The following is a 57671-nucleotide window of genomic DNA, read 5'->3' on the forward strand; positions in this document are numbered from 1 at the left end:
GTCGGCCAGGCAGCGCTCGGCATCCTCGAGGCGCTCACCGATAAAGTCATTGGCCCTGGCCAGCAACTCCGGGTCCTTAAACAGCGACGCATTGATTTCCTTGACCCGGTCGCGCAACACTTCAATGGCCTCCGACCAGCTGCGATCCTCATTGGCGTCGGCAAAGAGTGCGAAAATACCCGGGCGCCCGGACTTCTTGTGCTCCAGCAGCAAGTCGGTGATGCCCCCGTACGCAGACACCACGAAGATGCGCTGGTACACACCCTCCATCGCGGCCTTGCGGTTTTTGAGAACAATATTGTCGCGCACCGCGGCGTAGTCGCTCATGGACGTGCCGCCGATTTTTTCCACCGTGTGTTGTTTCATGATCTTCCTGTAGATGTTGTCTCTGTATTAGTAGGAGCCGGCGCCCGTGAAAGGCGCCGGTGCGAACCTCGCAACATCTTTACTTTCCGGTCACCTCTTCCGCGTCCAGCTCGTAGGCGCCCTCGGCGTTGTGGACTTCCTTGCCGTGTAGCGGCGGGTTGAAGACACAGGCCATCTTCATTTCTTTTTTGGCGCGCAGGACATGCTTGTCGTGCTTGTCGAGGATATAGATGGTGCCCGGGGAAATCGGGTATACCTTGCCGTCCTCGACGGTTTCCACCTCGCCCTCACCAGAGATGCAGTACACAGACTCCAGGTGGTTCTGGTAATGCAGGTTCAGGTTGGCGCCTTCGTAGATGGTGGTGATGTGGAAGGAAAAGCCCATGTTGTCGTTCTTCAACAACAGGCGGGTGCTCTCCCAACCCTCGGAAACAATACGGCGGTCGCTTTTTTCTGCTTCTTGCAGCTGTCTGACAATCATTACTGGTCTCTCATCAAAATATTAAGGGGCTATCAGGGATTCACTCGCAGGGGCGCCGATCAGGCGGCGCCAGCGAGGGATTCCTTGCTTTCCTTGGTGGTCACTTCCGCATCCTCGGCAAAGAAGTCGTGCTCTTCGGGCACGTCCTGGCCTTTCAGGACTTTCTGTACCGCCGCCTCGACGATATCCAGGCCGCGCTTCAGGTTCTCGTCGCTGATGGTCAGCGGGCACAGGGTCTTCACCACCTGGTCGTCGGCACCGCTGGTCTCGATCACCAGGCCGTGCTTGAAGGCCTCCTTGGTGATCTGGCCGGCCAGGTCGCCGCTGATACAGTTGAGGCCACGCATCATGCCGCGACCGCGGGTGGTCATGTTGCCGTCACCGTACTTCTCGACGATGGCAGTCATGCGCTGCTCGATGTACTCGCCCTTGCGCTGCACTTCCTTCGCGAATTTGTCGTCGCTCCAGAAGTGGTCGATGGCTGCCTTGGCAGTGACAAACGCGAGGTTGTTGCCACGGAAAGTGCCGTTGTGCTCACCGGGCTTCCACTGGTCCAGCTCGGGGCGCATCAACACTACCGCGAACGGCAGGCCGTAGCCGCTCAGGGACTTGGACAGGGTGACGATGTCCGGCTTGATACCAGACTCCTCGAAGCTGAAGAAGCTGCCGGTGCGGCCGCAGCCCGCCTGGATGTCGTCGACAATCAGCAGCATGTCGTGCTTCTTGCACACCGCCTCGAGGTTGCGCAGCCATTCCATGCTGCAGGCGTTGATGCCGCCCTCGCCCTGCACGGTCTCGACCATTACGGCGGCGGGGTGATCGACCCCGGAAGAAGAATCGGACAGCACCTTGTCCAGGTAGGCAGTGGTGTCGATATCGTCACCCAGGTAACCCTCGTAAGGCATGCGGGTGACGCCGCTCATGCTCACGCCGGCGGCGCCGCGGTGGTGGGAGTTACCGGTGGCGGCCAGGGCACCCAGGCTGCAACCGTGGAAACCGTTGGTAAAGGAGATGATGTTCTCGCGGCCCTTCAGCTTGCGCGCGATCTTCATGGCCGCTTCTACCGCATTGGTGCCGGTGGGACCGGTGAACTGCATGACATACTCCATGCCGCGCGGCTGGAGGATCTTCTCGGCAAAGCTCTCCATAAACTCGCGCTTGGCCTTGGTGTGCAGGTCCAGGCCATGGGTGATGCCGTCGGCCTGGATGTACTCCAGCAGGGCTTCCTTGAACACCGGGTTGTTGTGGCCGTAGTTCAGGGTGCCGGCACCGCCGAGGAAGTCCAGGTACTGGTTGCCTTCCTCGTCGTACAGGAACTCGCCCTGGGCCTTGTTGAATACCCGCGGGAAAGCGCGCGCGTAGCTCATTACTTCTGATTCGATTTCGTCAAAAACTTTCATGATGTCAACCTTTGGTTGGTTAATTGTGTGATCTCAGGATCTTGAAAACTCTGGTGTTACCCGGCACCCCTCGTTAAGCACCGCTGCCGGCCTGGGTAAAGGGTCCGATACGCAGCAACATCTCGCTGTCATGCTGACCTTTGAAGTGGCGCTCGCGGTCGAACATGATGGATTCATTGCACTCTGTGCCCAGCTTGCGGGCCAGCCCGCGGAACAGGGCCCAGGAGGCCTCGTTGTCAGGCGTGATGGTGGTCTCGAGATAGCGGACTTCTGCACAGGCCGGCCGCGCCAGGATCTCGCGGATCATGCGCCCGGCGAGTCCCTGCCCGCGGCCTTCCTCGGCCACGGCGACCTGCCAGATAAAGAGGGTGTCGGGGCGGGACGGGATCAGGTAACCGGAAACGAAGCCGGCGAGTTCACCATCGACTTCGGCAGCGACACTGGTGTCGGCAAAGTGGCTGGCCTGCAACAGGTTGCAGTAGACGGAGTTTTCATCGAGAGGGGGACAGCGTTTTATCAGTCGGTGCACATCGGCACCGTCCTCGCTGACCGGCCGGCGCAACAGGGCTTCCCTTTTGGCGGAACCCTGCCGCGCCTTGACCTTGTCTTCCGGGGACTCTCCGGTTTTACCTTCGGAACCCCCGCCCTGAGTTTTGGCTACGCTTTTGGCGCTCAAATCAATACCTTTAGTCATCAAATTGTCTTAATCGGCCCGAAATCCGCGGATAGGCGCGCACTTCCCGCCTTAATGGTCAAATTTGACCTTTTAAGTAATTAATTGTTTACTGCTCTAAACAATTTTTTGCATAGTACTCTAAACAAACACGCCACCGCAAGACCGGAACCATGGAGACTGAACAAAATTTACCCAGACAGCCGTCGCCGGAGAGCACAGAAAGCGACGCCGGGGCCACACCGGAGCACAAACGCGACGCCCGCGGGCGCGCGCCAGCCGGCCGGTCGCACGGAGTCATTGACAAAAAGCCGCCAGGGCATAAAGTCGGGCGCGAGCGGATGTCCCGCCGAGAACTGCAGAGCCTGCTTTTAATGGACAAGATAGAAGAAGTACTGATTACCCTGCGCCGGCTTATCCGTGCGACCGATCTGCATTCGAAACAACTGGTCAAAACCGCCGGCCTCACCGCGCCGCAGCTCCTGCTGTTGCAGGCCATCCGCGAGAAGGGCCAGGTGACCATCGGTGCCCTGGCCAAGGAAATCAGCCTCAGCCAGGCCACGGTAACCACCATTTTAGACCGCCTGGAGAAACGCGGGCTGGTTTACAGGGAGCGCTCGTCGGAAGACAAGCGCAAGGTGCACGCCTATCTCACCGACAAGGGCATGGATTTCATCCGGGACGCCCCCACTCCCCTACAGGAACACTTCGTGCGCCAGTTCCGCGACCTGCGCGACTGGGAGCAGTCCATGATCATCTCGTCGCTGCAGCGTGTCGCCCTGATGATGGATGCCGAGCATATCGACGCCTCCCCGGTTCTCGATATCGGCGACCTGGATCGCAAGGTGAGCCGCAACCACTCCTACGACAGATCGGAAGACGGGCCAGAAGACAAGTCGGACAAGGGCGAACCCTGATCTCCCGGGCGCACTGTACAGGTTGTCATCTGGCGCCAGAATCGTCGCTTTTTTAGGCGATCGCCGCACTCCCCGGACAATCACTGAACAGGCGCGGCCGCGGGGCTACGCAGTCATTGCATTTGGCCTTCATATCGGTATAAATGGGCGAATAACACTCTGGGGGGATTGGGCCTCCGGTTCAGCGTCTTTTCACGCAAGGCAAGGCCAAAGAAACCAGACAAACCGAGCGGTCGCGTAGCGCCGACGCGCGCAGCCTACGGTGAGACCTGCCCGCGCCCGGAGCCGGGCCCGCCGCCGGAGTAGAGTTGTGCCTGTCCTGATGTAGCGCCGCGACGCGAACGACCCAGAGCAGGGAAAGGGACAAGAAAAATGGCTTGTTTACAACACCCGGAAAGGGACCACCCCGTCTACCTGATGGCACACCACACCGTGGGTCGCCGCCAGGGGGCCGTGGATACCCGCATCCCCAGTGCCGAGATCTCCGGGATTCACGCCGCTATCCAGTGGACCGGCACCCACTGGAATATCCGCGACCTCAGCCGCAATGGAACCTGGCTCAACGGGCAGCAGCTGGTACCCGCCCGCAATTACGAATTGCAGCAGGGCGACAAGATCAGCTTCGGCCGCGCCAGCAACCCGGCGTGGAGCGTGATCAACCTCGACGAGCCCGAAAACCTGCTGATTGACCTGGCCACCGGCGATGCCGTGACGCTGGAGCAATATCACCTGCTGCCAGACGAGCGCGAGCCCCTCGCGAGCCTGCATTTCAATCCCGTAAACGGCCACTGGCTCTACGAGCTGACGGGAAATTCCAATGCCGGCGACGGCGCCGCAGTGGTCAGCCACGGCGAGCGCATCGACTGCGGGCTGCACAGCTGGCAGCTGTTCCTGCCCGATAACCAGGGGGCCACCAAAGAGCTGTCGCTGCAGCAGATGACCATCTGCGAATTCACCCTGCGCTTCTCGGTCAGCCATCACGAGGAACACGTGCAACTGCAACTGTGTCGCGCCGACCTGCAGGTGGCGCTGCCGGCGCGGATTCATCACTACCTGTTGCTGTACCTGGCCCGCGCACGCATGGTGGATATCGAGCGCGGTATCGACCCGGATGCCCAGGGGTGGGTTTCCATCCAGGTGGCCACCCGCGAGCTGGGCATTACCGTGAACCACCTGAACACGCAGATTTTCCGCGCCCGCAAGCAGATCGCCGAGTCGTTGCCGGACGCCATCGACACCTCCGGCCTGGTGGAACGGCGCTCCTGGGAGATCCGCCTTGGCTGCAGGAATTTCGAGATATTCAAGGGCTCCCGGCGCGAGTCCCGGACCGGCAACATCGCCGAAACCGTGTGAACCCGACGCCTCCCGGCGCCAATAGCCGGGACCGGTGAACAAGCAGAACAACAAGAGATTGGCAGGGAAGGCCGACAACAGCGGCGGGCCCGTCCCGTAATCACGATGCCAGAGCAACAACCACAACAGATCGGCCGTTACAGGGTCACCGGGCAGCTTGGCGCCGGGGGCATGGGCGTGGTGCATCTCGCCTTCGATGAGCACCTCCAGCGAAAGGTGGCAATCAAGCGGCTGATTCGCAACCCGTCCAGTTCCACCGCGCACCTGCGGATACGCCAGGAGGCCAAACTCCTCGCACAGCTCAACCACAGCAATATTGTGCAGATTTACGACGTGGTCGAGGACGCGGGCGAGATTGCCCTGGTGATGGAATATGTCGACGGCTGCACGCTCTCCCAGTGGCAGCGCGAGCGCGCGCCGTCGCTGGCACAGAGGCTCGCTATCCTGCGCCAGGTCTGCACCGGCCTGGCCCGCGCGCACAGCATCGGTATCATCCACCGCGACCTCAAGGCCGACAACATCCTGGTGGACCGGGACAACGTCGCGAAGATCACCGACTTTGGCATCGCCAAGAACTGGCGCGAAGAGAGCGACCTGACCCGCGAGCAACACGTGGCCGGCAGCTGGGGGGCCATGTCCCCCGAGCAGGCGCTGGGAAAGCCGTTGGACAACCGCTGTGACCTCTTTGCCCTGGGCGTACTGGCCTACCGCCTGCTCACCGGCCAGAGCCCGTTCGGCGACCACGACAGTGCCTTCGTGATCGTCGAGCGTATCGTCAAGAGCCAGCACCCGCCGGCAGACAAGCTGAACCCCGAGCTGCCCGCTGCGCTGTCGAAACTGCTGGACCGCCTGCTGGAAAAGGAACCTGACCGGCGCCCGCTGAGCGCCTCTGCGGTGGCCGACGAGCTGGACGCCATCCAGGCGACGCTGAACCCGGAACTCGCCGCAGGCACCCTCAGTGGCACCGCGACCGTCACCGCGGAGAGCTTCCACAGCCAGGTTCGCAGTCGCCAGCGCCAGCGCAAGTCACTGCTGGCCGCCAGTGCCCTCGCGGTGGCCGCCGCGGTTGCCTTCGCCTCGATGAGCGCGCTGTTGCCGGCGTCCGGGAAGAGCGCCGGCAAGTACATCGCCATCGTGGCCCCCAACGACAAGAATTTTGGCAACCGCGAGACCCGCCTGCTGGGCCAGAGCGTGCTGAGCACCCTGAAGCAGGACCTGACCAACCGCGATGGCCTGCTGCTCATCCCCTACCGGGAATCAACCATGCTGATGGGCCGCCCCCTGGACGACCAGGCCCGGGCCCTGAATGCAGACCTGCTGCTGCACCCGTCCCTGGATTGCACTTCCCGGCAATGCGAGCTGTCCCTCGACCTGATCGACACCGACACCATGACGGTGAAGGCCAGCCGCAGCACCCAGCTGGCCACGGGCGGTAGCACCGACAGCCGCGCCCGCACCCTGCAGCAGCTGGGCAAGCTGCTGGCCGCCTACCCTCGACGCGGCAGCGAGGCCTCCTTCGGGCTCAGTGATGCCGATTACCGGCGTTACCTGTGGCTGTTCGACCAGCGCGACGACGACGCCCACATCACCGAACACCTGGCAGAGCTGGAAGCACTGCAGCAGCGCAATCCGCTGTTTACCCCGCTGTACCGGCTCTACAGCGAACTGGTGATCGACCAGCGCTTTGTCAGCCGCAGCATGGAGGCGGTGGAGCGGCTGGAGCACTTCCTGGAGCACGCCCCCTCCAGTATCGCCGATCACCCCGACGTCTTGAGCGCCCGACTGAGCCTGGCCATACAGCGCCAGGACCGCAAGCGGGGCGAAGCCCTGCTTGATCAGCTGCGGCTGCGGCTCCCCGACAGTGCGAGCTACTACTGGCACCTGGCTGTCTTCCACCAGCACCTGGGAGATTACCGCGAGGCCCTGGCGGCGGCGGACCGGGCCCTGGAGCTGCGGCGCAGCTATAGCCACCTGGTGCAGAAGGCCATGGCCCTGACCGGGCTCGGAGAGATGGACGCTGCCCGGCCCCTGCTGCAGGAGGCCCTGACCCTGAGCGAGAGCAATATCAATGCCGTTTCGCTATTGGCCGGCAATGAGCTGGATGCCGGCCGCCCGGGGGAGACCGTGCGCCTGCTGACATCGGTAGGGCTCGACAACCTGGGGGGCATGGACATCTACAACCTCTGCCTCGCCCACTATATCGAGCGCCAGTTCGGTGAGGCCGACCACTGCCTCGCCCGCCTGGCGGAGGAGTCCCCGGGCGACGCCGAGGTGCTGCTGTACCGCGCCGAGATCGCCAACGCCCGGGAGCGGCCGGAGCAGGCCCGCGCCTTCGCCGAGCAGGCCCTGGCTGCCGTCGCCGACCGTGACGACTGGGAAGGGCTGCTGATGCAGGCCCGCGCCCACGCCGAGCTGGGCCATGCGGCACGCGCGGTGGAGAAGCTGATCCGCGTCGGCCGCAACGCGCCGGATGACATCTACGTGAACTTTGCCCGCGCCCAGGTGTACGTCACCACCGGCGACCTCTTCTCCGCCAAGGCGCACCTGCGCAAGACCCTGGACCTGGGGCTATCGCCCATCTGGTTCCAAACCGAGCCCTTCGCGCCGGTGTGCGAGGAAGAGCAGTTCGCCGACCTGCGCAGCGATTACCCGGCACTCTGCGCCAAGCGCCAGCAGAAGCCCTCTTCAGTCGCCAGCAAGGGTTCCACCAGCGCCTGAGCGCCATTCGCGGAAATGGTACTGCCAGCTGAGAAGGGGTAAACTGGCGACTGCTCTCTCAGGGAGGAGGAGCGCTCAACCTCAGGCTGGCAAGAAGAATAAACCGCCATGGAAATCGCCGAACCGGCACAAACCATTCTCGGTCGCTACCGCCTCGAGCGCGCCCTCGGCGCTGGCGGCATGGGCGTGGTCTACCTGGCGCGCGATAGCAAACTGCACCGCCAGGTTGCCATCAAGCAGCTGCGCGCCGACGCTACTTCAGATTCCGCCGCCGCCCGCATCCGCTCCGAGGCCCGCCTGCTGGCCCAGCTCAACCACCCCAATATCGTGCAACTCCACGATGTGATCGAGCGCGATGGCGATATCGCGCTAGTGATGGAATACGTGGAGGGCACCACCCTGAAGGAGTGGATGCGCGAGCGCACCCCCACCCTGCGCGAAAAGCTCGACCTGCTGATGCAGGTCTGCCGCGGCCTCACCGAGGCCCACCGCCTGGGCATAGTCCACCGGGACCTGAAGCCCGACAATATCCTGATTGCCACAGGCAGCAGCGGTATCACCGCCAAGATCACCGACTTCGGCATCGCCAAGTCGCTGCAGCAGGACAGCACCGAGATCACCCGCGCGGACCATGTGGCCGGCACCGTGGACGCCATGTCACCGGAGCAGCTGCAGGGCGAACCCCTGTGCCCGCGCAGCGACCTGTTCAGCCTGGGCACCATCGCCTACCAGCTGCTCTGCGGCGCCCGCCCGTTCGACAAAGGCGACGGCGGCAGCCTGGCGCTGGCCCACAAGGTGATCCACGATCCGCATATCCCGCCACAGCAGGCCTGCCCCGAGCTGCCCGGGCCGCTCGCCGCCCTGCTCGACCGCCTGCTGGCCAAGCAGCCACAGAAGCGCCCGGAATCGGCCCAGCAGGTGTACGAGGCGCTGGCCTTCCTCCACCAGCATCAGGCGGACGACGCCGACAGCGGCGAGCTCTCCGCCACCGTCACCCAGCTGCTGCGCAAGCCGCCCAGCCAGCGGCGCAAACTGTACAAAAGGCTCGGCTACGCCGCCGGGCTGGCACTTGCCAGCATTGGTGCCCTTTTCTTCCTGTACTTTCCGGCCACCACGGTTCGCACAGTTGCGGTACTTGATCCCGACTTTGAGGGAATCCCCGCCGATAGCAGGATACTTCTTGCTCACTCCATTGAAGAGGCTATGCGCGACAGTGTAATACACCTTGAAGAACTGCAACTTATCCCCAATCGGGAAATTGCCCCACTAAAAGGGCGAGGCTACAGAGAAATCGTGGCCGCCCTAAACCCTGACATTGTGCTGCTGCCGCAAGTCCGCTGCAGGTCCAGCGCCTGCGACGTCACGATAGAGCGCATTGACACCCCTGCATGGAACACTACTAACAAAGTAAACTTTCCAATTATCGCGCCGGAAATCTTTTCTTCCGCACAGGCAACGCATAGAGAGACGTCCAAACTATTCCCGGAATTCACTGGAGGGGATACCGCAGCGGATAGCATCTACTCAACCCAGGCAACCTACCTCAAATATATCCAGCTGCATCGCATAGTCACGCAAAAGCTCGGGCTCACACGTGACACACTGGGGAGAATCCGCTCACTGATCGAAGAATACCCAGAGTCGTTTTCTTCCTACCAACTGTTACTACGAGCCGCCGGTGAACTCCTCGCCAGAACCCAGGACCGGGAAATACTTATAGAAGTCAGGAACTTACTGACTGCATCCAGAATCACTTCCGAACTAAGAAAGGATCAGCTGTGGATGGACTACTACTTGCTAGCTGAAGATACCCGGATGGCTGACAAAAGACTGAAAATGCTGGAAAGTTCAGGCCTGAACAGCTATGACTGGCTAATGTACAAAAACAGATTGTCGTACATGCAGGGGGAATACCATAGCGCAGCCGAGTCCCTGGAAAGGGCTGTATTGCTTCGCCCGACTTACAAGACCTACTTCAACCTGGGTTTAGCGCAATACCGAATCAATGACTTTGAAAATTCCCTGAAGAGCTTTGAAAAGGCCCTGCAGTTGTATCCGGAATTTTCCAAGGCCCTGTCAATGGTAGCCGCCCTTCATTTCACCCTCGGTGATCTTGAAAAGGCCATAAGCGCCTACCGCGAGCTCATTTCCAAGGAACGGTCGCCATACCATTTAAACAATCTTGCCTTCGCCTATATGCTGACGGACAACAGCGCTAAAGCCGAGCCACTTTTCGCGGAAGCAAGAAAGCTCGCCCCGCAGGCAGGGCTGTATGCACTTAATCACGGAGAATCCCTGTTAGCCCAGGCAAGACAGGAAGAAGCGCAAGAAGCGTATAGCGCTGCAGCCGCCCTCACCAAAGGAACGTCAACCAAGAGCGCTATCCTGGTATTTGCACTGGCATCGGCGCACCTCGAGCGACGTGAAGATGCTATAAAAGCCCTGCATTCAGTGATAGACAGCAGCAGTAATGATATGTGGCTGAATTACGATATTGCCAGGACGTATCTGCAGTTGAAGGACTACAGCTCTGCAAAAATTTACCTGCAGAGGTCCATAAATAGCAAAATGAACAAGAGGCTACTATTGACCACAGAATTCGTCGAGGCTTGTGTTAACGAAAATTTTCGCAGCGAGTTTTCCTCGATTTGCCCAGCAAGCGACAATATGCAGCCCCCAAAGTAACTCCCGCAACTCTGTAAAACCCGGGCACAAAATATGCCCGGGGCGGAACTCGCGACAAAATCAGTTCGGTTCCGGAGGATCAATCACGATAGGCGGATCCATGGATTTATGCTCACTTCCATGGAGCTTTGCCACCCAACAAAAATCGTAGTAACGCTTATTACCCGCGTATTTTGGCCCCAAAATAACGGTCAGGATACTGGGATCCTTGGCATCAACATACGAAATAAATTCCGAAAGATACTTTTCCTCGACCGGCCGTCCCGGCTTTCCTGCCGAGCCAGAGCAAAACTCGATCCCGGGAATGCGGTTGACCCCTCTGGCAATGTCACTCCATTCCCAGCCCTCTTCAGCCAATTGAAATTGCAGTTTGAGCAGGCCGCCCCCATCCCTGACACGGCACTTCGAGCGAAAATCTGCATCAATGCCCTCTAAGGTGCCTTCGTCATCAAACATTTCCCATTTTCTTGCCTTCCCCTGTCGAGGAACGACCTTGATCGTCGGCAGTTCGCTGCCAGAAGGGTCAACAACTATTTTTTTCATTCTTGTCTCCATCGCTTCTTTTTCTAGACGGGTCCATTAGCTTAGCCGCAACCCCCACCGGAACTCCATCACATTTTAACTGTGACAGATAAAAAAACCGGCAGTCAGTGTCACTGACTGCCGGCCGTAAATGATGGTCCCAGCCATCGACGGTTACAACAACACTATCAAGAGCGAAACGGAGCCTCCTTGCCCCCACCAGGCCAGTTCCCGAGCCCCGGCACACATTGGCTCTGTGAAAGCCGCGGCCGGCCTGGCGATCCAGCTTGCGCTGAATGGGTTCCCGCACCGCGCCGGATCGGGATCCGGGCCGCGACACAGCGGATAAAGTGGCCAGGGACCGGGCTTCCTGCCCGTACACACCGCAATGGAGATGTGCCCCTGAACCCATGTGCCTACTGTACGACTCGGGAAATTACAGGTCGATCACAAGCCATTACACGAAATTACGGGAACGGGTTCGCAGTGGGCAGCCTTTCCCTATCACATCACGGCGCGCACTCTCGCCAACCCCCTCGACTCCTCCACCACTGTCATGGCGCTGGGCCGGCATCCGGTGCCCCAGCGTGGCCTGGTGCCACCACACTGGATCCCGGCCTTCGCCGGTGTGCCGGCCCAGCGGGATGACGGAGAGACGTACCTACAGCGACAAATTCCGCACTTCCGGCCCAGACGAAACTTTCCCAAAGGCGTCATGCCGGCGAAGGCCGGCATCCAGGGGCCACTGCGTTACCGCCACCCACCACCGCCCGGTCTACGCTTGTGGCTGGTATTGCGGGCAGGGCATACACACAGCGGGCGGCCAATGAACGACTCTATCGACCGGGCGCGGATCCTCTCACCGCGCCGCAACAGCTCACAGGCAGGCGATGTCCCGGCGCTGGCGCGGGAGCAGCTGGCGCATTTCCACATCGATCTCGCCAGTGAACATGGCCGGCTGCTACTGGAGGCGGCGGAGCAGCTGTACCGGGCCCAGGGCAGTATCGGCAATATGGTGGAGCAGAGCGCGCGCATCCTCGCCGGCCTGGACCGGCGGGACCGTATCGCCTATTTCAACGCCAAGCGCTTTATGAGTTTCCAGCTGGCCAAGCTGCTGCACGAATTGCAGGGGCCACTGCGCCAGAGCTTCGCCGGGCTGCAGGGCACGCGGGATTTCAACCAGGCCACCCGCGGCGGCTACCCGCTGTTCGACAATATCCCGGCGATCTTTTCCGCCACGCCGGTGATCGCCCGCACCGCCACCTATATCTATGCCTGTACCGAGTGGATTGACGATGCCTTCCGCGGGCGCGAGCCCAGCCATGATATCTACTCGCGCCTGCTGAACCCCACCGCCATTGCGCTGGCCAACGCCATGGTGGCGCTGGAGTGCGGGCCCTATGCCGGCGACTACCTGGCGTGGAATTTCAACTCGGGCATGGCGGCGGTGGATGCGCTGCTGGCCAACCAGCTGCGCCACGGCGATGTCCTTATAGCCTCGCGCCATGTCTACGGCGGCGTGCACCAGATACTGCACGACCACTACGCCCGCGCCGACAAGATGGCCATCAAACTCGTATGGTTCGACGGCATCACCGGTGAGGACTTCGAGCAATGCCTGGCGGCGACCCGGCGCGAGCACGGGCAGGCACTCACTTCCGGCGCAAAACTGAAAGTCTACCTGGAGTCCCCCTGCAACCCCCACGGCACCATGCTGGATGTGCCGGCCATCTGCTCTGTGGCGCACCGCGAGGGGCTGACGGTGATGCTGGACTCCACCCTGGCCACCCCCTTCCTCAACCGGCCGCTGTTGCGCAAGGACGCAGACGAACGCCCGGACTTCCTGCTGCACTCCTACACCAAGGATATCGGCGGCACCGGCGCCGCCACCGCCGGGGTGGTGATCGGTCCCGTGCCCCGCATGTTCATTCCCAAGGGCGATACGGTGGGCGGGCTCAACTGGAGCGACAGCCTGTTCTGGGACGTCTACTACATCAAGGGCGCCTTCCTGGATGCGGACAAGGCGTGGCAGGTGCACGAGGGGCTGCGCACCCTGGAGATGCGCATGCTGAAGAAGTGCATCAACACCCTGTGCCTGAGCCACTTCTTCGCCAGCCACGAAAAAATTCGCGTCAACAGCCACGCACTGGAGAGCGACGCCAACGCGCCCCTGCGGGAAAAGCTGCTGCGCTTTGGTTTGCCTGTGCCGCTGTTCACCATCGACATGGAGAATGCCGGCCTGCCCACCGACGCCTTCCAGCGTTTCTTCGACTCACTGGAGCCGGCGTTCGGCCAGATGGTAAGCCTGGGACAGACCAACACCATGGTGCTGTGCCCGGCGCTCACCTCGCACTCGGAGCTGTCCGAGGAGGCGCAGCGGGCGGCGGATATCTACCCCACCACCCTGCGCATCTCGGTGGGCGACGAGGATATGGCGCAACTGGTGGCGCAGGTAATCCTGTGCGCGCGCCTGCACCTGGACCCGGTGTGCCCCGGCTTCAGTGACGGTTTTATGGCGCCGGAAGAGACCGACACCATGTGCGCGCGTTTTTACACCCAGGTGCACGAGCGGGTGGCGCGGAATTTTCCCAAGGTGGCAGACTACCTGTGAGACAGGCTAGCGGCTAGCAGGGCTGGAATACACTGGTCCTGAAATGAACCTTGCGCGGTGTCAGGTGCCGGTGTTTCGCGGCAGGTGCAACGGGGCGCCGCTTGTTGCACTATCTTATATCCCGTAATATCCACGGCCCTCTGCCCAGAATTTAATCACACATAATGCCGACATCCTGCATGCGCCTCCTGATCCTGCTGTTGTGCTGTTTTTCCGGTTTCGCCGCGGCGCAAAGCTACGAGCAACTCTACAGCGATTACCGCGACACGCTGTACCAGATCCGCCTGATCGAGAAGTCGTCCAACTCCAAGGCCGCCATCGGCTCAGCCTTCCAGATTTCCGCCGACGGGCTGCTGGCCACCAATTACCACGTGGTGGCTGAGGCGGTCAGCGACCCGGGGAAATACATACTGGAATACGTCTCGGTGGACGGCGACAAGGGCACACTCACGCTGCTGGATATCGACGTTATCAACGACCTGGCACTGCTGCGACTGGACAAGCCGGGCAAGCACTTTCTGCAGCTGGCGGATAACACCCCCAGGCGGGGCGAGACCATCGTCTCCCTGGGCAACCCGCTGGACCTGGGCATGACCCTGATCCCCGGCACCTACAACGGTATTGCCAGCGGCAGCTTCTACGACCGTATCCACTTCGCCGGCTCCATCAACCCCGGCATGAGCGGCGGGCCGGCCATCAACCTCGGCGGCAAGGTGGTGGGCATCAACGTGGCCACCGCCGGCAACCAGGTGAGCTTCCTGGTGCCGGTGGGCAAGCTGGCCACCCTGGTGTCCCACTACCGCAAGGCGGGCAAGGAAGTGGACTTGCAGGCGGTGACCAACCAGCAACTGGTGGCCAACCAGAAACGCATTATCGATGCCATCCTCAATGCCGAGTGGAACACCCGCTCGCTGGGTGAGGCCATGGTGGTCGGCGAGATCCTCCCCGCCATCCAGTGCTGGGGCAACACCGAGGAGGACGAGGACAACCCGGTCAAGCGCATCGACAAGGGCTGCACCGGCCAGGATGTGGTCTTCCTCGCCGACGACTTCAACACCGGGCGGGTGGAGTACGAGTTTTTCTGGTTCCAGGCCGAGGACCTGTTGCCGGCGCGTTTCTACAGCGAGTACGAGCGCCAGATGAGCAGCTTCTTTCCCGGCAACGACGCCGGCGAGGAGGACGTCACCGACTTCCGCTGCAAGCAGGCTTTCACCCGGCAGCCACGCAAGGTGAGCCCCGGTGTCCCCAAGGCCGCGAACAACAAGCCGCCGGTCATCGCGCGCACCAGCTACTGTGTGCGCCGCTACAGGGATTTTCCCGACCTCTATGACGTCTTCTATATCAGCCTGAGCGTCGATCGCGAGAACCGCGCGCTGGTAAGCCACTTCACCCTGTCCGGGTTTACCGAGGAATCCGCCGAGGCGTTTACCGAGAAGTTCACGAGCGAGATCCAATGGCACTGATCATCGAAGAGCTGAATCGCGCCCGCCATGTGCAGGCGCGCTACCGTATGGATGGCGGGCGCCTGACCCTGGGGCGCGGCTATGGCAACGACGTAATCATCGAAGATGTGCACGCGGACCCCAGCCATGCGGAAATCGTCTGCGACGAAGACGGCAGTTATTACCTGCGCGACCTGGACAGCGAGAACGGCACCCAGCTGGTGCGCAACCTGTACGACAGCTCCATCAAGAGCGAGGAAGTGCAGCGGCGCGCGATCGAGTCCGGCGACGAGATCCAGGTGGGTCGCACGCACCTGCGCCTGTGCCACAGCGAGTCCGCGGTGCCGCCGGCGGTGCCCCTCCACTCGCTGGAGGGCATACTCGAGCGCCTGTCACACCCGTCCCGGGCCATCGGCCTGCTGGTGGCCGTGGCGGGACTTACCCTGTTCTTCACCTACCTCAATTACGCCGGCAAGCTGCAGTGGACCGAGGTGGTGAACCTGGCCATCGGCAGCCTGGTGGGCCTGCTGGTCTACGCCGCTGCCTGGGCGTTTATCGGCCGCGTGGTGCGCCACGACACGCGCTTCTTCGCCCACCTCTCCATCGCCGCCCTCGGTGCGCTGGCCTACACCAGCTGGGAGTGGCTACGGGGCCTGCTGGATTTCAACTTCGCCATCGGCGAGTCCATGCCGCTGATCAATTTCGCCGTACTGGCAGTAATACTGCCAGCCATGCTGTGGTGCGCCTGCTACCTGGCACTGAATATTTCCCGTGGCTGGCGCTGGGCCATCTCCCTGTTGCTGCCACTGGCCTTCCTCGGCCTGGGACTGGCAGAGGATATCGCCTCCATGGCGGAATTCAGCGACGTCCCGCAGATCTCCACCACCCTCAAGCACGAGGATTTCCTGCTGCGCCAGCCCATGCCCATGGAGGAGTTCCTGCGTGAATCCTCCAACCTGTACGATATCGAGATAAAGCAGGACGAGGCCGAAGGCGCCACCGAGACCGCGACACCGGCGGCAGCAGACGACGAGCCGCAGGGGCGGGTACAGCAACACGATGCGGGGGAGCAGGCATGAACAATCCTTTCTGGAGCCCGGCGCTGGCGGAACTGGAACCCTATGTTCCGGGCGAGCAGCCGCGCGGCAACCGGCTGATCAAGCTCAACACCAACGAGAACCCCTACCCGCCGTCCACGCGGGCCATGGAGGCACTGGCCGACCCGCAGCTGGCAGACGCCCTGCGCCGCTACCCGGATCCCGAGTCCACCGAACTCTGCGCCACCATCGCCGCGCAGGAGGGACTGGCACCGGAACAGGTATTCGTGGGCAATGGCTCGGACGAGGTGCTCGCCCACACCTTCTACAGTTTTTTCCGCCGGGGCGCGGACGAGCCGCTGCTGTACCCGGAAATCACCTACAGCTTCTATCCGGTCTACTGCCAGTTGTATGGCATTCCGCACCGCTCACCGGCACTGCGGGAGGATTTCAGCATTGCGGTGGAAGACTACGCCGGCCCGGCGGCGGGCGTGATCCTGCCCAACCCGAACGCGCCCACCGGCCGCTACCTGGCGCTGGAGCAGATCGAGCGGCTGCTCGAGCTGCAACCGGAGCGGGTGGTGGCAGTGGACGAGGCCTATATCGAGTTCGGCGGCGAGAGCGCCGCGGGGCTTATCGGCCGCTACCCCAACCTGCTGGTAATCCGCACCCTGTCCAAGTCCCACGCCCTGGCGGGACTGCGGCTGGGCTATGCGCTGGGGCAACCGCACCTGGTCGAGGGACTGCAGCGCACCAAGAACTCGTTCAACTCCTATCCCATCGACAGCATCGCCCAGCGCATGGCGGCGGCCGCCATCGCGGATACCGCGTGGCTGCGCGACACCCGCGAGCGGGTGATCGCCACCCGCGAACGGGTGGCCCGGGAACTCGAGGCGCTGGACTTCGAGGTGGTGCCGTCGATGGCCAATTTCCTGCTGGCGCGCCCGCGCGCGATCGGCGCCGAGTCCCTGTACCTGCAGCTGAGGGAGCGGCAGATCCTGGTGCGCTATTTCAACAAGCCGCGCCTCAGTGACTACCTGCGCATCTCCATCGGCACCGACAGCGAAATGGACGCCCTGCTCGCCGCCTGCCGGGAAATTCAGGGGACCGCGGACAATTCACAGACGCGCTAAGCGGAGTACCTATAATGTGCTCTGGAGTCAGCAGTAGGGCGCTTATGTTCTCGAAAAAACTCGCACACCTGTTGCTCGGCGGGATGCTCGCAGGCGCCGCCGGGCAGGTTCTCGGCGGCCCCGCCGGCGACAATCCCTGGGAGGCGGTGGCGCGCCCGTCTTCCCAGCCCCCCGCCAGTATCGGCACCTATACCAACGGCTGCCTCAGCGGCGCCGAACAGATGCCGTTGCGCGGCGAGGGCTTCCAGCTGGTGCGCACCGGCCGCGACCGCCACTACGGCCACCCGGAGACGGTGCGCTTCCTGAAGGATTTCTCTGCCCGGGTGGCCGCGCGCGACCTGGGGCGCCTGCAGATCGGCGACATGTCCATGGCACGTGGCGGCCCCTTCTCCTATGGCCACCGCAGCCACCAGGTGGGGCTGGATGTGGATATCTGGTATTCCCAGGACTGGCGCGCCGCCGAGCGCCCCCTGAGCGCCTGGGAGCGGGACAACATTTCCGCCATCCCCTTGGCAGATGCCGGACAGCATCGCCTGATCCGGGAAAACTGGGACCGGCGGATACCGTCTATCCTGCGGATAGCGGCGGAGGACGACCGGGTGGAACGCATCTTTGTCCACCCCACCATCAAGCGCAAAATGTGCAGCCTGGCCGGGTCCGACAACGAGTGGCTGCGCAAGGTGCGTCCCTGGTGGGGCCACAATTACCATTTCCACGTGCGGTTGGCGTGCCCCCCCGGGGAGACCAACTGCAAGCCGCAAAGGCCGCCCCGCGGTGATCCCTGCGGGCCCGACCTGGACTGGTGGTTCAGTGAGGAGGCCTACGCCATATTGCGGGCCCCGGAGGAGCCGGCACCGGCAGAGGAACCCCGGCCGCTGCCCGAACAGTGCGCCCGGGTGCTGGGCGCACCGTAAGCGACCCGAAACAGACGTAGCAGTACCAGAGGCGACAGCCAGATACAGGGAATAACACCATGATCAATACCCTGCTAATTTGCGGCGGCGGCGGCAGTGAACACGAGGTGTCACTGCGCACGGCGGATTTTATCGAGCGCCACCTGGAGCCCTGCGACGATATCGACCTGATGCGGGTGGAAATGGACGGCCGCGGCCGGCTGCGCGACAGCGAGGGCACCACCTGGCACCTGGGGCAGGACCGTCGCCTGCGCAGTGGCGACGACGAGCGGGAAATCCATTACGTGGTCCCGGCCATCCATGGCTACCCGGGCGAGACCGGCGACCTGCAGTCGCTGCTGGAACTCTACGGCATCCCCTACTTCGGCTGCGGACCGGAAGCCAGCAAAATCTGCTTCAACAAAATCAGCACAAAGCTGTGGCTCTCCGCGTTGGGCATCGACAACACGCCGTACCAGTTCCTGTGCAGCAACGAATCCGAGGAAACCTCCAAGGCTTCCATGGCACTGGAGGAGTGGGGCGAGATCTTCATCAAGGCGTCCAACCAAGGCTCTTCGGTGGGCTGCTACAAGGTCACCAGCGCAGAGGAGCTCCCCGCCGCCCTGGAGCAGGCATTCGAGCTGTCGCCCTATGTGCTGGCGGAGAAATCCCTGCGCGTGCGCGAACTGGAGGTGGCGGCCTACACCTACGACGGCATGCTGGTAATCACCCCGCCCGGCGAAGTGTGCGCGCCCTCGGATACTTTCTACAGCTACGAGGAGAAGTACAACGAGGGCAGCCGCGCCGTGACCCACGTGGAGGCAGAGGGACTGAGCGAGGCACAGCTGGGGTGGATCCACGAGGCGTCGCGCAAGGCCTTTATCGGCCTGCAACTGAAGGACCTGTCGCGCATCGATTTTTTCCTCACCGACGACGGCGAGATATACCTCAACGAGGTGAATACCTTCCCGGGGATGACGCCGATTTCCATGTTCCCGAAAATGATGGAAAACGCCGGACACGACTTCGGCGCCTATCTCAGCAACCGGATCCGGGCCGCGGTGAAAAGCTAAAGCCCTGCCATTGGGGCCGCACTGCCACCTGCGCACCCGGCATCAGATGCCGGCCCATCAGTATGATGACAGCGGGAATGAGTCGGCGCCGGATAAATAAGGCCTGCGGCCTGCCGGGATAGACTTATTTCGGCTGTCCCCACCGATGGAACCATCCTCTAACATTTGCCGTCATCCCGGCGCAGGCCGGGATCCAGTTCATGGGACCCGCCGCCGAAGCGGGCACCGGGGAAATGGGGCGCCGAGCGCGGCCGCTGGAGTTAAACCAGCCAGCCCTCCCTGCGGCCGCTGGAAAACTGCCCACGCAGGAATTCCATCTGGTCGCCGCGAATCCGCTCGCTGTTAATCAGCGCCAGGTACTCGGCGGCATTGGGACAGAACGGCAGCGCCAGCAGGTCCATGTCGAGGTCCTGCAGCAGGCGGTTGCCCTTGTGCTGGTTGCAGCGGCGACAGGCAGTGACCACGTTCTCCCACACGTCCCTTCCCCCGCGGGAGACCGGGTGCACGTGGTCGCGGGTGAGTTCCGAAGTGCGAAACCCGCTGCCACAGTAGAGGCAGGTATGGCGGTCGCGGAAAAACAGCGCGCGGTTGGTAAGCGGCGGACGCCGGCGCGGGCGCGCCATACGCTCCCCCCCACAGGCGATAATCGCCGCCAGGTCCAGGCTCGAGCGCTCGCCGTGGCAGTTGATGCCCCCGTGTACCCGCTGCACCACGCCGCCCAGCGACCAGGTGACCAGCTCGCGCACATACAGGCAGGCGGCCTCCTGCCAGTTCAGCCACTCCAGGGGCTGGCCCGCCAGGTTGAGACGCAGGATCCTCGCTTCCATCGTCGCTTCCATTGTCACTCCCCCTGTTTATATTCCGACAATAAACCGCTTGCAGCCAGCGCAGGGCAACACCTGTTGGCGGCGGAAACCTCAAGTTGCAGAGAACAAAAAGCCCCGCGGGAAAACCGGCGGGGCTTTGGCAGAAAATTGGCAGCGAGGGGGAGAGCGCCCGCCGCAAGCATGCAGGCAAAAGGGGTGGCGGACGTTTCTGGCGCTGAATTACTGAATGCTTCACCCTCCGCCGGCCGCATTAAAATATGGCCGGTTCGTTGAGATTAAAGCGGAATATTGTTTCAATTTCCAGACGGTGCATGCAGGAGGGGAAAAGCGCGACACAGCGCGGCTTTTACCTGAGACGACCTACCTGAGACGACCTGCGGCTTTGACGGTGTCATTGCTACGGGAAATTTCCGGCCGCGCATGTAAAAACACCGCCCAGGCTTCCGGCCCGGACGGTGCGTCTCACAGGATGGTGCCCGATTCCCTGGGCGAGCGGCTCACCTTTCCGTGTTCCCTTGCCGCTGTGGTCAGTCCCTTTCGCGTCCTTGCAATTACATTATGGACAGGGGGGGAATTTTTAACAGGGGAAATCGGCTGAAATTCTTGTGCGAGATATCTCACAAGAGTGAGAGATATCGCACCTGGAACAGGATAAGAGAGAGGCCGGGCGCCCGGGGACAGGCAGGGGTTCGAAGGAGCGACCCACTGCGTACTGGCTTGCACATTACTTTATTACAACAAATTACAATATCAAGAAAAGGAATAACCAACTTGTTGAAATACGCGCTAACTTTTCTCGCGGCTGTGGGCCTCGGGCTCGTTGCCCTGGTGATCCTCACCCCCGGCGTGGACATTCCGTGGAAACAACTGACCGGCGGCGCCGACACTGACCCGGAAACCGTCGACCGCCAGTTGCGCGCGGCGGAAGGCTACCGGGTGGAGCTCTTTGCCAGCGACCTGCCCAATGCGCGCTGGCTGGCGGTGACCCGCAGCGGCGACCTGGTAGTGTCGCAGCCGAAGAGTGGCCAGGTAACCCTGGTCAGGGCGGACCGGGACGGCGATGGCAGCAGTGACGACCGCCGCGTGCTGATCGATGGCCTGACCCGCCCCCATGGGCTGGTACTGCATGAAGACTGGCTGTATATCGCCGAGAGCGACGCCATCGGGCGGGTGGCCTTCGACCACTCCGACGGCCGCCTGGCGGGGAGCTACCAGCGCATCGTCACCGGCCTCGCCGACCGGGGCAACCACTGGACCAAGACCATCGGCATGGGACCCGACGGCTGGCTCTACCTGAGCAGCGGCTCCAGCTGCAACGTGTGCGAGGAGGAAAACCAGCGGCGCGCCACAATCATGCGGCTGCGGCCCGACGGCAGCGACCTGCAGGTTTTCGCCACCGGCCTGCGCAACAGCGTGGGTTTCGACTGGTCGCCAAAAGACGGCGGCCTCTACGCCACCGATAACGGTCGCGACTGGCTGGGCGACGACTTCCCTCCCGACGAACTCAATCTGGTGGAGCAAGGCGTCTTCTATGGCTGGCCCTATGCCAACGGCGACCGGGTACCAGACCCGGACCTGGGGGCTGATGCCGGTCCCGAGATCCAGGCCAGGATCGCCAGCTCCCGCCCGCCGGCGCACAAGTTCGCCGCCCACAATGCCCCGCTCGGCATCCGCTTCCTGCGCAGCCCCGGGCAATTGCCCGCGTACCGGGACGCGGCGCTGGTGGCCCTGCACGGTTCCTGGAACCGCTCGGTGAAGGACGGCTACAAGGTGGTGTCGCTGCACTGGGACGACAGCGGTGCGATCAGCCAGCGGGACTTCCTCTGGGGATTCCTGGGGCCGGAGCGTGAAGAGGTTTACGGCCGGCCTGTGGCCATCGCCGAGGATGCCGCTGGCAACATCTATGTCTCGGATGACTATGCCGGCGCAGTCTACCGGGTGAGCCGGGGTGAACAGGCGCAACCTGCGGCCGTCACCGGGCGCTCATCGCCGCTGAAAGCGCCGCACAAGCCGGTGGCGATCGACAGCGACGCTGCCCGGCGCGGCGAGGAAATCTACCAGCGCCACAATTGCGGGGAATGCCACGCCGAACAGGTGGTACTGGAAGGACTCTCCGAGAAATACACGCTGCGATCGCTGGCCGACTATTTCGACGCCCCCACACCACCCATGCCCGACTACGGCTTCAGTCGCCCGCAGAAGCGCGCCCTCGCCCACTACCTCCTGTCGCGCGAACAGGAGCTGGTATCGCCCCTTCCCGGCGATGCCCCGGAACCGGATGGCGACTGAGCGGCTGGCGGCGAGATTGACCATATGGGCGCCAGCGGCTAAGGTTGCCGCGGCGCAATATACCCCGGGCTGAGGCACAGGCTTATGGCAGAGAAAGAGAAACCGGCAACTTTTGAACAGGCACTGGAAGAGCTGGAACAGCTCGTTGAACGCCTCGAGGGTGGTGACCTGCCGCTGGAGGACGCTCTGGCTGACTTCGAGCGCGGGGTGAAGCTGACCCGCGAATGCCAGCAGAAACTCGCCAGCGCCGAGCAGAAGGTGAAAGTCCTGATGGAGGAAGGTGGCGAGGTGCGCGAACAGCCCTTCGATATCGACGATCCCGCCGGCCCCGCCGTGGGCGATCGCGGGGACGACGCCTGAGTGGCCACTACCGCTGGGTCCACCCCCAGTCTGCAGTCGTTCCTGCAACAGTGTGCCGCACGCGTCGAGGCGCGCCTGCAGGCAGCCCTCACCGGCGCGGCCCCGGGTGCGGAGCTCCTGCAGGAGGCCATGCGCTATGCCGCGCTCGGGCCGGGCAAGCGCCTGCGCCCAGCCCTCGTCTACGCCAGCGCTGCGGCAATCACCACTGGAGATACCCGCCCGGCACTATGCGATGACGCCGCGGCAGCGCTGGAATGCATCCACGCCTACTCCCTGGTGCACGACGACCTGCCCGCCATGGACGACGACGACCTGCGCCGCGGGCGCCCCACCTGCCATATCCAGTTTGACGAGGCCACCGCGATACTGGCCGGCGACGCCCTGCAGACGCGCGCGTTCGAGCTGCTGCTGCAGAGCGACGCGGAACCACGGCTGAAGCTGTCCCTGCTCACTGAACTGGCCCGGGCCTCCGGCGCCGAGGGAATGGTGGCCGGCCAGGCCATCGACCTGGCGGCGGTCAACCGCCAGCCCGACCTCTCCCGGCTGGAGACCATGCACCGCCTCAAGACCGGCGCCCTGATTCGCGCCAGCGCGCGTATGGGCGCCCTGGCAGCCGACGCGACTTCCCAGCAGCTGGATGCCGTCAGCGGCTATGCCGGCGCCATCGGCCTCGCCTTCCAGGTGCAGGACGACATACTCGACGTGACTGCCGACACCGCCACCCTGGGCAAGACCCAGGGAGCCGATGCGGCCCGCAACAAGCCCACCTATGTCTCGCTGCTGGGACTGGAAGGCGCACGGGACAAGCTGGCCGCCCTGCACCGGGAGGCACTCGAATACCTGGATCCGCTGCAGGGTGACTGTCGCCTGCTGCAACAGCTGGCCGACTATATTGTCGAGCGAGGTCACTGACCGGCCCGTCGACTCCGGGCGCGGGCGCCGCCCCGCCATTCGGGATGCAATCTGCCCCCCACAGGCATACAATCCCCTGTTCGAATCGGTTGCAATTGATACCATGGTTGAGTGCCCGCTTGCGGCGGGTTGCCCCCGGCGACAGCGCCCCATGGTCGAGTTACAGGACACTCGATGTTCGACGAAATCCCGCGTACCCGCCCCCATACCCCGCTGCTTGACGCCGTAGACGAGCCGGCGCAACTGCGCGCGCTGGACGAGCGCCAGCTGCCGGAGCTCGCCAGCCAGCTGCGCGAGTACCTGCTGTACTGTGTCGGCCAGACCGGCGGCCACTTCGGCGCCGGCCTGGGCGTGGTCGAACTGACCATTGCCCTGCACTACATCTACAACACGCCCGACGACCGGCTGGTGTGGGACGTGGGGCACCAGACCTATCCGCACAAGATCCTCACCGGTCGGCGCGAGCAGATGCTCACCATGCGCCAGGAGGGTGGCCTGTCGGGTTTCCCCAAGCGCAGCGAGAGCCCCTACGACACCTTCGGTGTCGGTCACTCCAGCACCTCCATCAGCGCCGCGCTGGGCATGGCGCTCGGCTCCCCGGACGAGCGCAAGGTGGTAGCGGTGATCGGCGACGGCGCCATGACCGCGGGCATGGCCTTCGAGGCCCTGAACCACGCCGCCCATACCGGCCGGGACATGCTGGTGGTACTGAACGACAACCGCATGTCCATCTCGAAGAATGTCGGCGGACTGGCAACCTACTTCGCGCGCATCCTGGCCAGCAAGACCTACCTGAGCATGCGCGAGGGCAGCCGCAAGATACTGTCGAAGATTCCCAAGGCCTGGCAGCTCGCCCGGCGCACCGAGGAGCACGTCAAGGGCATGATCACCCCCGGCACCCTGTTTGAGGAGCTGGGTTTCAATTACGTGGGCCCGGTCGACGGCCACAATATGCACGACCTGGTGCACACCCTGCGCAACCTGCGCGGCCAGCGCGGCCCGCAGCTGCTGCACGTGGTCACCACCAAGGGCAAGGGCTTCGGCCCGGCCGAGGAAGACCCCGTTGGCTACCACGCCCTCAACAAGCTGGAGCCCGAGCCCCGGGTGCAGGTTGCGGTCACCAATGGAGGGAAAGGCGAGGCCAAGCCGCCCAAGTACCAGGAGGTATTCGGCCAGTGGCTTTGCGATATGGCGGAGCATGACGAGAAACTGATCGGCATCACCCCGGCGATGTGCGAGGGCTCCGGTATGGTGGAATTCGCCGAGCGCTTCCCCGAGCGTTTCCACGACGTGGCCATCGCCGAGCAGCACGCGGTGACACTGGCCGCGGGCCTGGCCTGCGAGGGGCAGAAGCCGGTGGTTGCCATCTACTCTACCTTCCTGCAACGGGGCTACGACCAGCTGGTGCACGACGTGGCAATCCAGGACCTGGATGTCACCTTCGCCATCGACCGCGCCGGCCTGGTGGGCGAAGACGGCCCTACCCACGCCGGCAGCTTCGACCTCACATTCATGCGCTGCCTGCCCAACATGGTAATAGCCGCCCCCAGCGACGAGAACGAGTGCCGGCAGCTGCTGTACACCGCCTACCGGCACCAGGGGCCCGCCGCAGTGCGCTATCCGCGCGGCACCGGTCCGGGCACGGCGATCGAGGAAGAAATGCGCGCATTGCCGGTCGGCCGCGGTCGCCGCGTCCGCGCCGGCCGCCGCGTGGCCATCCTCAATTTTGGTACCCTGCTGACGCCGGCAATGGAAGCCGCGGCGCAGGTGGATGCCACCGTGGCCGACATGCGCTGGGTTAAGCCCCTGGACGAGTCGCTGATCGACGAGCTGGCAGCCGAGCACGACCTGCTGGTGACCATCGAGGAAAACACCGTGGCCGGCGGAGCCGGCAGCGCCGTGGCCGAATACCTGAACAACCGCGGCACCCTGGTGCCCCTGGTGCAGCTGGGCCTGCCAGACCGCACCATCGAGCACGGCAAGCACGGCGACCTGCTGGCCGCGGTAGGCCTGGATGCGGCCGGCATGGAAGCGGAGATTCGCCGCCGGCTGGAACAGCTCGACCAGAAGAACCCCAGGGGCCAGGCTGCCGCCTTCTGACTCCTGCCAGCACAAGAATAATCAGCACAGACCGCCAGTTCCGAACGAGGTACCCATGTCCCTTTTCCACAAATCCCTCCTCGCTGCCATCAGCTTCTGCGCCGCAACGGGCGCAGCGGCCATGGAGGAGCGCGCATTCAACGAAGCCTTCGCCGAACTGCCCTCGGAGGGCGCTGTCGCCCAGCTCAAGGGTCTGCAGGACCTGCGCTATCGCTGGCTTATGGAGAGTTACCCGTCCAGCGCCACCTACCGGGGTTACCCGGGCGTCGACGACCGGTGGACCGACCAATCACTCGAGGGCATCAAGCGCCGCCGCGAGCAGACCCGCCGCCTGCTGGCAGCCAGTCGTCAGCTGGACGAAACCGGGCTGCCGGAAGAGCTGCAACTGGACTACCAGCTGCTCTACCAGGACCTGCTCACAGAAGTGAAGGGTTTCCAGTTCCCCGACCACCTGATGCCCGTCACCCACATGAGCGGCCTGCCGGGCGAGGTGCCGAGCACCCTGAACGCCATGAGCAAGCGCACGGGAGCCGACTACGAGAATATCCTCGCCCGCCTGGAAAAATTGCCGCTGCTCGTGCAACAGACCCGCGAGCTGATGGCGCGCGGCCTGGAACAGGGCATTACCCCACCCCAGATCACCCTGCGCGACCTGCCGGCGCAGATTCGCGCGCTGGTTCCGGAAAACCCCGACGAGAGCCCGCTGCTCAAGGCGTTCACCGAGATGACGGGCAATATGTCCGCAAGCCAGCAGCAGCGCCTGAAGAAGCGCGCCCACGCCATCTACCGCAGCGAGCTGGTGCCAGCCTTGCGGGTGATGGCTGAGTTCGTCGAGCGCGAATATATACCCGGAGCAGTTACCGAGACCGCCTTCACCAGCCGGCCGGACGGCCTGCGCTGGTATGCGCACAAAGTGCGGGAGAACACCACCACCAGCCTGAGCCCGGAGGAAATCCACCGCATCGGCCTGCGCGAGGTGAAGCGCATCCGCGGGGAAATGGAGCAGATCATCGCCGAGACCGGGTTCGATGGCGACTTCGCGGAATTCACCGAATTCCTGCGCACCGACCCGCGCTTTTTCCACGACAGCCGCGATGCGCTGATGCGCGATTACCGCGATATCGCCAAGCGCATCGACGGCGAACTGCCGAAGCTGTTCGGCAAGTTGCCGCGGCTGCCCTACGGCGTTAAACGCATTCCCACATACCTGGAGAAGTCCGCCACCACAGCCTACTACATGCCCGGCTCCATCGAGGCGGGCCGCGCGGGTGTCTTCTTCGCCAACACCTACGCCCTGGACAGCCGCCCCAAATGGGAAATGGAAGCACTGACGGTGCACGAGGCCATGCCCGGCCATCACCTGCAGATCGCCCTGGCCCAGGAGCTTGAGGGTGTGCACCCGCTGCGCCGCGTCGGCGGCTATACCGCTTTCGTGGAGGGCTGGGGCCTCTACTCCGAGAGCCTGGGCCACGACCTGGGCATGTACCAGGATCCCTACAGCCGCTTCGGCGCCCTGACCTATGACATGTGGCGCGCCGTGCGCCTGGTGGTGGACACCGGCATGCACCAGCTGGGCTGGAGCCGTGAAGAGGCGATCGAGTACTTCATGGCCAACAGTGCCAAGCCCCGCCACGACGTCACCGTGGAGATTGACCGCTACCTGGTATGGCCGGGACAGGCCCTGGCCTACAAACTCGGGCAGCTGAAAATCATGGCACTGCGGGCCGCCGCCGAAGAGGAGCTGGGTGACGGCTTCGATATTCGCGCTTTCCACGACCAGCTGCTGGGCGCGGGTGCCGTGCCGCTGAACGTGCTGGAGAGCCGCATGAACGCCTGGCTGGAGACCCGGAGTACACAGGCCGCTGCATCCACTTCACCGGCCTGGGACAGCGGGGAAGCAACCCCAAACTGAGGGGCGTGCGACCGCATTAGTGATCAGGTTACACAAGAGGCGATCCACTGGATCGCCTCTTGTGCGTTAGAGATTTGCCGACTGCTTCAGTTCGAACAACTGGCGCCGGTAGCCTTTTTTTATCTGGCGATCCCGAACCAGCGCAAATGCTTCGCGCAAGTGTCGTGTGGACTCGCCGAAGTCCTGAAGCCTGTAACTCGTAATTCCCATCAAGAAATGCAAACGGTGATCGTCTGCCGCCTTGTTGACGACCCGCTTCAGCAACCTTTTCGCTTCAGCGTACTTGCCCTCCTCATATGCGTCACGCGCCTCAAAATACACCAGGCCGGGGTCGTCGTTGCGTAGCCGCTCGACAGACGTTACGAGGCCGCCGATCAATCCCCCATGGCCTGCGTCGTTTGCAACTCGCTCCAGGTTACGGGCAGCCACCAGGTTCAACCGGTTGAGCTGCAATGCCTGGATAAAGGCATCAGTGGCTAGGTCATACTCCCCGACCCTTTCGTAGAGAACGCCGAGGTTAACCCAAAAATCACTATTCCCCGGCGCAAGCTCCACCGCCTTACGCAAGCGCAGGAACGCCCGAGCCCATTCGCCACTGACAAGGTCGGCAACAGCATTGTTGTTATAGTATTGGGACAGCGCCACGCGGTCGGGAACCGTTGCGCTGGCAAAAGCGATATCAAAGTCAACCACGCCAAAGTCAATTACCTGGCGACCCTCCGGCAATTCCACAAGCAGGTTTATGTGGCGAAAATTCACCGCAACTTCCCGCTCCCGAATCTGTTTGGGGGGCACCTCGACCTGATTGAAGGATGCTTTTACGCCGATCTCACGGGCCATCGCCGCCAGCAGCATGGTTACGCTCAGGCAGTTGCCTTTCCGGCGCAAAAAAGTCTCCGCAACCGGCAGCGTCGCAAAAGTATCGAATTCGACCTCAAAGAGGCCATCGCGGAATTGCTGGACAAGCAGCGACCACTTTTCTTCCGGGGATGCTTGCCCAGGTAGCTGGTCGATATAGCGCCTGATTTCCGGACTGATCGCCATGGGATCTCGCTCAGCTGCAACGAGATCTTTCCCTGCATCCAAAGCAAATGCCGCCCCACTGAGCAGGCCACTCGTGTCAACCTGGTAAATGAAGGGGTCGAAAGCATTGTGAGCCGGCGGCCCTTTCTGGGAACTGCAGGACACACAGAAAAACAGAGCCACGAGACTCAACGGAAGACGCATATTATTTTCTCGGCAGGAGGGCTTAATTAATTGGCGCGCAATCCTACCAAAAGAGAGGCAGACCTCAACGGCGTGAAAAAGAAAATTTCTTCCGACCAGTTCGCAAAAAGCAGAATTCTGACTTTCTGAACTATTTATTTTCGATTAAAGGGAGTTACACGAACCGCAGCGAGCACTTACTTACAATAATGTCTGCTGTTCTGCAGAAAACCCCTAGCGCATGGTCACTGGTGACTGTCAGGTTTATGCCGCTGCTCAATCCCACGGATCGAAGTCCAGTGGTCGCTCACAAACTTGCCGAAGCCGGATCGGGCTAAAGGTGGGAATGGCAGGCATCCGAGCTTGGAGAGAAAACGCCGCCAACACTGGAATTCCACGTGAAGATCTATTGGGAGGGCGGGCGCCTAAAAGAAAAAAGCCGGCAAATGCCGGCTTTCCTTACCGATTGCTGCGGGTGCATCACCTTTCTCGACCCGCGACAACCAGATGCATTGAGTATAGACAATACTGCGCTTGCTGCCCGTCCTACTCGCGAACAAGAATCCCGCAGCGCCGTTTCCTTCCCGTGACGCTTTTATAAAGTTTTAGTGACAGCCGTATTCACGGGGTCCCGGGAGCGATCGCCGATATGGAGTTTGAAATCTATCGCTGGCACGGACAGGCACGCACGCCATCGGAGAAGACTGGCGTCCGGTATGCGGGCCGGGCCGAGTGCGCTCCTATGGCTGGTTGATACCTTCCGGTCAAATTATCCGGAAGCGGCGGGCGCGGCTCAGGGCTCCGCGCCTCCCTCCTCTTCGTCATTGAGCAGGTGACCCAGTTTGCCACGCTTGGTGGAGAGGTACTTGATATTGTGGGGATTGCGGCCGGTCTGGTGGGGCAGGCGCTCCACCACTTTCACGCCCAGGTCCTCCAGCGCCTTTACCTTGCGCGGGTTATTGGTCATCAGGCGGATGGAACCGATATGCAGGTGGTCGAGCATCGCTTTCAGGATTGAGTAGTCGCGCATGTCGGCGCCAAAGCCGAGCTGCTCGTTGGCCTCCACCGTGTCGGCGCCGCAGTCCTGCAGCTTGTAGGCGCGAATCTTGTTCAACAGGCCTATACCGCGGCCCTCCTGGCGCAGGTAAAACACCGCGCCGCGCCCCTCTACCGCAATCCGGTGCAGGGCATGCTGCAGCTGGGCACCGCAGTCACAGCGCAGCGAGAAGAGTGCGTCGCCGGTCAGGCATTCGGAATGAATGCGGGCCAGCACCGGCTCGTCGGTATCCAGGTCGCCCATCGTGAGCACCAGGTGTTCCTTGCCGGTGTCCGTCTCCTCGAACCCGTGCATCTCGAACATGCCCCAGGGCGTGGGTAGCTTGGAGGATTCCACAAAGCGAATGGTCAAGTTCTTACCTCGTCATCAGTTGCGCGCACGCAGGATCAGCATGCCGCGCTGCTGCTCCATGTCCACCCGGCTCAGGAAGCTGTTGCCCAGCAGGGTGATATGGGGAAATTCATTGGCGTGGACCGTCGCCTCGATATTGTGCAGCTTGATGCCACCCACGGTGACGCTGGCCAGTGTCACCCGGTAGGCGCGGGTGACGCCGTTGGCGGTGGCCACGCTGATTGGCTCGGCGCCGTCCAGGTCCAGCCCCAGCCCCTTTGCCGTGGGATAATTGAAGGCAATGCTGGTCGCCCCGGTATCTACCAGTACCGGCACCCGGCGGCCGTTGACCCAGGCGTCAGTACTAAAGTGGCCCCGGCTGTCCGCCACCAGGCGCACTTCCGTCTGTTCGGCCCGGGCATAACGCGCCGCCACCGGCGCATCGAGGGTGAGCTTCTGCACCCGCTCGCCCACCTTCACCCGTGCAAACTTGCTGTTTGCCTCCAGCAGGCGCACCCCCTCGGGTGACGTCTGCCCGCTTTTCAGCAGGCGCTGCCTGCCATCCACTTCCAGCATGGCGCTGCTGCCGAACAGGGCCTTCAGCTGCACCTGCTGGGCCCACAGCGGTGCCGGGACCAACACCAGGCAACAGAACAGCAGGCGGTGAATCATCATGGTGCACTCCCCTTCAGCAGCCCGGCGGCCTAGCCAATCCATGCGGCGGTCAGCTGCAGGATGAGCGCCGCGTATCCGGCTGCCAGTATATCGTCCAGCATAATTCCCACACCACCGTGGACACGCCGGTCAACCCAGCCGATCGGCTGCGGCTTGGCGATATCAAACAGCCTGAACAGCACCAGCCCGTAGAGGGCCCAGCCCCACCCGGCCGGCGCCATGAACATGGTCAGCCAGTAGCCCACCATCTCATCCCAGACAATGCCGCCATGGTCGTGCACTCCCAGGGCACGGGATGCCGCGCCACAGAGGTAACAGCCGACCAGCGCGGTGACCACCACCACCGCCAGGTACTGCGCCGGCGGCAGGAACTGCAGGAACCACCAGAAAGGCAGCGCCATCAGGGTACCGAAAGTACCCGGCGCCTTCGGGGCGAGACCCGAGCCAAAGCCGAAGGCCAGCAGCATGGTGGGGCTGCGCAACAACTGGCCCGCAGTGGGCTGGGGGATGGATGTGTCAGTCATAATTCAAAAATGCGTGTATCCGGGCCGCCTGGCCCGCCACTCTTCGCCCTCCAGATGGCAGCGTACCCGACCCCCAGCCGCGGGACCGGTTCCCCGTTCCACCAGGGTACCGATACGCACCGGTGTGAGGCCCCGCTGCCTGCAGTGATCGATTGCTTCCTCCACCTTGCCCTCCGGCACGGTGAAGCACAACTGGTAATCGTCACCGCCGGTGGCGGCCAGCTCCAGGGCTTCCGGGCCGGCCAGCTCCCGCGCCAGTGAGGCCACCGGTATCTTCGCCATATCCAGTTCCGCATCGACACCGCTCCTGGCGCAGATATGTCCCAGGTCCGCCAGCAGGCCATCGGAAATATCCAGCGCGGCGCTGGCGAGGCCGGCGATGGCTTCTGCCAGTGCCAGCTGTGGCTCGGGGTGATAGTAAGCATTCACCGCCTGTGCCTCCAGCGCCGGCGCCGCCGGGCGCTCGCCGAGAATTACCGGCAGCGCGGCAGCGGCCGCACCCAGCGGGCCGCTCACAAATACGGCATCACCGGGACCGGCGCCGTCGCGCCGCAGGGGCGTCGCAACGCTGCCCGTTACCTGGATGGTAATGGTCAACGGGCCTTTCGTCGTATCGCCGCCGACCAGGGATATGCCGTATTCCCGTGCAGTCTGCAGCAGCCCGTCAGCGAAGCCCTGCAGCCACTCCCGGTCGCTCTCGGGCAGCGTGAGCGCCAGGGTAAACCACAGCGGCCGCGCATTCATTGCCGCCAGGTCGCTCAGGTTGACCCGCAGCGCGCGCCCGGCCACCAGTGCCGGGTCCGCGTCCGCCGGGAAGTGGCGCCCCGCCACCAGGGTGTCTACGGTAGTGGCCAGCTGCCGCCCGACAGGCGGCTCGAGCAGCGCGCAGTCATCGCCGATACCGAGCACGACCCCCTCACCCCGCGGCGCGTCGGCGAAGTAGTCACGGATAATCTCGAATTCGCCCGGGGCAGCCTGCTTCACGTGCCAGCTCAGCCGCGCCTGTCCGCCTGGACTTCTGCCTTGCGCAGGTCCGCCGCAGTCTTGTCGAGGATACCGTTGATGTACTTGAAAGCATCGGTGGGGCCGAACTTCTTCGCCAGCGCCACCGCCTCGTTGATTACCACCTTGTAGGGTACGTCAATGCGATTCTGCAGCTCGTAAGTCGACATGCGCAGCAGCGCGCGGGACACCGGGTCCAGGTCGTCGATCTTGCGATCTAGGTGGGGCGCGAAGGCGGCCTCCACGTCATCAAGGTTCTTCGCCACGCCGTGGAACAGCTCGCGAAAGTAGTCCACGTCGGTCTTGCTCATGTCATTGTCGGCATGAAACTCGGCCTCGATGGCATTCAGGCTGGCACCGGCCATCTGCCACTGGTACAGCGCCTGCATGGCGTAATGGCGCGCCTTGCGGCGCGCGGAAGCGGTAACGGTCATTATCAATTCCGATTCAAATCCGTAGGAGCGGCCGCTGGCCGCGATAACATATTCATTCTGGGCGCACGAATCGCGGCCAACGGCCGCTCCTACAAGGTGCCCCAACGGACCCCGGGTTAAACCTTGCCCAACAGCGAGACCATCTCAAGCGCAGTCTCAGCCGCCTCGCAGCCCTTGTTGCCGGCCTTGGTACCGGAACGCTCGATGGCCTGTTCGATGGAATCCACGGTGAGCACGCCGAAGGTCACCGGCACGCCGCTGTCCAGGGATACCTGCGCCAGGCCCTTGGTGCACTCGCCGGCCACATACTCAAAGTGCGGGGTGCCACCGCGGATCACCGCCCCCAGGGCGATAATCGCATCGTAACGACCACTGGCCGCCAGTTTCTTCGCCGCCAGCGGGAACTCGAAGGCGCCCGGGGCGTAGTAGATGGTGATGTCCTCTTCCTTGATGCCCTTGCGGCGCAGGGTGTCGAGGGCACCCTCTTTGAGGCTCTCCACCACAAAGCTGTTCCAGCGGCTCACCAGCAGCGCGTACTTGCCGTGGCAGCCGATAAAATCCCCTTCGATAACCTTGATCTCGCTCATCCTAAATTGTCCCAATTCGTTGTTCTGTCTCGGTGTGCCGGCCAGTCAGTCCTCGTCGGCATTCAGGTACTCTTCCACTTCCAGGTCGAAACCGGAGATGGCGCTGAAGCGGAAAGGTGCGCTCATCAGCCGCATCTTGCGCACATTGAGTTCGCGCAGGATCTGCGAGCCGGTACCCACCTGCTTGTACACCAGGTCCTGGCTCGGGCGCTGCTGCTTGCCACTGATCAGCCAGTCGATGCTCTCCTCGATCTCATCGGTGGTCTCGTTGTGACAGATCAATACCACTACACCCTTGCCCTCTTTTTCCACCCGCTGCATGGCGCGGCGGAAAGTCCAGGGAGTGTACTTCTCGTCACCGCGGCGGATAGTGAGCACGTCCCGCAGGGTATTGCCCACGTGAACGCGCACCAGCGTCGGCTCCTCCGGTGTGGGCTCGCCCTTGATAAAGGCAAAGTGGCGTTCGCGACGCGCCTTGTCCAGGTAGGTGCGCAGCCTGAAGTTGCCGTACTCGGTCTGCACCTGGCGCTCATTGGTGCACTCGACGGTGGTCTCGTTCAGGGCCCGGTAGTTGATCAGGTCGGCGATGGTGCCGATCTTCAGGTTGTGGGTTTTGGCAAAGGTCTCCAGGTCGGGCCGGCGCGCCATGGTGCCGTCCTCGTTCATGATCTCCACGATCACCGCGGCGGACTCGAAGCCCGCCAGGCGCGCCAGGTCACAGCTGGCCTCGGTGTGGCCGGCGCGGCTCAGCACCCCGCCGGGCTGGGCCATAATCGGGAAGATATGCCCGGGCTGCACGATGTCGCGCGGCTTGGCGTTGCGCGCCACGGCGGCGCGGACGGTGCGCGCGCGGTCAGCGGCGGAGATGCCGGTGGTCACGCCCTCGGCCGCCTCGATGGAAACGGTGAAGTTGGTGCTGAACTGGGCGCCGTTGTCCTGGGACATCAGCGGCAGGTCCAGTTGCTCGCAGCGCTCGCGGGACATCGGCAGGCAGATCAGGCCGCGGGCGTGGGTGGCCATGAAGTTGATGTCCTCGGCGCGTACCTGCTCCGCCGCCATCACCAGGTCACCCTCGTTTTCCCGGTCCTCGTCATCCATCAGGATCACCATCTTGCCCTGGCGGATATCGTCGATCAGTTCTTCAACCGTATTGAGTTCCATAAATCTCTCTGAGTCGTGATTCGTGGTCTAAAGCCGGCGCGCCGGTATATTTCTAGGTCCTGTAAAAACCGTGCCGGGCCAGGAATTCGACGGTCAGGCCACCGTCGCCCGGCTTCGCCGCCTGGTCGCCCAGCAGCAGTCGCTCAAGGTAGCGCGCGATCAGGTCCACCTCCAGGTTGACCCGCGTGCCCGCCTGGTAGCCCCCCATGATCGTTTCCTGCAGCGTGTGCGGCACGATGGTCAGCTCGAATTCAGCGCCGTCCACAGCGTTGACGGTGAGGCTGGTGCCATCCACCGTAATCGAGCCCTTGTGGGCAATGTACTTTGCCAGCTGGTCCGGGGCCCGCAGGCGGAAGCGCTCGGCGCGCGCCTCACTCCGGCGCCAGACCACCTCGCCGATCCCATCCACGTGGCCGCTGACGATATGCCCGCCGAGGCGGGTCTGCGGTGTCAGGGCCTTCTCCAGGTTGACCCGGTCACCGGTTTTCCAGCCATTCACCGTCGTGACATCCAGGGTCTCGGCAGAGACATCCGCCCAGTAGCCGTCGCCCGGCAGGTCCACCACTGTCAGGCAGACGCCATTGGTGGCGATACTGTCGCCGAGCTGCACGTCGGACAGGTCGAGCTTGCCGCTCCTCACGCGCACACGCAGGTCGCCGCCCTGGGGTTTCAGCTCGGTGATCTCGCCCACCGCCTCGATGATTCCGGTAAACATCAGCGCTCTATATCTGTAGTTGCGGTAATGCGCCAGTCGTGGCCAACCGCACGCATGTCGGTAATGGTAATCGGCAGCACGGAGCCCATGCGCTCGATGGGCAGCTCGAACAGGGGCCGGGCGGTGCTGCCCAGCAGCTTCGGCGCCATGTAAACGATCAGTTCATCAACGTGGCCGCGGTACAGGAACTCCCCCGAGAGGGTGGCACCGCTTTCAACCAACACTTCGTTGCACTCGCGCCGCGCCAGCTCCTGCAGCAGTGCCAGCAGGTCCACGCGGCCGTCGCCGCCCGCCGGCAGCACCAGCACTTCGGCCCCGGCCTTCTCCAGTCGCTCCCGCCGGGCGGGGTCGGCCTGCGCGGTCGTGCACACCAGTGTGGGGGCGTCGCCCCGCAATATAAAGGCCCTGGCCGGGGTGCGCAGGCGGCTGTCGACGATCACGCGCAGGGGCTGCACTTCCGCCGCCTGCTCGGCGGCCAGCATTTCCAGCGCCATCTCATCGGCACGAACGTTCAGGTTGGGGTTGTCGAAGCGCACGGTGTCCACCCCGGTGACAATTGCGCAGCTGCGTGCCCGCAGGCGTTGCACGTCCGCCCGCGCCGCGGGTCCGGTGACCCACTTCGACTCCCCGCTGGCCATGCCGGTACGGCCGTCCAGGCTCATGGCCGACTTGCTCCGCACCAGCGGCAGCCCCAGTGTCATCCGCTTGATAAAGCCCGGATTGAGGGCGCGGCAGGCCTCCTCGAGCACCGGCCCCTCGACCTCGATACCGGCGTCGCGCAGTATCTGCAGGCCCTGTCCGCTGACGGCGGGATTCGGGTCTTCCATACCGTAGACCACGCGTGACACGCCCGCCGCCACCAGTGCCTCGGCGCAGGGGCCGGTCTTGCCGGTGTGGCTGCATGGCTCCAGGGTGACGTAGGCGGTGGCGCCGCGGGCGCGCTCGCCGGCATCGCGCAACGCTTCTATCTCGGCGTGGGGCAACCCCGCACGCCGGTGCCAGCCCTCCCCCACGATGGCACCAGAGTTATCGGCGATCACACAGCCGACACGCGGGTTGGGCATGGTGGTATAGAGGCCGCGACCGGCCAGCTGCACCGCCCGGTGCATCAGGGACTCGGTGTTGTGTGTCATTTGGGCTCCGCGGGTTTCGTCAGCCGCTCGATCTCCTGGCTGAAGTCACTGACGTCCTCGAAACGGCGGTAAACGGAGGCAAAGCGCACGTAGGCCACCTGGTCCAGCTCGCGCAGCTGTTCCATCACCAGCTCGCCTATGCGCATGGCCGGCAGCTCGCGCTCGCCAGTTGCCTGCAGGGCGTGCTTGATCTGCGCCACCGCGGACTCAACCCGCTCGGTGCTGACCGGGCGCTTTTCCACCGCCCGCTGGATGCCGGCACGCAGCTTGTCCTCGTTGAAGGGCTCGCGCTGGCCATTCTGCTTGATCACACGGGGCAGCAATAACTCTGCGGTCTCGAACGTGGTAAAGCGCTCGTGGCAGTCGAGGCACTCGCGGCGCCGGCGCACCTGGTCGCCCTCGGCCACCAGGCGGGAATCGACAACCTTGGTTTCTTCAGCGCTGCAGAAAGGACAGTGCATGGGGAAATAGGCCCTGTAGAAAAACGGGCCGCAGTTTAACACAGGCGGCGCCGGGGGGCGCCACCGGCGCATCCCGCCGGGTCGCGGGGCCAGGCTGCGAGCATAAAAAAGCGGCCCCTGCGGGCCGCTTTGGATGCAGTGCGAGAACCGGCTGCAGGTTACTTCCGGTACACCGGGAATTTGGCGCAGATATCCAGCACCTTCTGCTTCACCTCGGCAATGGTGCCCTCGGCGTCGCCCTTCTCCAGCGCATCCAGCACATCGCAGATCCAGTGGGTCAGCTGCCGGGTCTCCTCCACACCGAAACCGCGGGTGGTGATGGCCGGGGTGCCGACCCGCAGGCCAGAGGTGATGAACGGCGAGCGCGGGTCATTGGGCACCGCGTTCTTGTTCACGGTGATATTGGCACGGCCCAGCGCCTCGTCCGCATCCTTACCGGTGTACTCCTTGCCGATCAGGTCCACCAGCATCAGGTGGTCATCGGTACCGCCGGAGACGATGTTGATGCCCCGGTCGAGGAAGGTCTCGGCCATGGCGCGGGCATTCTCCACCACCTTCTTCTGGTACTGCTTGTATTCGGGGGTCATGGCCTCCTTGAAGGACACCGCCTTGGCCGCGATCACGTGCATCAGCGGGCCGCCCTGGCCACCGGGGAATACGGCAGAGTTGAGCTTCTTCTCGATCTCTTCGTTGGCCTTCGCCAGGATGATGCCGCCGCGCGGGCCGCGCAGTGTCTTGTGGGTGGTGGAGGTCACCACGTCGGCGTGGGGGATCGGCGACGGGTATTCACCGGTGGCCACCAGGCCGGCCACGTGGGCCATGTCCACCAGCAGGTAGGCGCCCACCTTGTCGGCGATCTCGCGGAAACGTGCCCAGTCCATGATGCGGCTGTAGGCAGAGAAACCGCCCACGATCATTTTCGGCTTGTGCTCCAGCGCCAGGCGTTCCACTTCCTCGTAGTCCACCTCGCCGGTGTCCGGGTTCAGCCCGTACTGCACCGCGTTGTAGATCTTGCCGGAGAAGTTGACCCGCGCACCATGGGTCAGGTGCCCACCGTGGGCCAGGCTCATGCCCAGCACAGTGTCGCCCGGGGCGCACAGTGCCTGGTAGACCGCGGCGTTGGCCTGGGAGCCGGAGTGCGGCTGCACATTGGCATAGTCGGCACCGAACAGCTTCTTGGCGCGCTCGATGGCCAGCACTTCCACCTTGTCCACGTACTCACAGCCGCCGTAATACCGCTTGCCGGGGTAACCCTCAGCGTACTTGTTGGTCATGCTGCTGCCCTGCGCCGCCATCACCAGCGGGCTGGTGTAGTTTTCGGAGGCGATCAGCTCGATATGCTCTTCCTGGCGGCGGTCCTCTTCCTGGATGGCTTCCCAGACTTCCGGGTCGTAAGAGGAGAGTGTGACTGATGGATCAAACATGGTTTTCCCTCAATGAATCGGGCTGTGGACGCTGCACCTGCAGGCACAGAGGCCATTGGCACAACTGTAGAAAGGCGCGCATTGTACACCAAGCAAAAGTGGTCTGCGCCCCAATTTGGGTGAGGTGCGGCGGGACAGGGAGTTCTATTGACCCAAGGGTCGGGAAGCTGGCGGGCAAAAAACCCGGGGGAGACGGCGCGGCCGTGTGGCCGCGCCGGGAAGGGGGATCAGAAGGTCAGGGTCATGGTGCCGGACCAGAAATTGACGTCCTCTTCAATCATGGTGTACTCGAACTCGACATTGGTGTTCGGGCTCAGGTTCAGGCCGATGCCGCCGCCGAGGGAGATGCCGGTATCGTCGCTGCTGTAACCACCGATGCTCACGTCCTCGTAAATCAGGCCCAGGCGGCCCTTGAAGTAGACATCGCCGAAGGAACGGTAGGTGCCGTAGCCGCCCAGGGTCTGGATGTCGACATCGACGTCGCGACCGTCAAAGACATCGGCTGCACCGCTGATCAGGGAATTAGTGTATTCACCCTCGAAGCCCCAGCCGGAAGCGAAGGTGTAGCCACCGCGCAGGCCGAAGTTGATCGGATCGTCGACAATGTCGGCGTCCACGGTCATCAGGCCAAGTGTGCCGCCCCAGTAACCGCCCTCGGCGTTCGCTGCGGAAGAACAAACCAGTGCCAAGGCCGCCAGGCCCGTCGCCAATTTACGCATAGGAAAATCCCCAGATTGTTGTGGTGATCAAATTTGCGCGGATTCTATCCGCCTTTTTCCAGTCCGACCAGTCACGGGTTCACAGTCGAAAGGCCAACCCGTCCCGGACGGCAATAGACCCGACTGTCGCCGGAATCGTTCCCTCACCCGGGAAAAATTACAATCGCCCGCTGCCTGGCGCCTGCGGCAGCATAACTATCCTGCATGCTGCTACATTTTCTGGGCTCTGCAAGTGCGCCCCGTCACATCACGGCATGCAGGGCGGCGAGTCGTTCGCACCAGGATATCCCGCAATAGCAGAAGAACCGATAAGTGCGCCTGTGCCAGCGCGAGGGCTTTAAGGGATATCACGACAGGACAACGCTAACCAATCAACCTCGATAACAAAGCCTCAACCATGAGGTTGCACGGTTAAGAAGGGTTACCCCAATTATCAAGAGACGGAGACAGCGATGGACAGCATCTATGTACAACTGTGCCGGGACCACAGCAATATCCGGCAGATGCTCGACGCGTTCGAACAGCTACTGGCAGAGATGGCCCGCGAGGAGCGCGATCCGTCAACCCTCGACCTGATCCTGGAGGCCCTGGATTACATCGCCATCTACCCCGAAAAGTGGCACCACCCGGTTGAGGAAATGGTTTTCGACCTGCTGCTTGCCAAGGGCAATCAGGGTATCGAGCCCGAACTGATTGCTCGCGCCCGGGCGGAGCACCGGCGGCTGGGCCAGGAAACCCGCAGGATGAAAGAACTCTTCTACGCCGTCGCCAACGACTGCGCCGTAGAGCGCGACTACCTGCGCGGCGCCGCAAAAGAGTATCTCGTAGCCCAGCGGGCCCACATCATGCTGGAAGAGCACTGCATCTTCCCGCTGATGGAGCGCTACCTGGGTGACGTCGACTGGGAACTGGTCCGGGACCGCCTGAGTGAGTGCGAGGACGCGGTGTTCGGCCCGGCCATGCGCGGCCAGTATGAGGCGGTGCGAAAATATGTGAGCAACCTGCCCGCTGCCGCACCGGCCTGAGCGCAGGCCGCTAACGGCTGGAGGAGACAGGTATTTAAACGCCGGTACCCGCTCAGACAGAGACGGAACGGCGGCCGATTTCGCTCTCATCGTAGCCGCAGTGGGTGCCGGCCAATTCGCTGAGCGCGATCAGGTCAAGCACTTCGACCTCGCGCCCGCTTACCCGGATCAGCCCGTCTTTCTGCAGCGCCTTGAACAGGCGGCTCACGGTTTCAGGCGTCAGCCCCAGGTAATTGGCGATATCCATGCGCGGCATTGAGAGTACGAACCGGCTGGCAGAATATCCGCGCCGGGCATAGCGGCTGGAAATATTCACCAGCAGTGCCGCCAGGCGCGCGTTGGCTGCGCGCTTGCCCAGCAGCAGCAGGATCTCGTTCTCCTGCCGCAACTCTTCCGAGAAGATACTGTAGATCTGCTGCTGCAGGGCGGGAACTTCCTGCGCCAGGCTTTCCAGCTGGCTGAAGGGCAGCACGCAGATACTGCTGTCCTCCAGGGCCTCGGCGTAACTGGGATGGGTACGGCTGCTATAGGCATCCAGCCCGAGCAGTTCCCCGGGCAGCGCGAAATGCGTCACCTGGGTATCCCCGTCGGACGCGATCACGGCGGTCTTGAAGCTGCCGGAGCGGATGGCATAGAGATTATGGAAGGAATCACCGCTGCGATAGAGCGTCTCCCCCGCCTTCACCAGCCGCTTGTTGCGCGTCACCCGCTCAAGCCGGTCGATATCTTCCACCGGCAGCCCGGCTGGCAGGCACAGGCGACGGACCGAGCATTCACTGCACCGTACTGCATGGCGACTGTCTTTCATGGGCTGCCCCCGGCTGGTCATAAAACCGGCATTGTACCGGTTCATGCACCTGCCGTCTCGGTCGATTTGCGCGCCTTCCGGCAACCGGTTGCACGACTCAGAGTACCCGGGAGTAACGCCGCTCGCCGGCAGGTTCGTGCAGGTAGGCGTCGAAGGCCGCCGCCACATTGCGTGTGAACCAGCGTCCGCGGTCGGTGATGACCAGGTCGCCGCCTTCTTCGCGCACCAGGCCGTCAGTCATCAGCGGCTGCAGGCGCTCCAGCTCGGCAGCGAACGCCTCTGCCAGCGGCGCGCCGGCACGCTCTGCCACGGCCTGGTGGTCCAGTCGCATGCGGCACATCAGCTCCATGATCAGGTACTGGCGCAGCCGGTCATCCTCCGACATGGCCCAGCCCCGGAAACCGGCGAAGCCCCGCTCACGGATGGCTTCCACATAGTCTTTCAGCCGGTGGTGGTTCTGCCAGTACCCGCCGGCACTGTAGCTGATCGCCGAGGCGCCCAGGCCAATCAACGCATCCGCAGGCATCAGGGTATAGCCCTGGAAATTGCGCCGCAGCTCGCCGGCGCGTGCTGCGCGGGCCAGTTCGTCGCCCGGCAGGGCAAAGTGGTCCATGCCCAGGAACTCGTAGCCCGCGTCCCCCAGCATTTCGACAGCTCCCACCTGCATGGCAATCTTGTCCGCCGGGGCCGGCATGGCGTCGGTATTGATCAGCCGCTGGGCCTTGAAGCGCTCCGGCAGGTGGGCGTAGTGGTAGAGCGCGATGCGGTCCGGCCCCATCGCCACCACCCGGTCAATGGTTTCCCGCAGGGTATCCACCGTCTGGTGCGGCAACCCGTGGATCAGGTCATAGGAAATAGAACGAAAGCCCCGCTCGCGGGCGGCGCAGGTAATCTGCTCCACCGCTTCCGGGGCGCAGATACGGTTGATCGCCCGCTGCACCTGAGGATTGAAGTCCTGGATGCCGAGGCTCAGGCGGTTAAAGCCCAGTTCCCGCAGGGTATCCAGGGTGTCCAGGCGGAAGGTGCGCGGATCGGCCTCGACACTGTACTCGATGGTGTCGTCGCGGCGCAGGTCGAAGATCTCGCCCAGCCCCTCCACCAGCCGGCGCAGGTCCGAGTCGGTGAGGAAGGTGGGCGTGCCGCCGCCAAGATGGAGCTGCACCACCGGGGCTGCGGCTACCCGGTCGCGGTACCAGCGCGCCTCTTCCAGCACCCGGTCCAGGTAGCTGGAGGCCAGCCCGTACTGGTTGGTGATGACCTTGTTGCACGCGCAGAAATAGCACAGGGAGTGACAGAAAGGAATGTGCACGTACAGCGACAGGCTGTCGATTTCCCGTAATGCATCCCAGGGCCGCATGCCCTCCTGCAGCGGCACGAAGCGGTCCGCGGTCGGGTAGGATGTGTAACGGGGACACGGGCCACTGTAGCGGGACAGCAGGTCAGTCGAGAGTGCAGTATCGGCGTGTTGGTGGAGAGCGGTCATCTTGGGTCATCCCGGAGCCGGGCCGTCGGGCGCCGGCTCCTCTATTGTCTGCAGTTCAGGGAAATTATCCGGATCCTGGTAATCAGAAGCGGTAGCCGAGCCCGGCCACAGTAACCAGCGGGTCCAGCTCCACGTCCGCGGCGATGGTGCCAACGCCCGGCACATGAACCTCGGCCTCGGTGTCGATATCCATCCACAGGACGCTCATGTTGAGCAGCCAGCGACGGTCCTGGCCGAAGCTGAAATCTACTCCCGCCTCTACCGCGAGCCCCACGGAGTTTTCGAGTGACAGGTCGGCTTCACCCGTGGCGCCGAGCGCGGCAAAGAGTTCGTTTGCAGCACCGTCCACCTGCTCGTCGAAGAACGCCGTGTAATTCACCCCCAGGCCGAGGTAGGGCTGCAGGGGGGATCCGCCCAGGCGCGGGTACCACTGCAGCAGCAGTGTCGGCGGCAGGTGACTGGTATCGCCCAGGGCCAGCGGCTGGCCCAGCCCCTGCACCTCGATGTCATGGCTGAAAGGCGAGGCGGCCACCAGCTCCACGCCCCACTGCCCGGTCAACATATAGGTGCCGGTGAGTCCCAGGGCGGTACCGTCTTCCACATCGACAGCCGTACCCGCGAGTTCCGAGCCATCCAGGAACAGTGCGCTGGAGCCGGTGTCCGGGCTGACCGTCGCCGCGCCACTGCGCAGGATCAGCTCGCCGGGCTGGTAGGCGGTTGCGGACATTGAAACGAGTAGGCCGGCCAGGGCGGCAATTGATTTCATAGGGTTCTCCATAACTGAATCGTGGTGCCCGCCCGCACGGGGAGACATGTTGGTATTTTTGAAAGTCTCCCCGGCGAACGGACAGGCGCAGATTAAGCGCGCCCCGGCGAGGTGCGATTGATGTAAATCAACTGGCCGGGAAACAGCCCTCTCACCGAAGCCGGTGCCCCCTGCGCCCGGTGCCCCCTGCGCCCGGTGCCCCCTGCGCCCGGTGACCTCTGTACCCGGGGACGTATTGCGCGCGCTGATGCCGGCGCCGAAGCGCGAGCCACTTGATGCAGGTCAAGGGCCCGGCCAACCCGGGCACCAATACTGGGTCCATCGACTCGACTCCGGGGATGGAGACCGCCATGCATGACCTCTACAGACAGCTCTGCCGCGACCACCGCAATATGCAGCAGCTCCTCGACGCCTTCGAGGCGTTGCTGGAAGATTTCGGCCGGCGCGAACGGGATCCGGCAACACTCGGGCTTATCCTCGATGCACTCGACTACATCAGCGTCTACCCGGACCGCTGGCACCACCCGCTGGAAGACCTGGCAATGGAGCGTTTGCGGACCAAGCCGGCCGCCAACCTGGTACCGGTAGACCGAACCATGGCGGAACACAAGGCACTGGTCTCCGCCACGCGCCGCATGAACACCCTCTTCTACGCCATTGCCAATGACGCGGCAGTAGAGCGCAGCCAGCTGTTCGGGCCCGTGCGCGAGTACCTGCAGTTGCAGCGCCAGCATATGGAGCGGGAGAACCGCGAGATCTTTCCCCAGCTGGAGCGCTTGTTGACGGCGGCGGACTGGGCGGATATCGAGCGGCAGCTGCAGGTCCAGCGCGATCCCCTGTTCAACCCGGACCTGAGGAGAATGTACGACTCACTGCACGACTATATCGCCAACTTCCAGCAGCCCGCGTGCGCCACTGCCTGACGGCACCGGGCATCGGGAGCGGTAATCGCAAGAACGACAAGGAGAGCAAGATGACCAAAGTGAAGCGCCATGGCCTGTCCATTGGAATCGAACGCGTCGGTTCTGAATTTTTCCTGTACCTGCAGGTGACGGGCAAGCTTACCCACGATGATTATGAAATCATCACGCCCCTGCTCGAGAGTGCCCTCGGTGCCGTCGCCCACCCCCGGGTCAAGGCACTGGTGGACATTACCGACCTCGAGGGATGGGAACTGCGGGCGGCCTGGGATGACCTCAAACTGGGGCTGCGCCACGGCAAGCAATTCTCCCGCGTGGCCGTGCTCGGGGATGAAAAGTGGCAGGCACTGGCGACGCGGGTGGGCAACTGGTTCACCGCGGCCGAACTACAGTACTTCGAGTCCCGCGGGGAGGCGCTGGAGTGGCTCGCAGAAAGCGAGGAGACTTCTGCGGTAGAGGACCGGGCCGGCGCCTGAGCCCGGCCCTGAAGGAGGTTAATCGCCGGCGGGGCGGCGGAACAGGTTCTGGATGCTGGAGAAATCCAGTACCCGGTGCTCCGGGTCCGCGCCATACAGCTGGTACAGGTTCCTGGCCAGGGCACCGAGTGGCGTGGACGAGGCGCTGCCCGCGGCGGTGTCCATCGCCAGCCCCAGGTCCTTCAGCATCAGCTGCACGGAAAACCCGCCCTCGTATTCGCGCGAGGCCGGCCCCCCCTCCATTACGCCCGGATAGGGATTGTACTTCTCCAGCGACCAGTTGCCGCCTGAACTGGCGCGCATGATCTCGGACAACACCTTCGGGTCCAGCCCGTTATCCACCCCCATCTGCAGGGCCTCGGCGGTGCCGATCATGTGGATCGCCAGCAGCATGTTGTTGCAGATTTTCGCCACCTGGCCGGAACCGGCCGGCCCGGCGTGGAAGACATTGGCGCCCATCGCCTCCAGTAGCGGTCGTGCCGCTTCCACCGCCGCCTTCTCGCCGCCACACATGAATGACAGCGTGCCCGCCCCGGCCGCGGCGGTGCCGCCGGAGACGGGCGCGTCGATGGCCTGAAGCCCGCGCTCATTGGCGGCAGCCACCAGCTGGCGCGCATCATTCGCTGCGATGGTGGAACAGTCCACCACCAGCGTGCCGTCGTCCACTGCCTGCAGCAGCCCGCGGGCGCCCAGGTACACGCCCTTGACCACGTCACCGGTGGTGAGCATGGAAACCACCGCATCGACTCCGGCAACAGCCTCCTGCGCACTGGCCGCACGCCGGCAGCCCTGCGCTTCCGCCTGCGCCAGGGCCTCTTCCGACAGATCGAACGCGGTCACAGTAAATCCCGCCCTGACCAGGTTCGCGGCCATGGGTCCGCCCATGTGGCCGAGACCGATAAACGCTACTTTCTGCATCTCCAGTTTCCCTTTTGTTATGTTTTTTTATTCTGTTTTTCTACACACTCTTTTTGTCCCTGCGACCGTCCGTGAGCGTCGCCGGCCTTCACAGGTCCCGCAGGGGGTGCTGTGGCCAGGGGTCGCGGAAGCAGCAAAACGCCTCGCCCACGGGCACCTCTTCCAGCTGTGGCGGCTGCCAGGCCGGGTTGCGATCCTTGTCCACCAGCAGCGCGCGCACGCCCTCCCGGAAGTGGCCGCTGTTGCAGAGATTGACCGCCAGCGCCAGTTCCATCCGGAACACGTCCGCCAGCGACAGGTGGCGGGCGCGGTGCAACTGCTCCCACACGATCCACGGCGTCATCGGCGAGCCGGCGGCCAGTGTCCTCGCCGCTTTCTGCAGCCAGGCATCATCCCCGTCATACCCGGTGATGGAGTGGTACACCTCCGGCAGGGAAGCGTAATCGGTCAGCTGCTGGATGATGTCATAGTGCTCGCGCAGGGAAGAGGAAGGCTGGTCCCCGGGGGGAAGCTGCAGCGCCTTGAGGCAGTCGCTCACCAGCTGGTGGGTGCTCTCGCCCGCACCGAAGAAATCCAGTCCGGCCACGGCCTCCAGCGCCCGCTGCCGGTCCCCGTCTGCGAGCATGCGGTCGGCCATGCCGGCAAAGAGCGCGTCGCTACCGCCGAACTGGGCCCCTGTGAGCCCCAGGAACAGTCCCAGGCGGCCGGGCATACGATTCAGGAACCAGCTGCTGCCCACATCCGGGAACAGGCCGATGGTCACTTCCGGCATGGCCATGCGGGTTGAGGGCGTCACCACACGGTGGCTGGCGCCAGCCATGATGCCGATTCCCCCACCCATGACATATCCCCCGCCCCAGACCACGATGGGCTTCTCATAGGTGTGTATGCGGTGATCCAGGCGGTATTCGCGCGCGAAGAAGTCGGTGGTGTAGGTGGTCCTGGCTTCGCCCGCCGCGGCCTCCGCATAGCTGGCGGACTCGCGGTAGAGGGCCACCACGTCGCCGCCGGCACAGAAGGCCTTGTCGCCGCTGCCGTCGATCCAGACACAGGCCACGCTGTCGTCCTGCGCCCACTGCTCCAGCTGCGCCGACAGCAGGTCGATCATCTCCAGGTTCAGGGCGTTGAGCGCCCGCGGCAGGTTGAGGGTCGCCTGTGCCAGGGCACCGTGGCGGCGAAAGGTGACCGGTGACTCGCTGTTGGCTTCTCGATCCATCTGTAAAGCTCTCGGCTGTTTCTCTGGTTGCTGACAGTTGTCTTTTTATAGTCGCCGCAGTTAAACACAGAATGGCCGGGGGGTCAGCCACAGCGCCTTCTGCCCGCCTCGTGTTGCGCGCGGTTGCACTTTTTACGCAACCTGCTAAGTTGCGCGCAATTTCTGACCGATCCTGCAACTCTTTACGGGAAGCCCTCAATCAATGGCTGAATACGTCTACACAATGAACCGGGTGGGCAAGGTAGTCCCGCCGAAACGCGAAATCCTCAAGGATATTTCCCTGTCCTTCTTCCCCGGCGCCAAGATCGGCGTGCTGGGCCTGAACGGCGCGGGTAAGTCCACCCTGCTGCGCATCATGGCCGGCGTGGACCAGGACTACAACGGCGAGGCCCGCGCGATGCCGGGCATCAAGGTGGGCTACCTGCCGCAGGAGCCGCAGCTGGATCCGGCCAAGACAGTGCGCGGCAACGTGGAGGACGGCGTGCGCGAGGCCATCGACGCCCTGGCCGGCCTGGAGCAGGTCTACGCCGACTACGCCGAGCCGGACGCCGACTTCGATGCGCTGGCCAAGAAGCAGCAGCAGTACGAGGATGTCATCCAGGCCTGGGACGCCCACAACCTGGAGCACCGCCTGGAAGTCGCCGCCGATGCCCTGCGCCTGCCGCCGTGGGACGCGGACGTGAACCTCCTGTCCGGTGGTGAGAAGCGCCGCGTGGCCCTGTGCCGCCTGCTGCTGTCGCGCCCGGACATGCTGCTGCTGGACGAACCCACCAACCACCTGGACGCCGAGAGTGTCTACTGGCTGGAGCGCTTCCTGCACGACTTCGATGGCACCGTGGTAGCCATCACCCACGACCGCTACTTCCTCGACAATGTCGCCGGCTGGATCCTGGAACTGGACCGCGGCCACGGCATCCCCTGGGAGGGCAACTACACCACCTGGCTGGAGCAGAAGGAAAAGCGCCTGGAGCAGGAACAGCGCGGCGAGCAGGCCCGCCAGAAGGCGATGCAGAAAGAACTGGAATGGGCGCGCCAGAACCCCAAGGGCCGCCAGTCCAAGAGCAAGGCCCGCCTGGCCCGCCTCGAGGAAATGCAGTCACAGGACTTCCAGGCCCGCAATGAAACCAACGAGATCTATATCCCGCCGGGTGAGCGCCTGGGCGACAACGTGATCGAGTTCGACGGAGTCAGCAAGGGCTTCGGCGACCGCCTGCTGATCGACGACCTCTCCTTCCGCGTGCCCAAGGGTGCCATCGTGGGCATCGTGGGCGGTAACGGCGCCGGTAAGTCCACCCTGTTCCGCATGATCACCGGCACCGAGAAGCCGGATTCCGGTGAGATCAAGATCGGCGAAACCGTGCAGGTGGCCTACGTCGAGCAGGGCCGGGAGAACCTGGACGACAACAAGACCGTGTGGGAAGCCATCTCCGACGGCCACGACATGCTGAAGATCGGCAACTACGAGGTGGGTTCGCGCAACTACGTGGGCCGCTTCAACTTCAAGGGCAGCGACCAGCAGAAACGGGTGGGCGAGCTGTCCGGTGGTGAACGCGGGCGACTGCACCTGGCCTACACCCTCAAGCAGGGCGCCAACGTGCTGCTGCTGGACGAACCGTCCAACGACCTGGACATCGAGACCCTGCGCGCACTGGAAGAAGCACTGCTGAACTTCCCCGGCTGCGCCCTGGTGATCTCGCACGACCGCTGGTTCCTGGACCGGGTGGCCACCCATATCCTGGCCTACGAGGGCGAGAGCGATGTGGTGTTCTTCGAGGGCAACTACACCGAGTACCACGAGGACTTCGTGGCGCGTAAGGGTGAAGACGCCACCCCGCACCGGATGCAGTACAAGAAACTCAAGACCTGATCCGCAGGTCCTGTAACGAAAAAGGCGGCCCGGGTGGCCGCCTTTTTTGTGCGGTCCCGGCGCGCCCCTGCTTCAGCGGGTCGCCCGGATCAGGATATTGCGCGGTGTGATTTCACGCGTGCAGAATTCCCCTATCTCCACCCGCGCGCCCTGCTCTTCCAGGTAGAGCGCGCGATCCAGCACCAGCCACAGTTCCAGCGGCCGCCGGAAAACGTGGGCGACCAGCTCCATGCGCCGGACGCGGTGCCGCCGCTGCGCGCCCCGCTCGAGCCACGCTGCCTCATCGATTTTCCCCGGCAGCGCCAGCTGCTTCCGCTCCGCCGCCCAGCGGGCGAAGGTCTCGAAGCCTGCATTCAGCAGGCTCTTGCGTATATTGGGTACCGGCAGGTACTCGTCCACCCCGCGCACTTCCCGCTGCAGCTCGTCGAATGCCATCCGCCAGTGCAGCTCGCAATGGCGCAGCCGGCGAACGCCGGCGCCGGCGGTGACCGTTTCCTGTAACGGCAGGTGCAGGTCGTCGCGGGAGAGCTTTACCTGCCCGTTACGGGCAGTTTCCGAGAGCGGCGCGAACTCGTCGCCGCGCAGCAGGTGGTAACAGCAGGGGGACAGGCTCAGGGAGTGCCCGCCATCGGTACTCCAGTGACGCATCAGCGTCGTGTGCAGGTCGCCGCAGGCGTGCAGCGCCACCGCGTCGTGGCCGCTCACCCGGGCTGCCGCTTCCGGCGCAAAGGCATCGCAGTGCACGAACTCCATCGGCATTCCGCTGCGCCGGGCCAACCGGGCCCCTTCGGCGCAAAGCCGCTCCTGCCATTCCAGGCTGGTGACGTTGCGACCGTCACAGGCGGCCAGTACCCGCCCCAGGTGGCCCTTGCCGGCGCACCACTCCAGTAGCGGGGCATCGCTGGTGGGAACGCGCGCGGCAAACGCCAGGATCTGCTGCCACTTGCGCCCCGGCACACCGTGGTCCAGGCGCGGCGGCGAGTGCAGCTCACGGGACTCGAGCAGGGGCAGGCGGGTAAGCTCAGACAGTTGGCGGGCGGGCAGCCAGGGGGACAGCCACTCACCCGCAGCCTCCATATCCGTCTCCAGTGACGCCAGCTCTTCATCGGTCAGCGCATCCAGGGCCCGGCAGAGTTCCGGCTGGCTGTCACGCCAATACCACTGGCGGTGGTGAAAGGGCCTGAACTGCCACCACCGGGCACTTTCAGCCAGCAACCGGTCCAGCCCCGCAAACCACTGCCGCAGGCTGCCGGGCTTAGCGCCAGGGATTTCGCGTCCGATATCAGCGGCCATTGGCAGCCCCGCCCCGATTCCTGCTCAAAGTGAGCCGGCATTTTACCGGGACTACTGGAGGTACCAAAGCCCCCTGGGGGATCAGGAGAGCCCGAGGGCCTCTGCGCCAGCAAGACTCATTTGCACCCGGTCGCGCCCCTGTTGCTTGGCCCGATAGAGGGCGCGGTCCGCGGCGTCAAACAACTGCATGGCCGAATCGAAGTTGTGGCCATCGTAAGTCGCCACCCCGATGCTGATGGTCATAGGGAGGTCAAACAGGCCCAGCTCCTTCACTTTTTGCAGCAGCCGTCCTGCCAGTACCTCCGCCTGCGCGGCGTTCGTCTGCGGCAGCAGGACCGCGAATTCCTCACCGCCATAACGGCAGGCGACCACCGGCCGGCGGGTCTGCTGCAGGATCAGTTGGCCGACCGCACGGATTGCCTCATCCCCCCGGGCGTGGCCATAACGGTCGTTGATTGCCTTGAAGTGGTCCAGGTCCATGAACAGCAGCGACAGCGGGGAACCGGAGCGATTCACCTGGCTGAACTCGCGCGGCAGGCGCTGCTCGAAGAAGCGCCGGTTACACAGTCCCGACAGTTCGTCGGTAAAGCCCCGCCGGCGTATTTCCCGCACCCTTGCTCCCAGCGCCAGTGACAGCAACACCATCTCGATCAGGGCGGCCACCTGGAAAGCGTTGTGGGTATAGGGATTGTGTGGCAGCCAGCCAAATGTTTTCAGCACATACACGATGATGCTGGCGAGGAAAGTGGCCCAGCCGACCATGAAGTAGCGCGCCGGGATTGATCCGCGCCAGAGGCTGACAGCCCCCAGGATCAGCATCAGCACACTGGCCAGCAGCGCCTGGACGGTGAGTGTGGTGACCATCAGGCGGTAGCCGACGAAAGGTGCAATCACTGTCAGGGCGATGGTCAGGTACAGCAGCAGGCCTGCCACCCGGTCCACCCGCGGTGCCAGCTGGCGGCCAGAGCAGATAGTCCGGGCAAACTGGATGCCGAAGATAATGCTCAGGCCCAGCAGCACAAGCAGGCTTTCATTGGCGAGCCAGGGGTTATCCGGCCATACGAACTGGAAAGAGACCCCGTTGAGGGCGCCAAAGTAAAGGCTGTAACTTAGGGCGTAGCCCATGTAGAAACCGTAAGCCCGGTCCCGGACCGCCAGGAACAGCAAGAGGTTGTAAATCACCAGCACCAGGAAGCCACCGTAATAGACTCCCAGCAGGAACTGCTCCAGCGTCAGGTGCGAAATCAGCGAAACCTCGCTGCTGACGGAAAGGCCGATGTTCATGGCCCCCTGGGTGGCAAAACGCATGTAGTAGGTGCGCTCGCTGGCCGGGGGGAGGGTCACAGGGAACACGAATTCGCGCAGGGCCAGCGGGCGGGAGGAAAACGGCCGGCGATCCCCCGTCGCGACATGCCGCCAGCCGCCACCTTCCCGGGGCTCCCAGAACTCCAGGAAATCGATCAGCGGGTAGTCCTGTCGGATAAGGAGCGGCAGCGCCTGGCCGGAGGGATTGCGCAGGGTGAAGGCGACCCAGTAGGTCGAGGACGTGTAGCCAAAGTTGGCGGATTTTTCGTTCCAGGGCCGGAGTCCCTCGGCGGCATGGCGCAGCTCATCGAAGGTGAGCGAGCCATCGCGGTCTTCCAGCAGGCGCAGGTGTGGTGCCAGGGACACGGACTGCTGGCCCGGAGCCACTGTCAGCGGCTCTGCCTGCCCATCCAGTGCCAGGCAGAACAGAAATATTCCCCACAATATCCCGGCGACTCGCATCGCACTTTCCCGTTATTATTTTCTTCAGCCAGCGCCGGTAGCCCGGCATGAGCACGAGGCGCCCGTGTCGCAGGCCGCATGTCACGTCAAGACTGTGATCATATTCGAATTTCCGGCCCAGACAAATTACATCTGCCTACAGCCGAATGACATTGGCACCAATGCACGGAATGACAGGCAGCCTTACCGGCTCGCAGCAGGTGGCCAGCTTTCAGGCTATCTGGCGCTACCGGGCAGACTACCGCAGGACTCCCCTTATGCAGGTTTCCGATCTCTTCCAGTTCCCGGTGAAGTCACTCCAGGGTTATCGCACCCGGACCCTGCCCCTCGACCGGTTCGGCGCCGTCGATGACCGGCGGTGGATGCTGGTGGATACCGATAACCAGTTCCTCACCCAACGCCGGCTCCGGCGCATGGCACAGCTCACCACTTCCATCACCGCCAGGGGAATTCGCATCGCGAACCGTAACGGCGATGCGATAGAGGTTGCCCGGCCATCGGATGGAGCGTCAATGCTAAGGGTAAGGGTCTGGGACGATGAGGTGGTCGCGCGCGATTCGGGCGAGCAGGCCGCCCGGTGGCTCAGCGAACAGCTGCATACGCAGGTGAGGCTGGTGGCAATTGGTGCCGAGTTCCGGCGCCCGCTGGCCGCGCCGCGCGCAGACCGGCAGGTGGGATTCGCCGATGCGGCACCACTGCTGGTCATTGGCCAGGCCTCGCTCGACGACCTGAACCGGCGGCTGGCAGAACCGGTCTCCATGTTCAATTTCCGCCCCAACCTGGTGGTGAGCGGCTGCCCGGCCTTCGCCGAGGACAACTGGCAGCGGATGATCGTCCATACCCGCGACGGGCCGGTGGAATTCGAATGCACCCACCCCTGTGCCCGCTGCGCCATCCCGGGCCTGGATCCACACTCCGGGGAGATCCGGAAAGAGCCCCTGCGCACCCTGGCCCGGTTCCGCCGCGGGACGGATGGACAAATCTATTTTGGCATGAACCTGGCGCCCCGTTTTGGCAACCCCGCGGGCCACACCATAAACTTGGGCGACAGGGTGGAAGTATTCTAAAAACTGCTGCCGGGGAGCGGGAGGGAACGGATGGCGATTACACGCTACTGTGCGGAACTGCTGGAGGCGGCCAGCCGCTACCATGCCCATTATGGCGACCGCCTCGCCAACCACCTGCCCATGGTGCTGATCGCGCTGGATGGCCTCGGCGCCACTCGCGAGCAACTCCGGCACGCCTTCGAGCGCTCGGTACCGCACCTGGATTTGCGCCCGGGTAGTCCGGTGGAGCCAGTGGAAGACGTCTCCACCTGCCGGCGGCGCGAGGAGCGCTTCCCCAGCGCGCTGCAGTACTACGAACAACAGCTGAAACAGCACGGCATGACCGACTGCCTGCGCCGCGAGCTGCCGCCCCTGCTCCCGGCCATCGCCACCGCCGCCTTCCACGGACTGATTCGGGTAGCCTACGGTATCGATGCCCGGCACCTGGAGGAAGTCGCGATGGGACTCGCCTACTGGAACCTGGAATATTACACCCTGGACGCCAGTAATGAGTTCACCGACCTTGCGGCAGCCGAGGTAATCGAGGACGTGAGCCGCCGCTTCCCGCAGGTCGAGGTGGCACCGGGAAATATCAGCGACCATATGCACGCAGTCACCGGACATGATGGCTGGAAGGAAACACCCATACAGCCCCGCCAGCTGGGACTGGAAGATATCGCCCGCGTGGCGCTTACCGCGTACCGGGGCACCGGTGACTTTACGCTGCTGCACGGTGTTACCGGCTGCCATGCCCTGCGACTGATCCTGCCTTACTGCCCCGACCGGGAAGAAGCCATGCGCTATTTCTGGCAGGGACTGGTGATTGCCTACCTGAGTACAGGCCCGAAACCGATTGTCGAAGACAAACTGCACGAAGCGGGAACGCTAGACCATATGCGGAGCTGGCGCGAGCTACGCTCGCTTGCATGTAAAAGCGACGACGATCACGTGATCAAGCTGTGTTATTCCTGCGATCAGGAATACCAGTACTATGATGCAGAGGCCTACAGGGAAACGGCTTGCTCGCTGTTCAGCCAGGTAGCACCTGCACACGGGCAATAACCAGGCCGGCCGGGCGTCCAACCTACATGCGAAAGAGACCACCTGTTGGCGGCACTCAGTCAGCGTTCTTCATTTGAAACTGGCCAGCGCCCAGGGATTTTGCTCCGGATTTCCCGACAGAAACTTCCTTTGGCCGGCTTTTAACCCTTGATACACTCGTGCTTAATCGACGAAGAGCAACGAGCCCGGAGTTTCCCATGGCCCTTACGCCATCAACTATGGTTCCCCTCGGCAGTGTCATGCCTGCATTCAGCCTGCCGGATGCCAACGGGGAAGTGGTATCAAGTGACAAATATACCGGCAAGCCACTGCTGGTGATGTTTATCTGCAACCACTGCCCGTATGTGAAGCATATCGCCGCGGCCCTGTCCGAATTCGCGGAAGAATATATTCCGGCGGGGCTGGGCATTGTTGCCATTAACAGCAACGACTTCCGCACCTACCCCGAAGACAGCCCGGCAAGGATGCGCGAGGAAATCGCCGCCCGCGGCTATCGTTTTCCCTACCTGGTCGATGAGCAACAGGAAGTGGCAAAAGCCTTCGATGCGGCCTGCACTCCGGATTTCTTCCTGTTCGACCACGAGGGCAAGCTGGCCTACCGGGGCCAGTTCGATGGTAGTCGCCCGGGAAATAATGAGCCGGTGGATGGCAGCGACCTGCGCGCGGCCGCGGATGCGGTGCTGCGGGGGGAGCAGCCCGGCGAAGACCAGGCGCCCTCGGTGGGCTGTAATATCAAGTGGAAATGAGATGTTGGCCGGGGCAGCCCGTCAATCTCGCAGGGCCGGGTAAACCGGTCCCGGCGATGGGTGCCCCGACGAAAAGTAAGTGCTCACTGCTTGCGCAGGAACTCCAGCATCCAGCGGGCCACGGTGCTTTCGTGAATATCGTTCTGCAGTGATGCCTGGCCCTTTTCCACCACTTCCCCGCCAAATACCTCCTTTCTCAGCTCCATCAGGCTATTGGAGTAAGGCTTGGTGAACTCCGGGTGTGCCTGGAAGGTGAGCATATGCTCATCGACCTGCACCATCGCCATGGGGCAAAAATCGCTCGAAGCCAGTACCTTCGCACCGGGCGGCAACTCCTCCACCTGGTCCTGGTGGCTGACCAGCAGGCGGAATGTCTCGAGGGGCTCCGACATCCAGCTGGGCGTCTCCTGCAACTCGTAGCTGTGCACGCCAACGCCCCAACCCTTGTCTGATTTGCGGGTGCGGCCGCCCAGCGCCTGCGCGATCAGCTGGTGGCCGAAGCAGATGCCAATGGTGGGCTTCTCACGCTCGTGGAGCAGGCGCACGAACTCCATCAGCGGCGTGATCCACGGCTTGTCCTCGTAGACCCCTGTCTTGCTGCCGGTGATGAGATAGGCATCCACCTCATCGATATCGTCGGGAAAATGACCGTGCTGCACTTCGTAGGTCACGAACTCAAGCGATGGATCCTGGTCCCGAAGCAACTTGGCGAACATCTCCGGGTATTCACCAAATTCCCCCACCAGCTCCTTGCGTACATCGTCTGTCTTGAGGACTCCTATCTTCATTATCTCACCGCTGGGTTGACTACTGAGACGGCGGATTATGGCATATACGGGCGCGGCTGGCGGCCCCCATTTTGGCGGCCCAGGCTACCTGGCCGGGAGCCACTGTTACTACGTCTAAACTGTCGGTAAGGAACAGGGATTTTCAGGGAATGATCGCCCGATGAAAGCTGCCGTCACCCCCATCATCGCCCTCACCACCTTTCTCTTGGCCGCCGGCGCCCTGGCAGAGAACCGCCAGGGCGATGTCATTGTCCGCGTGGGTCTGGGCGCCACCGTACCGGATGACAAGTCCAGCGAGGTACAACTGAATGGCACCCCCCTACCCGGCAGCCGGGTACTGGTGGACGACGGCTACGCCGCCACATTCACCGGCAGCTGGATCTTCGCGGATCACTGGGGAGTGGGGCTGCTGCTGGCCACACCCTTCGAACATGACCTGGATGTACGTGGGCTTCCCGACGCCGAAGGCGCTTCTATTGGCCAGGTACGCCTGGGCGACATCCAGCACGTGCCCCCCACACTGACCGTGCAATGGTTCCCTGTGTGTGTCGAGTCCTGGGTCCAGCCATACATCGGCTTTGGGGTTAATTACACCACCTTCATGGATGAAAGCATTGCCGGCCCCGCGAACCTCTACTTTGTCGATGTTCTCGGCGCCACACGCGGCGCGAGCCTGGAACTGGATGATTCCTGGGGGCTGGCCGGCGAGGTCGGGGTGGACATGCATTTCGGTCCCCGCAGTCGCTGGCTGTTCAATGCCGCAGTCTGGTACCTCGATATCGACAGCGATGTGGATATCCGCTTCCGCTCCGATACGGGTGTTAACCGGGTCACCACCGATCTGGAAATCGACCCTTTCGTTTACAGCGTTGGTATCGGTTATCGTTTTTGATTTTCCGGCAATCGACGCCTGCTCTTAACCTGCCGCTTCACACTGCAGCCACACTCCCAATGCCTGCCCTTGCAGGCGCGGACGTTTCTGTATAAGGTAAAATCTTGCTATAAGCCGGGCTTTTCTTCAGAAAACCCCGGCGTTACATAGAGACCTTTCAGGGGCAGGCAAGCCTGCCAGTTTCAGGCCGGTTCGGACTCATAATAAATCCTTCCGCCATCTGCGGCCTGCCCCAATTCGCTGTTGCTAAAGAATCGCTGTTGCCAAAAACAAGAACAGACAACTCTTTCAGCGCTTTTCACCTGCCCACGCAGGGCTTACCCGCGCCCCTTACCACCGGGACTGCAATAATCTCGCAGCCTGTAATCACGTGTAATAGGCCCGAAGCAAGCGCAAGGGATTAACAGAAAGAGCTGTGCAAAATAATTTATCGCACGACAAGGAGAGTATTATGCATCGCCAGCAGCACACCCTCGCCGCGGCCATTCGCCGCCACGTCACCCTGGCCAGCCTCGCTCCGGCGCTAATGGCCGCATCATTTTCCGGATCTACGGTCGCAGAACAGCAATCGGTTCTGGAAGAGGTCACCGTTACTGCCCAGAAACGCGAGCAGTCGATGCAGGATGTATCGGTCGCGGTCAGCGCCTTCTCCGGCGACGCCATCGAGAAGATGGGATTCGAGGAGGGTCTCGATATTACGCAGCAGGTGCCCAACATGAATTTCTTCGCCATTTTCGGCGAAGCCTCCAGTCCCTCTGTGAGCCTGCGCGGCATCAGCCTGGTTAATTTCTCCGATTCCTGGGAATCGCCGGTATCCATCTATGTGGATGACGTCTACCGCGGCAACCCGGCCGGCTCCGCTATCCAGCTGTTCGACCTGGAGCGTGTGGAGGTACTGCGCGGGCCCCAGGGCACCCTGTACGGGCGCAACACCACCGGCGGCTTGGTGCACTATGTTTCCCGCAAGCCCACCGATGAATTTACCGCGAGCGCAAGCGCGAGCCTGGGCAGCTACTCTGAGCAGATTTTCGAGGGTGCCACCGGCGGCGCCCTGGCCGATGGGATTCGCGGGCGTTTCGCCTTCAAGAGCACCACCAATGACGGCTGGCAGACCAATACGGTTACCGGTGACAAGCTCAACAACACCGACAGTTTCGGCTACCGCGGCCAGCTGGACTTCGACATAGGGGAAAGCGGCGGTCTGTTACTGAACATCCATGGCAGTGAGGCGGACCAGAACTCGGTCGGCTTCGCCCATATGGGTTACCTGGAAGCACCCGTCGCCGGTGCGGCGAAATGCTCGATATCCCGAATCCAGGATGGTCTCTGTACCAGCGATACCTTCAAGATGACGGGCGCCGAGGCGGTGAGCGGAAAATTCAATCCAGAGCACGTTGCCAGCGGTGCGGCCAACGGGCTGATCACCCGGATCGATACTTATGGCACCTCCGCCACACTGGACTGGG

51 protein-coding genes (2 of these 51 running past the window's edge) are annotated in these 57671 nt (G+C 63.2%); 24 read left to right on the top strand and 27 right to left on the bottom strand.

The annotated features are described in order from the left end of the window. The 4 genes from BLT26_RS06065 to ectA all read right to left on the bottom strand — a co-directional run. Positions 1–366, bottom strand: the 5' end (the start) of a protein-coding gene (locus BLT26_RS06065; RefSeq protein ID WP_091510205.1) for an aspartate kinase. 1083 nt of this gene lie to the left of the window's left edge; only the first 366 of its 1449 coding nucleotides appear in the window; its start codon is at positions 364–366; the stop codon falls past the left edge of the window. A gap of 79 nt (positions 367–445) precedes the next feature. Further along, positions 446–847 (bottom strand): ectoine synthase, encoded by a 402-nt coding sequence (locus tag BLT26_RS06070; protein WP_091510208.1) that lies wholly within the window; start codon positions 845–847, stop codon positions 446–448. A 59-nt stretch (positions 848–906) separates the two neighbouring features. Further along, the gene (gene ectB / locus BLT26_RS06075; protein WP_091510211.1) at positions 907–2247 is read right to left on the bottom strand and encodes a diaminobutyrate--2-oxoglutarate transaminase; all 1341 of its coding nucleotides are present in this window, start codon (positions 2245–2247) and stop codon (positions 907–909) included. Positions 2248–2320: 73 nt separating this feature from the next. Next, positions 2321–2923 (bottom strand): diaminobutyrate acetyltransferase, encoded by a 603-nt coding sequence (ectA, locus tag BLT26_RS06080; protein ID WP_245720608.1) that lies wholly within the window; start codon positions 2921–2923, stop codon positions 2321–2323. A 371-nt stretch (positions 2924–3294) separates the two neighbouring features. Between ectA and BLT26_RS06085 the strand changes: the two genes are divergently transcribed. The 4 genes from BLT26_RS06085 to BLT26_RS06100 all read left to right on the top strand — a co-directional run bounded on the left by BLT26_RS06085 (position 3295) and on the right by BLT26_RS06100 (position 10593). Then, a complete protein-coding gene (locus BLT26_RS06085; protein ID WP_091511069.1) occupies positions 3295–3837 on the top strand; it encodes a MarR family winged helix-turn-helix transcriptional regulator in 543 nt (180 codons plus the stop codon). 372 nt (positions 3838–4209) lie between these two features. Beyond that, positions 4210–5190 (top strand): FHA domain-containing protein, encoded by a 981-nt coding sequence (locus tag BLT26_RS06090; RefSeq protein ID WP_245720609.1) that lies wholly within the window; start codon positions 4210–4212, stop codon positions 5188–5190. Positions 5191–5295: 105 nt separating this feature from the next. Then, positions 5296–7908 (top strand): protein kinase domain-containing protein, encoded by a 2613-nt coding sequence (locus BLT26_RS06095; protein WP_091510222.1) that lies wholly within the window; start codon positions 5296–5298, stop codon positions 7906–7908. 108 nt (positions 7909–8016) lie between these two features. Beyond that, positions 8017–10593 (top strand): serine/threonine-protein kinase, encoded by a 2577-nt coding sequence (locus BLT26_RS06100; RefSeq protein WP_091510225.1) that lies wholly within the window; start codon positions 8017–8019, stop codon positions 10591–10593. A gap of 60 nt (positions 10594–10653) precedes the next feature. On the opposite strand, the gene BLT26_RS06105 is transcribed toward BLT26_RS06100, so the two are convergent. Then, on the bottom strand, positions 10654–11136 hold the full coding sequence (locus tag BLT26_RS06105) for a hypothetical protein (RefSeq protein WP_091510228.1): 483 nt from the start codon (positions 11134–11136) through the stop codon (positions 10654–10656). 391 nt (positions 11137–11527) lie between these two features. Here BLT26_RS06105 and BLT26_RS06110 point away from each other — a divergent pair, with 391 nt between their 5' ends. The 6 genes from BLT26_RS06110 (at position 11528) to BLT26_RS06135 (ending at position 19304) form a co-directional block, all read left to right on the top strand. Continuing rightward, entirely contained in the window at positions 11528–13726 is a 2199-nt protein-coding gene (locus BLT26_RS06110; RefSeq protein WP_245720610.1) for a trans-sulfuration enzyme family protein, read from the top strand. Between the two features lie 179 nt (positions 13727–13905). Next, a complete protein-coding gene (locus tag BLT26_RS06115; RefSeq protein ID WP_245720611.1) occupies positions 13906–15189 on the top strand; it encodes a S1C family serine protease in 1284 nt (427 codons plus the stop codon). Continuing rightward, on the top strand, positions 15180–16247 hold the full coding sequence (locus BLT26_RS06120; RefSeq protein WP_091510252.1) for an FHA domain-containing protein: 1068 nt from the start codon (positions 15180–15182) through the stop codon (positions 16245–16247). The genes BLT26_RS06115 and BLT26_RS06120 overlap by 10 nt, the downstream gene beginning before the upstream one ends. Then, on the top strand, positions 16244–17338 hold the full coding sequence (gene hisC / locus BLT26_RS06125) for a histidinol-phosphate transaminase (RefSeq protein ID WP_091510255.1): 1095 nt from the start codon (positions 16244–16246) through the stop codon (positions 17336–17338). Before BLT26_RS06120 ends, hisC begins: the two co-directional genes overlap by 4 nt. 44 nt (positions 17339–17382) lie before the next feature. Continuing rightward, on the top strand, positions 17383–18252 hold the full coding sequence (mepA, locus tag BLT26_RS06130) for a penicillin-insensitive murein endopeptidase (protein ID WP_091510256.1): 870 nt from the start codon (positions 17383–17385) through the stop codon (positions 18250–18252). Between the two features lie 59 nt (positions 18253–18311). Continuing rightward, on the top strand, positions 18312–19304 hold the full coding sequence (locus tag BLT26_RS06135) for a D-alanine--D-alanine ligase (RefSeq protein ID WP_091510258.1): 993 nt from the start codon (positions 18312–18314) through the stop codon (positions 19302–19304). Positions 19305–19564: 260 nt separating this feature from the next. Here BLT26_RS06135 and BLT26_RS06140 read toward each other — a convergent pair whose 3' ends face one another. Continuing rightward, a complete protein-coding gene (locus tag BLT26_RS06140) occupies positions 19565–20131 on the bottom strand; it encodes an HNH endonuclease (RefSeq protein WP_091510260.1) in 567 nt (188 codons plus the stop codon). Between the two features lie 771 nt (positions 20132–20902). On the opposite strand from BLT26_RS06140, the gene BLT26_RS06145 reads away from it, so the two are divergent. The 5 genes from BLT26_RS06145 to BLT26_RS06165 all read left to right on the top strand — a co-directional run bounded on the left by BLT26_RS06145 (position 20903) and on the right by BLT26_RS06165 (position 27704). Next, complete coding sequence (locus BLT26_RS06145; RefSeq protein WP_245720612.1) at positions 20903–22420, top strand: PQQ-dependent sugar dehydrogenase; 1518 nt, start codon at positions 20903–20905, stop codon at positions 22418–22420. Positions 22421–22504: 84 nt separating this feature from the next. Next, a complete protein-coding gene (xseB, locus tag BLT26_RS06150; RefSeq protein ID WP_091510266.1) occupies positions 22505–22780 on the top strand; it encodes an exodeoxyribonuclease VII small subunit in 276 nt (91 codons plus the stop codon). After that, positions 22781–23692, top strand: a complete 912-nt coding sequence (locus BLT26_RS06155) for a polyprenyl synthetase family protein (protein ID WP_091510271.1) — start codon at positions 22781–22783, stop codon at positions 23690–23692. Between the two features lie 174 nt (positions 23693–23866). Continuing rightward, a complete protein-coding gene (dxs, locus tag BLT26_RS06160) occupies positions 23867–25792 on the top strand; it encodes a 1-deoxy-D-xylulose-5-phosphate synthase (RefSeq protein ID WP_091510275.1) in 1926 nt (641 codons plus the stop codon). A gap of 55 nt (positions 25793–25847) precedes the next feature. Next, positions 25848–27704, top strand: coding sequence for a DUF885 domain-containing protein (locus BLT26_RS06165; RefSeq protein WP_091510280.1), 1857 nt, complete (start codon positions 25848–25850; stop codon positions 27702–27704). Between the two features lie 66 nt (positions 27705–27770). Here BLT26_RS06165 and BLT26_RS06170 read toward each other — a convergent pair whose 3' ends face one another. The 13 genes from BLT26_RS06170 to BLT26_RS06230 all read right to left on the bottom strand — a co-directional run bounded on the left by BLT26_RS06170 (position 27771) and on the right by BLT26_RS06230 (position 39132). Next, positions 27771–28748, bottom strand: coding sequence for a tetratricopeptide repeat protein (locus BLT26_RS06170; RefSeq protein ID WP_175453041.1), 978 nt, complete (start codon positions 28746–28748; stop codon positions 27771–27773). 955 nt (positions 28749–29703) lie between these two features. After that, positions 29704–30318: a GTP cyclohydrolase II gene (ribA, locus tag BLT26_RS06175; RefSeq protein WP_091510287.1), complete on the bottom strand. Its 615-nt coding sequence runs from the start codon at positions 30316–30318 to the stop codon at positions 29704–29706. A gap of 15 nt (positions 30319–30333) precedes the next feature. Further along, positions 30334–30972 (bottom strand): retropepsin-like aspartic protease family protein, encoded by a 639-nt coding sequence (locus tag BLT26_RS06180; protein WP_091510290.1) that lies wholly within the window; start codon positions 30970–30972, stop codon positions 30334–30336. Positions 30973–31001: 29 nt separating this feature from the next. Next, entirely contained in the window at positions 31002–31496 is a 495-nt protein-coding gene (locus BLT26_RS06185; RefSeq protein WP_091510292.1) for a phosphatidylglycerophosphatase A family protein, read from the bottom strand. A 3-nt stretch (positions 31497–31499) separates the two neighbouring features. Further along, a complete protein-coding gene (gene thiL / locus BLT26_RS06190) occupies positions 31500–32480 on the bottom strand; it encodes a thiamine-phosphate kinase (RefSeq protein ID WP_091510294.1) in 981 nt (326 codons plus the stop codon). Positions 32481–32488: 8 nt separating this feature from the next. Next, on the bottom strand, positions 32489–32932 hold the full coding sequence (nusB, locus tag BLT26_RS06195) for a transcription antitermination factor NusB (RefSeq protein WP_091511073.1): 444 nt from the start codon (positions 32930–32932) through the stop codon (positions 32489–32491). Positions 32933–33048: 116 nt separating this feature from the next. Next, positions 33049–33519, bottom strand: a complete 471-nt coding sequence (ribH, locus tag BLT26_RS06200) for a 6,7-dimethyl-8-ribityllumazine synthase (RefSeq protein ID WP_091510296.1) — start codon at positions 33517–33519, stop codon at positions 33049–33051. Between the two features lie 45 nt (positions 33520–33564). Next, entirely contained in the window at positions 33565–34680 is a 1116-nt protein-coding gene (gene ribBA / locus BLT26_RS06205; protein WP_091510298.1) for a bifunctional 3,4-dihydroxy-2-butanone-4-phosphate synthase/GTP cyclohydrolase II, read from the bottom strand. Between the two features lie 52 nt (positions 34681–34732). Beyond that, positions 34733–35395 carry a riboflavin synthase gene (locus tag BLT26_RS06210; RefSeq protein WP_091510300.1) on the bottom strand — a complete coding sequence of 221 codons (663 nt, stop codon included), beginning with the start codon at positions 35393–35395 and terminating at the stop codon, positions 34733–34735. Beyond that, entirely contained in the window at positions 35395–36528 is a 1134-nt protein-coding gene (ribD, locus tag BLT26_RS06215; RefSeq protein WP_091510301.1) for a bifunctional diaminohydroxyphosphoribosylaminopyrimidine deaminase/5-amino-6-(5-phosphoribosylamino)uracil reductase RibD, read from the bottom strand. The genes BLT26_RS06210 and ribD overlap by 1 nt, the downstream gene beginning before the upstream one ends. Beyond that, the gene (gene nrdR / locus BLT26_RS06220; protein WP_091511077.1) at positions 36525–36989 is read right to left on the bottom strand and encodes a transcriptional regulator NrdR; all 465 of its coding nucleotides are present in this window, start codon (positions 36987–36989) and stop codon (positions 36525–36527) included. The genes ribD and nrdR overlap by 4 nt, the downstream gene beginning before the upstream one ends. Before the next feature lie 158 nt (positions 36990–37147). Then, positions 37148–38413 carry a serine hydroxymethyltransferase gene (glyA, locus tag BLT26_RS06225; RefSeq protein ID WP_091510304.1) on the bottom strand — a complete coding sequence of 422 codons (1266 nt, stop codon included), beginning with the start codon at positions 38411–38413 and terminating at the stop codon, positions 37148–37150. Positions 38414–38640: 227 nt separating this feature from the next. Continuing rightward, the gene (locus tag BLT26_RS06230) at positions 38641–39132 is read right to left on the bottom strand and encodes an outer membrane beta-barrel protein (protein ID WP_091510309.1); all 492 of its coding nucleotides are present in this window, start codon (positions 39130–39132) and stop codon (positions 38641–38643) included. A 452-nt stretch (positions 39133–39584) separates the two neighbouring features. On the opposite strand from BLT26_RS06230, the gene BLT26_RS06235 reads away from it, so the two are divergent. Then, a complete protein-coding gene (locus BLT26_RS06235; RefSeq protein ID WP_091510312.1) occupies positions 39585–40157 on the top strand; it encodes a hemerythrin domain-containing protein in 573 nt (190 codons plus the stop codon). Positions 40158–40209: 52 nt separating this feature from the next. Here the strand turns inward: BLT26_RS06235 and fnr are convergent, their stop codons facing one another. The 3 genes from fnr to BLT26_RS06250 all read right to left on the bottom strand — a co-directional run bounded on the left by fnr (position 40210) and on the right by BLT26_RS06250 (position 43214). After that, positions 40210–40965, bottom strand: a complete 756-nt coding sequence (fnr, locus tag BLT26_RS06240; RefSeq protein WP_091511081.1) for a fumarate/nitrate reduction transcriptional regulator Fnr — start codon at positions 40963–40965, stop codon at positions 40210–40212. Positions 40966–41062: 97 nt separating this feature from the next. Beyond that, complete coding sequence (gene hemN, locus BLT26_RS06245; RefSeq protein ID WP_091510315.1) at positions 41063–42448, bottom strand: oxygen-independent coproporphyrinogen III oxidase; 1386 nt, start codon at positions 42446–42448, stop codon at positions 41063–41065. 82 nt (positions 42449–42530) lie between these two features. Continuing rightward, positions 42531–43214 (bottom strand): OmpW/AlkL family protein, encoded by a 684-nt coding sequence (locus BLT26_RS06250; RefSeq protein ID WP_217631378.1) that lies wholly within the window; start codon positions 43212–43214, stop codon positions 42531–42533. A gap of 350 nt (positions 43215–43564) precedes the next feature. On the opposite strand from BLT26_RS06250, the gene BLT26_RS06255 reads away from it, so the two are divergent. Then, on the top strand, positions 43565–44137 hold the full coding sequence (locus tag BLT26_RS06255; RefSeq protein ID WP_091511085.1) for a hemerythrin domain-containing protein: 573 nt from the start codon (positions 43565–43567) through the stop codon (positions 44135–44137). Between the two features lie 50 nt (positions 44138–44187). Next, a complete protein-coding gene (locus tag BLT26_RS06260; protein WP_091511089.1) occupies positions 44188–44610 on the top strand; it encodes a SpoIIAA family protein in 423 nt (140 codons plus the stop codon). Positions 44611–44628: 18 nt separating this feature from the next. On the opposite strand, the gene mmsB is transcribed toward BLT26_RS06260, so the two are convergent. Both mmsB and BLT26_RS06270 read right to left on the bottom strand, forming a co-directional pair. Then, positions 44629–45528 carry a 3-hydroxyisobutyrate dehydrogenase gene (gene mmsB / locus BLT26_RS06265; RefSeq protein WP_091510324.1) on the bottom strand — a complete coding sequence of 300 codons (900 nt, stop codon included), beginning with the start codon at positions 45526–45528 and terminating at the stop codon, positions 44629–44631. An 88-nt stretch (positions 45529–45616) separates the two neighbouring features. Next, entirely contained in the window at positions 45617–46744 is a 1128-nt protein-coding gene (locus tag BLT26_RS06270; RefSeq protein WP_091510327.1) for an enoyl-CoA hydratase/isomerase family protein, read from the bottom strand. A gap of 202 nt (positions 46745–46946) precedes the next feature. Here BLT26_RS06270 and ettA point away from each other — a divergent pair, with 202 nt between their 5' ends. Next, positions 46947–48611 carry an energy-dependent translational throttle protein EttA gene (gene ettA / locus BLT26_RS06275; RefSeq protein ID WP_091510331.1) on the top strand — a complete coding sequence of 555 codons (1665 nt, stop codon included), beginning with the start codon at positions 46947–46949 and terminating at the stop codon, positions 48609–48611. A gap of 72 nt (positions 48612–48683) precedes the next feature. On the opposite strand, the gene BLT26_RS06280 is transcribed toward ettA, so the two are convergent. Further along, positions 48684–49904: a methyltransferase gene (locus BLT26_RS06280; RefSeq protein ID WP_091510334.1), complete on the bottom strand. Its 1221-nt coding sequence runs from the start codon at positions 49902–49904 to the stop codon at positions 48684–48686. A gap of 81 nt (positions 49905–49985) precedes the next feature. After that, entirely contained in the window at positions 49986–51653 is a 1668-nt protein-coding gene (locus BLT26_RS06285; RefSeq protein WP_245720613.1) for a diguanylate cyclase, read from the bottom strand. A 179-nt stretch (positions 51654–51832) separates the two neighbouring features. Here BLT26_RS06285 and BLT26_RS06290 point away from each other — a divergent pair, with 179 nt between their 5' ends. From BLT26_RS06290 to BLT26_RS06300, 3 genes are all read left to right on the top strand, one after another. Further along, the gene (locus BLT26_RS06290) at positions 51833–52738 is read left to right on the top strand and encodes an MOSC domain-containing protein (protein ID WP_175453043.1); all 906 of its coding nucleotides are present in this window, start codon (positions 51833–51835) and stop codon (positions 52736–52738) included. A 30-nt stretch (positions 52739–52768) separates the two neighbouring features. Beyond that, positions 52769–53779, top strand: coding sequence for a questin oxidase family protein (locus BLT26_RS06295; RefSeq protein WP_091510345.1), 1011 nt, complete (start codon positions 52769–52771; stop codon positions 53777–53779). 197 nt (positions 53780–53976) lie between these two features. Continuing rightward, positions 53977–54525 carry a thioredoxin family protein gene (locus BLT26_RS06300; protein ID WP_091510348.1) on the top strand — a complete coding sequence of 183 codons (549 nt, stop codon included), beginning with the start codon at positions 53977–53979 and terminating at the stop codon, positions 54523–54525. Positions 54526–54608: 83 nt separating this feature from the next. On the opposite strand, the gene BLT26_RS06305 is transcribed toward BLT26_RS06300, so the two are convergent. After that, a complete protein-coding gene (locus BLT26_RS06305) occupies positions 54609–55313 on the bottom strand; it encodes a glutamine amidotransferase-related protein (RefSeq protein ID WP_091510351.1) in 705 nt (234 codons plus the stop codon). Positions 55314–55473: 160 nt separating this feature from the next. Here BLT26_RS06305 and BLT26_RS06310 point away from each other — a divergent pair, with 160 nt between their 5' ends. Beyond that, positions 55474–56205 (top strand): OmpW/AlkL family protein, encoded by a 732-nt coding sequence (locus BLT26_RS06310; RefSeq protein WP_091510355.1) that lies wholly within the window; start codon positions 55474–55476, stop codon positions 56203–56205. A gap of 451 nt (positions 56206–56656) precedes the next feature. Next, on the top strand, positions 56657–57671 hold the 5' portion of the coding sequence (locus BLT26_RS06315; RefSeq protein ID WP_091510358.1) for a TonB-dependent receptor. Its footprint extends 1217 nt past the window's final position; the window shows 1015 of its 2232 coding nt (coding positions 1–1015); the start codon lies at positions 56657–56659; the stop codon falls past the right edge of the window.

The organism is Microbulbifer yueqingensis (assembly GCF_900100355.1).
Lineage (GTDB): Bacteria > Pseudomonadota > Gammaproteobacteria > Pseudomonadales > Cellvibrionaceae > Microbulbifer > Microbulbifer yueqingensis.

Excerpts from the sequence above, each read along its gene's own strand:
- BLT26_RS06070 (WP_091510208.1), bottom strand. The coding sequence starts at position 847 with ATGATTGTCAGACAGCTGCAAGAAGCAGAAAAAAGCGACCGCCGTATT.
- ectB (WP_091510211.1), bottom strand. The coding sequence starts at position 2,247 with ATGAAAGTTTTTGACGAAATCGAATCAGAAGTAATGAGCTACGCGCGC.
- BLT26_RS06085 (WP_091511069.1), top strand. The coding sequence starts at position 3,295 with ATGGACAAGATAGAAGAAGTACTGATTACCCTGCGCCGGCTTATCCGT.
- BLT26_RS06090 (WP_245720609.1), top strand. The coding sequence starts at position 4,210 with ATGGCTTGTTTACAACACCCGGAAAGGGACCACCCCGTCTACCTGATG.
- BLT26_RS06095 (WP_091510222.1), top strand. The coding sequence starts at position 5,296 with ATGCCAGAGCAACAACCACAACAGATCGGCCGTTACAGGGTCACCGGG.
- BLT26_RS06100 (WP_091510225.1), top strand. The coding sequence starts at position 8,017 with ATGGAAATCGCCGAACCGGCACAAACCATTCTCGGTCGCTACCGCCTC.
- BLT26_RS06105 (WP_091510228.1), bottom strand. The coding sequence starts at position 11,136 with ATGAAAAAAATAGTTGTTGACCCTTCTGGCAGCGAACTGCCGACGATC.
- BLT26_RS06115 (WP_245720611.1), top strand. The coding sequence starts at position 13,906 with ATGCGCCTCCTGATCCTGCTGTTGTGCTGTTTTTCCGGTTTCGCCGCG.
- BLT26_RS06120 (WP_091510252.1), top strand. The coding sequence starts at position 15,180 with ATGGCACTGATCATCGAAGAGCTGAATCGCGCCCGCCATGTGCAGGCG.
- hisC (WP_091510255.1), top strand. The coding sequence starts at position 16,244 with ATGAACAATCCTTTCTGGAGCCCGGCGCTGGCGGAACTGGAACCCTAT.
- mepA (WP_091510256.1), top strand. The coding sequence starts at position 17,383 with ATGTTCTCGAAAAAACTCGCACACCTGTTGCTCGGCGGGATGCTCGCA.
- BLT26_RS06135 (WP_091510258.1), top strand. The coding sequence starts at position 18,312 with ATGATCAATACCCTGCTAATTTGCGGCGGCGGCGGCAGTGAACACGAG.
- BLT26_RS06140 (WP_091510260.1), bottom strand. The coding sequence starts at position 20,131 with ATGGAAGCGAGGATCCTGCGTCTCAACCTGGCGGGCCAGCCCCTGGAG.
- xseB (WP_091510266.1), top strand. The coding sequence starts at position 22,505 with ATGGCAGAGAAAGAGAAACCGGCAACTTTTGAACAGGCACTGGAAGAG.
- dxs (WP_091510275.1), top strand. The coding sequence starts at position 23,867 with ATGTTCGACGAAATCCCGCGTACCCGCCCCCATACCCCGCTGCTTGAC.
- BLT26_RS06165 (WP_091510280.1), top strand. The coding sequence starts at position 25,848 with ATGTCCCTTTTCCACAAATCCCTCCTCGCTGCCATCAGCTTCTGCGCC.
- BLT26_RS06170 (WP_175453041.1), bottom strand. The coding sequence starts at position 28,748 with ATGGCGATCAGTCCGGAAATCAGGCGCTATATCGACCAGCTACCTGGG.
- BLT26_RS06180 (WP_091510290.1), bottom strand. The coding sequence starts at position 30,972 with ATGATGATTCACCGCCTGCTGTTCTGTTGCCTGGTGTTGGTCCCGGCA.
- BLT26_RS06185 (WP_091510292.1), bottom strand. The coding sequence starts at position 31,496 with ATGACTGACACATCCATCCCCCAGCCCACTGCGGGCCAGTTGTTGCGC.
- nusB (WP_091511073.1), bottom strand. The coding sequence starts at position 32,932 with ATGACCGTTACCGCTTCCGCGCGCCGCAAGGCGCGCCATTACGCCATG.
- ribH (WP_091510296.1), bottom strand. The coding sequence starts at position 33,519 with ATGAGCGAGATCAAGGTTATCGAAGGGGATTTTATCGGCTGCCACGGC.
- ribBA (WP_091510298.1), bottom strand. The coding sequence starts at position 34,680 with ATGGAACTCAATACGGTTGAAGAACTGATCGACGATATCCGCCAGGGC.
- BLT26_RS06210 (WP_091510300.1), bottom strand. The coding sequence starts at position 35,395 with ATGTTTACCGGAATCATCGAGGCGGTGGGCGAGATCACCGAGCTGAAA.
- ribD (WP_091510301.1), bottom strand. The coding sequence starts at position 36,528 with ATGACACACAACACCGAGTCCCTGATGCACCGGGCGGTGCAGCTGGCC.
- nrdR (WP_091511077.1), bottom strand. The coding sequence starts at position 36,989 with ATGCACTGTCCTTTCTGCAGCGCTGAAGAAACCAAGGTTGTCGATTCC.
- glyA (WP_091510304.1), bottom strand. The coding sequence starts at position 38,413 with ATGTTTGATCCATCAGTCACACTCTCCTCTTACGACCCGGAAGTCTGG.
- BLT26_RS06230 (WP_091510309.1), bottom strand. The coding sequence starts at position 39,132 with ATGCGTAAATTGGCGACGGGCCTGGCGGCCTTGGCACTGGTTTGTTCT.
- BLT26_RS06235 (WP_091510312.1), top strand. The coding sequence starts at position 39,585 with ATGGACAGCATCTATGTACAACTGTGCCGGGACCACAGCAATATCCGG.
- fnr (WP_091511081.1), bottom strand. The coding sequence starts at position 40,965 with ATGAAAGACAGTCGCCATGCAGTACGGTGCAGTGAATGCTCGGTCCGT.
- hemN (WP_091510315.1), bottom strand. The coding sequence starts at position 42,448 with ATGACCGCTCTCCACCAACACGCCGATACTGCACTCTCGACTGACCTG.
- BLT26_RS06250 (WP_217631378.1), bottom strand. The coding sequence starts at position 43,214 with ATGAAATCAATTGCCGCCCTGGCCGGCCTACTCGTTTCAATGTCCGCA.
- BLT26_RS06255 (WP_091511085.1), top strand. The coding sequence starts at position 43,565 with ATGCATGACCTCTACAGACAGCTCTGCCGCGACCACCGCAATATGCAG.
- BLT26_RS06260 (WP_091511089.1), top strand. The coding sequence starts at position 44,188 with ATGACCAAAGTGAAGCGCCATGGCCTGTCCATTGGAATCGAACGCGTC.
- mmsB (WP_091510324.1), bottom strand. The coding sequence starts at position 45,528 with ATGCAGAAAGTAGCGTTTATCGGTCTCGGCCACATGGGCGGACCCATG.
- BLT26_RS06270 (WP_091510327.1), bottom strand. The coding sequence starts at position 46,744 with ATGGATCGAGAAGCCAACAGCGAGTCACCGGTCACCTTTCGCCGCCAC.
- ettA (WP_091510331.1), top strand. The coding sequence starts at position 46,947 with ATGGCTGAATACGTCTACACAATGAACCGGGTGGGCAAGGTAGTCCCG.
- BLT26_RS06280 (WP_091510334.1), bottom strand. The coding sequence starts at position 49,904 with ATGGCCGCTGATATCGGACGCGAAATCCCTGGCGCTAAGCCCGGCAGC.
- BLT26_RS06290 (WP_175453043.1), top strand. The coding sequence starts at position 51,833 with ATGCACGGAATGACAGGCAGCCTTACCGGCTCGCAGCAGGTGGCCAGC.
- BLT26_RS06295 (WP_091510345.1), top strand. The coding sequence starts at position 52,769 with ATGGCGATTACACGCTACTGTGCGGAACTGCTGGAGGCGGCCAGCCGC.
- BLT26_RS06300 (WP_091510348.1), top strand. The coding sequence starts at position 53,977 with ATGGCCCTTACGCCATCAACTATGGTTCCCCTCGGCAGTGTCATGCCT.
- BLT26_RS06305 (WP_091510351.1), bottom strand. The coding sequence starts at position 55,313 with ATGAAGATAGGAGTCCTCAAGACAGACGATGTACGCAAGGAGCTGGTG.
- BLT26_RS06310 (WP_091510355.1), top strand. The coding sequence starts at position 55,474 with ATGAAAGCTGCCGTCACCCCCATCATCGCCCTCACCACCTTTCTCTTG.